The 56,833-nt window shown below is 60.8% G+C and carries 53 protein-coding genes, 1 other RNA gene, 1 pseudogene and 1 riboswitch (2 of these 56 running past the window's edge); of the genes and pseudogenes, 44 read left to right on the top strand and 11 right to left on the bottom strand.

Going from position 1 to position 56,833, the window contains the following annotated elements; all coding sequences use genetic code 11:
* Positions 1 to 542 carry the 5' portion of a symmetrical bis(5'-nucleosyl)-tetraphosphatase gene (locus WC392_05830; GenBank protein ID MFA5241883.1) on the bottom strand. The gene continues 286 nt to the left of window position 1, outside the view, so only the first 542 of its 828 coding nucleotides appear in the window; it begins with the start codon at positions 540 to 542; its stop codon lies beyond the left edge, outside the window.
* A 164-nt stretch (positions 543 to 706) separates the two neighbouring features.
* Here WC392_05830 and WC392_05825 point away from each other — a divergent pair, with 164 nt between their 5' ends.
* The 6 genes from WC392_05825 to WC392_05800 all read left to right on the top strand — a co-directional run bounded on the left by WC392_05825 (position 707) and on the right by WC392_05800 (position 5,129).
* Positions 707 to 1,144: an NfeD family protein gene (locus WC392_05825; GenBank protein ID MFA5241882.1), complete on the top strand. Its 438-nt coding sequence runs from the start codon at positions 707 to 709 to the stop codon at positions 1,142 to 1,144.
* Positions 1,145 to 1,155: 11 nt separating this feature from the next.
* A complete protein-coding gene (locus WC392_05820; protein ID MFA5241881.1) occupies positions 1,156 to 2,004 on the top strand; it encodes an SPFH domain-containing protein in 849 nt (282 codons plus the stop codon).
* Positions 2,005 to 2,161: 157 nt separating this feature from the next.
* Positions 2,162 to 3,268: a methyl-accepting chemotaxis protein gene (locus WC392_05815; protein MFA5241880.1), complete on the top strand. Its 1,107-nt coding sequence runs from the start codon at positions 2,162 to 2,164 to the stop codon at positions 3,266 to 3,268.
* Positions 3,269 to 3,348: 80 nt separating this feature from the next.
* Positions 3,349 to 4,284 carry a ribosome biogenesis GTPase YlqF gene (gene ylqF, locus WC392_05810; protein MFA5241879.1) on the top strand — a complete coding sequence of 312 codons (936 nt, stop codon included), beginning with the start codon at positions 3,349 to 3,351 and terminating at the stop codon, positions 4,282 to 4,284.
* The gene (locus WC392_05805) at positions 4,281 to 4,643 is read left to right on the top strand and encodes a translation initiation factor Sui1 (protein ID MFA5241878.1); all 363 of its coding nucleotides are present in this window, start codon (positions 4,281 to 4,283) and stop codon (positions 4,641 to 4,643) included. The genes ylqF and WC392_05805 overlap by 4 nt, the downstream gene beginning before the upstream one ends.
* A gap of 108 nt (positions 4,644 to 4,751) precedes the next feature.
* Positions 4,752 to 5,129, top strand: coding sequence for a hypothetical protein (locus WC392_05800; GenBank protein MFA5241877.1), 378 nt, complete (start codon positions 4,752 to 4,754; stop codon positions 5,127 to 5,129).
* A gap of 142 nt (positions 5,130 to 5,271) precedes the next feature.
* Here WC392_05800 and WC392_05795 read toward each other — a convergent pair whose 3' ends face one another.
* The gene (locus tag WC392_05795; protein MFA5241876.1) at positions 5,272 to 5,547 is read right to left on the bottom strand and encodes a type II toxin-antitoxin system HicA family toxin; all 276 of its coding nucleotides are present in this window, start codon (positions 5,545 to 5,547) and stop codon (positions 5,272 to 5,274) included.
* Between the two features lie 155 nt (positions 5,548 to 5,702).
* Between WC392_05795 and WC392_05790 the strand changes: the two genes are divergently transcribed.
* Positions 5,703 to 7,502, top strand: coding sequence for an ABC transporter ATP-binding protein/permease (locus WC392_05790; protein ID MFA5241875.1), 1,800 nt, complete (start codon positions 5,703 to 5,705; stop codon positions 7,500 to 7,502).
* On the opposite strand, the gene WC392_05785 is transcribed toward WC392_05790, so the two are convergent.
* Complete coding sequence (locus WC392_05785; protein MFA5241874.1) at positions 7,499 to 7,783, bottom strand: cytochrome C oxidase subunit IV family protein; 285 nt, start codon at positions 7,781 to 7,783, stop codon at positions 7,499 to 7,501. The genes WC392_05790 and WC392_05785 overlap by 4 nt on opposite strands.
* A gap of 13 nt (positions 7,784 to 7,796) precedes the next feature.
* Complete coding sequence (locus WC392_05780; protein ID MFA5241873.1) at positions 7,797 to 8,390, bottom strand: cytochrome c oxidase subunit 3 family protein; 594 nt, start codon at positions 8,388 to 8,390, stop codon at positions 7,797 to 7,799.
* A 257-nt stretch (positions 8,391 to 8,647) separates the two neighbouring features.
* Between WC392_05780 and WC392_05775 the strand changes: the two genes are divergently transcribed.
* Positions 8,648 to 10,645: a UvrD-helicase domain-containing protein gene (locus WC392_05775; protein ID MFA5241872.1), complete on the top strand. Its 1,998-nt coding sequence runs from the start codon at positions 8,648 to 8,650 to the stop codon at positions 10,643 to 10,645.
* 48 nt (positions 10,646 to 10,693) lie between these two features.
* On the opposite strand, the gene WC392_05770 is transcribed toward WC392_05775, so the two are convergent.
* Positions 10,694 to 11,188: a c-type cytochrome gene (locus tag WC392_05770; GenBank protein MFA5241871.1), complete on the bottom strand. Its 495-nt coding sequence runs from the start codon at positions 11,186 to 11,188 to the stop codon at positions 10,694 to 10,696.
* A gap of 281 nt (positions 11,189 to 11,469) precedes the next feature.
* On the opposite strand from WC392_05770, the gene lpxC reads away from it, so the two are divergent.
* Positions 11,470 to 12,384 carry a UDP-3-O-acyl-N-acetylglucosamine deacetylase gene (gene lpxC, locus WC392_05765; protein MFA5241870.1) on the top strand — a complete coding sequence of 305 codons (915 nt, stop codon included), beginning with the start codon at positions 11,470 to 11,472 and terminating at the stop codon, positions 12,382 to 12,384.
* Between the two features lie 128 nt (positions 12,385 to 12,512).
* Here lpxC and WC392_05760 read toward each other — a convergent pair whose 3' ends face one another.
* Positions 12,513 to 12,986 carry a DUF721 domain-containing protein gene (locus tag WC392_05760; GenBank protein MFA5241869.1) on the bottom strand — a complete coding sequence of 158 codons (474 nt, stop codon included), beginning with the start codon at positions 12,984 to 12,986 and terminating at the stop codon, positions 12,513 to 12,515.
* Between the two features lie 15 nt (positions 12,987 to 13,001).
* On the opposite strand from WC392_05760, the gene WC392_05755 reads away from it, so the two are divergent.
* Complete coding sequence (locus WC392_05755) at positions 13,002 to 13,871, top strand: M23 family metallopeptidase (protein MFA5241868.1); 870 nt, start codon at positions 13,002 to 13,004, stop codon at positions 13,869 to 13,871.
* 87 nt (positions 13,872 to 13,958) lie between these two features.
* Positions 13,959 to 16,688, top strand: coding sequence for a preprotein translocase subunit SecA (secA, locus tag WC392_05750; GenBank protein MFA5241867.1), 2,730 nt, complete (start codon positions 13,959 to 13,961; stop codon positions 16,686 to 16,688).
* Between the two features lie 55 nt (positions 16,689 to 16,743).
* Here the strand turns inward: secA and WC392_05745 are convergent, their stop codons facing one another.
* Together WC392_05745 and WC392_05740 are read right to left on the bottom strand one after the other, a co-directional pair.
* Positions 16,744 to 18,963 (bottom strand): EAL domain-containing protein, encoded by a 2,220-nt coding sequence (locus WC392_05745; protein MFA5241866.1) that lies wholly within the window; start codon positions 18,961 to 18,963, stop codon positions 16,744 to 16,746.
* Between the two features lie 3 nt (positions 18,964 to 18,966).
* On the bottom strand, positions 18,967 to 19,809 hold the full coding sequence (locus WC392_05740) for an alpha/beta fold hydrolase (GenBank protein MFA5241865.1): 843 nt from the start codon (positions 19,807 to 19,809) through the stop codon (positions 18,967 to 18,969).
* A gap of 152 nt (positions 19,810 to 19,961) precedes the next feature.
* On the opposite strand from WC392_05740, the gene mog reads away from it, so the two are divergent.
* The 3 genes from mog to WC392_05725 all read left to right on the top strand — a co-directional run bounded on the left by mog (position 19,962) and on the right by WC392_05725 (position 22,887).
* The gene (gene mog / locus WC392_05735) at positions 19,962 to 20,531 is read left to right on the top strand and encodes a molybdopterin adenylyltransferase (protein MFA5241864.1); all 570 of its coding nucleotides are present in this window, start codon (positions 19,962 to 19,964) and stop codon (positions 20,529 to 20,531) included.
* Between the two features lie 73 nt (positions 20,532 to 20,604).
* A complete protein-coding gene (locus WC392_05730; GenBank protein ID MFA5241863.1) occupies positions 20,605 to 22,203 on the top strand; it encodes a hypothetical protein in 1,599 nt (532 codons plus the stop codon).
* 9 nt (positions 22,204 to 22,212) lie between these two features.
* On the top strand, positions 22,213 to 22,887 hold the full coding sequence (locus WC392_05725) for an alpha/beta fold hydrolase (protein MFA5241862.1): 675 nt from the start codon (positions 22,213 to 22,215) through the stop codon (positions 22,885 to 22,887).
* A 15-nt stretch (positions 22,888 to 22,902) separates the two neighbouring features.
* Here the strand turns inward: WC392_05725 and rfaQ are convergent, their stop codons facing one another.
* A complete protein-coding gene (rfaQ, locus tag WC392_05720) occupies positions 22,903 to 24,111 on the bottom strand; it encodes a putative lipopolysaccharide heptosyltransferase III (protein MFA5241861.1) in 1,209 nt (402 codons plus the stop codon).
* Positions 24,100 to 24,306: riboswitch (cobalamin riboswitch) on the top strand. It overlaps the preceding gene by 12 nt.
* A gap of 108 nt (positions 24,307 to 24,414) precedes the next feature.
* On the opposite strand from rfaQ, the gene WC392_05715 reads away from it, so the two are divergent.
* From WC392_05715 to WC392_05660, 12 genes are all read left to right on the top strand, one after another.
* Complete coding sequence (locus WC392_05715) at positions 24,415 to 26,391, top strand: TonB-dependent receptor (GenBank protein MFA5241860.1); 1,977 nt, start codon at positions 24,415 to 24,417, stop codon at positions 26,389 to 26,391.
* 27 nt (positions 26,392 to 26,418) lie between these two features.
* Positions 26,419 to 26,988 (top strand): hypothetical protein, encoded by a 570-nt coding sequence (locus WC392_05710; protein ID MFA5241859.1) that lies wholly within the window; start codon positions 26,419 to 26,421, stop codon positions 26,986 to 26,988.
* A gap of 150 nt (positions 26,989 to 27,138) precedes the next feature.
* Positions 27,139 to 27,705, top strand: coding sequence for a cob(I)yrinic acid a,c-diamide adenosyltransferase (gene cobO, locus WC392_05705; protein ID MFA5241858.1), 567 nt, complete (start codon positions 27,139 to 27,141; stop codon positions 27,703 to 27,705).
* Positions 27,706 to 27,779: 74 nt separating this feature from the next.
* Positions 27,780 to 28,319, top strand: coding sequence for a bifunctional adenosylcobinamide kinase/adenosylcobinamide-phosphate guanylyltransferase (gene cobU, locus WC392_05700; GenBank protein MFA5241857.1), 540 nt, complete (start codon positions 27,780 to 27,782; stop codon positions 28,317 to 28,319).
* Complete coding sequence (gene cobT / locus WC392_05695; protein ID MFA5241856.1) at positions 28,316 to 29,368, top strand: nicotinate-nucleotide--dimethylbenzimidazole phosphoribosyltransferase; 1,053 nt, start codon at positions 28,316 to 28,318, stop codon at positions 29,366 to 29,368. The genes cobU and cobT overlap by 4 nt, the downstream gene beginning before the upstream one ends.
* Positions 29,365 to 29,982 (top strand): alpha-ribazole phosphatase family protein, encoded by a 618-nt coding sequence (cobC, locus tag WC392_05690; protein ID MFA5241855.1) that lies wholly within the window; start codon positions 29,365 to 29,367, stop codon positions 29,980 to 29,982. The genes cobT and cobC overlap by 4 nt, the downstream gene beginning before the upstream one ends.
* A 95-nt stretch (positions 29,983 to 30,077) precedes the next feature.
* On the top strand, positions 30,078 to 30,812 hold the full coding sequence (locus WC392_05685; protein ID MFA5241854.1) for an adenosylcobinamide-GDP ribazoletransferase: 735 nt from the start codon (positions 30,078 to 30,080) through the stop codon (positions 30,810 to 30,812).
* 14 nt (positions 30,813 to 30,826) lie between these two features.
* Positions 30,827 to 32,263, top strand: coding sequence for a cobyric acid synthase (locus WC392_05680; protein MFA5241853.1), 1,437 nt, complete (start codon positions 30,827 to 30,829; stop codon positions 32,261 to 32,263).
* A gap of 84 nt (positions 32,264 to 32,347) precedes the next feature.
* Positions 32,348 to 32,548, top strand: coding sequence for a hypothetical protein (locus tag WC392_05675; protein ID MFA5241852.1), 201 nt, complete (start codon positions 32,348 to 32,350; stop codon positions 32,546 to 32,548).
* Positions 32,545 to 32,853 carry a cell division protein ZapA gene (locus WC392_05670; GenBank protein MFA5241851.1) on the top strand — a complete coding sequence of 103 codons (309 nt, stop codon included), beginning with the start codon at positions 32,545 to 32,547 and terminating at the stop codon, positions 32,851 to 32,853. Before WC392_05675 ends, WC392_05670 begins: the two co-directional genes overlap by 4 nt.
* A 43-nt stretch (positions 32,854 to 32,896) precedes the next feature.
* Positions 32,897 to 33,074, top strand: a non-coding RNA gene (gene ssrS / locus WC392_05665) — 6S RNA.
* A 38-nt stretch (positions 33,075 to 33,112) separates the two neighbouring features.
* Positions 33,113 to 33,715: a 5-formyltetrahydrofolate cyclo-ligase gene (locus tag WC392_05660; protein ID MFA5241850.1), complete on the top strand. Its 603-nt coding sequence runs from the start codon at positions 33,113 to 33,115 to the stop codon at positions 33,713 to 33,715.
* A gap of 16 nt (positions 33,716 to 33,731) precedes the next feature.
* Here WC392_05660 and mutY read toward each other — a convergent pair whose 3' ends face one another.
* On the bottom strand, positions 33,732 to 34,775 hold the full coding sequence (gene mutY, locus WC392_05655) for an A/G-specific adenine glycosylase (protein ID MFA5241849.1): 1,044 nt from the start codon (positions 34,773 to 34,775) through the stop codon (positions 33,732 to 33,734).
* On the bottom strand, positions 34,776 to 36,965 hold the full coding sequence (locus tag WC392_05650; GenBank protein ID MFA5241848.1) for an AsmA family protein: 2,190 nt from the start codon (positions 36,963 to 36,965) through the stop codon (positions 34,776 to 34,778).
* A 309-nt stretch (positions 36,966 to 37,274) separates the two neighbouring features.
* On the opposite strand from WC392_05650, the gene mraZ reads away from it, so the two are divergent.
* The 18 genes and pseudogenes from mraZ to aroB all read left to right on the top strand — a co-directional run.
* Complete coding sequence (gene mraZ, locus WC392_05645) at positions 37,275 to 37,721, top strand: division/cell wall cluster transcriptional repressor MraZ (GenBank protein MFA5241847.1); 447 nt, start codon at positions 37,275 to 37,277, stop codon at positions 37,719 to 37,721.
* Between the two features lie 56 nt (positions 37,722 to 37,777).
* Positions 37,778 to 38,719 (top strand): 16S rRNA (cytosine(1402)-N(4))-methyltransferase RsmH, encoded by a 942-nt coding sequence (gene rsmH / locus WC392_05640; GenBank protein MFA5241846.1) that lies wholly within the window; start codon positions 37,778 to 37,780, stop codon positions 38,717 to 38,719.
* Complete coding sequence (ftsL, locus tag WC392_05635; GenBank protein MFA5241845.1) at positions 38,719 to 39,006, top strand: cell division protein FtsL; 288 nt, start codon at positions 38,719 to 38,721, stop codon at positions 39,004 to 39,006. Before rsmH ends, ftsL begins: the two co-directional genes overlap by 1 nt.
* Positions 39,003 to 40,730, top strand: a complete 1,728-nt coding sequence (locus WC392_05630; GenBank protein ID MFA5241844.1) for a penicillin-binding protein 2 — start codon at positions 39,003 to 39,005, stop codon at positions 40,728 to 40,730. The genes ftsL and WC392_05630 overlap by 4 nt, the downstream gene beginning before the upstream one ends.
* Entirely contained in the window at positions 40,727 to 42,226 is a 1,500-nt protein-coding gene (locus WC392_05625) for a UDP-N-acetylmuramoyl-L-alanyl-D-glutamate--2,6-diaminopimelate ligase (GenBank protein MFA5241843.1), read from the top strand. Before WC392_05630 ends, WC392_05625 begins: the two co-directional genes overlap by 4 nt.
* Entirely contained in the window at positions 42,220 to 43,593 is a 1,374-nt protein-coding gene (murF, locus tag WC392_05620) for a UDP-N-acetylmuramoyl-tripeptide--D-alanyl-D-alanine ligase (protein ID MFA5241842.1), read from the top strand. The genes WC392_05625 and murF overlap by 7 nt, the downstream gene beginning before the upstream one ends.
* A 115-nt stretch (positions 43,594 to 43,708) precedes the next feature.
* Entirely contained in the window at positions 43,709 to 44,794 is a 1,086-nt protein-coding gene (mraY, locus tag WC392_05615) for a phospho-N-acetylmuramoyl-pentapeptide-transferase (GenBank protein ID MFA5241841.1), read from the top strand.
* Positions 44,795 to 44,868: 74 nt separating this feature from the next.
* Positions 44,869 to 46,254, top strand: coding sequence for a UDP-N-acetylmuramoyl-L-alanine--D-glutamate ligase (murD, locus tag WC392_05610; protein MFA5241840.1), 1,386 nt, complete (start codon positions 44,869 to 44,871; stop codon positions 46,252 to 46,254).
* Entirely contained in the window at positions 46,254 to 47,411 is a 1,158-nt protein-coding gene (ftsW, locus tag WC392_05605; GenBank protein MFA5241839.1) for a putative lipid II flippase FtsW, read from the top strand. The genes murD and ftsW overlap by 1 nt, the downstream gene beginning before the upstream one ends.
* Positions 47,408 to 48,538 (top strand): undecaprenyldiphospho-muramoylpentapeptide beta-N-acetylglucosaminyltransferase, encoded by a 1,131-nt coding sequence (murG, locus tag WC392_05600; protein ID MFA5241838.1) that lies wholly within the window; start codon positions 47,408 to 47,410, stop codon positions 48,536 to 48,538. Before ftsW ends, murG begins: the two co-directional genes overlap by 4 nt.
* A 99-nt stretch (positions 48,539 to 48,637) precedes the next feature.
* The gene (murC, locus tag WC392_05595) at positions 48,638 to 50,032 is read left to right on the top strand and encodes a UDP-N-acetylmuramate--L-alanine ligase (GenBank protein MFA5241837.1); all 1,395 of its coding nucleotides are present in this window, start codon (positions 48,638 to 48,640) and stop codon (positions 50,030 to 50,032) included.
* Positions 50,032 to 51,069: a UDP-N-acetylmuramate dehydrogenase gene (murB, locus tag WC392_05590; protein MFA5241836.1), complete on the top strand. Its 1,038-nt coding sequence runs from the start codon at positions 50,032 to 50,034 to the stop codon at positions 51,067 to 51,069. Before murC ends, murB begins: the two co-directional genes overlap by 1 nt.
* Positions 51,059 to 52,009, top strand: coding sequence for a D-alanine--D-alanine ligase (locus WC392_05585; protein MFA5241835.1), 951 nt, complete (start codon positions 51,059 to 51,061; stop codon positions 52,007 to 52,009). Before murB ends, WC392_05585 begins: the two co-directional genes overlap by 11 nt.
* A complete protein-coding gene (locus WC392_05580) occupies positions 51,999 to 52,730 on the top strand; it encodes a cell division protein FtsQ/DivIB (protein MFA5241834.1) in 732 nt (243 codons plus the stop codon). Before WC392_05585 ends, WC392_05580 begins: the two co-directional genes overlap by 11 nt.
* A gap of 10 nt (positions 52,731 to 52,740) precedes the next feature.
* A complete protein-coding gene (ftsA, locus tag WC392_05575; GenBank protein MFA5241833.1) occupies positions 52,741 to 53,979 on the top strand; it encodes a cell division protein FtsA in 1,239 nt (412 codons plus the stop codon).
* A gap of 144 nt (positions 53,980 to 54,123) precedes the next feature.
* The gene (gene ftsZ / locus WC392_05570; GenBank protein ID MFA5241832.1) at positions 54,124 to 55,275 is read left to right on the top strand and encodes a cell division protein FtsZ; all 1,152 of its coding nucleotides are present in this window, start codon (positions 54,124 to 54,126) and stop codon (positions 55,273 to 55,275) included.
* Positions 55,276 to 55,382: 107 nt separating this feature from the next.
* A pseudogene (locus tag WC392_05565) lies at positions 55,383 to 55,877 on the top strand (shikimate kinase).
* A 33-nt stretch (positions 55,878 to 55,910) separates the two neighbouring features.
* Positions 55,911 to 56,833: the 5' portion of a 3-dehydroquinate synthase gene (gene aroB, locus WC392_05560; GenBank protein MFA5241831.1), read on the top strand. The gene runs 202 nt beyond the window's last position; 923 of the gene's 1,125 nt are visible here — the first part of the coding sequence; it begins with the start codon at positions 55,911 to 55,913; its stop codon lies beyond the right edge, outside the window.

The raw sequence follows: 56,833 nt of genomic DNA, 5'->3' as shown, positions 1-56,833 counted from the left end.
AAACGGCTCATTGCATTGGTAATCAGGCGCAGGCGCTTCATGCCACGCAAGTCATCGCGCCAGCGGCGCGGCTCGTTGCCATACATGTGCTCAAGAAAATCCCGGTAGTTTTCTCCACGCAACACCGTTTCGACTTCACCCGCCAGCGCCAGCGCCTGTTCGGGCGTCCATTGCGGCAAAAGACCGGCGTGCACCAGGAAATTGTCGCCCTCACGGTAAGCCAGCGGCTGCTGGCGCAGCCAGTGCAGCAGTTCATCCCGGTCGGGCGCCTGCAACACATCCTGGATAGTATCGCTGCGGTGTAGCGGCACGAAACCTTCCGCCACGGCCAGCGTATGCAAATCGTGATTACCCAGCACCGTGACCAGCGCATCACCCAACCCCATTGCCCAACGCAGGATGGAAGCTGATCCGGTACCGCGATTGATCAGGTCGCCGACCAGCCAGATGCGGTCTTTTTTTGCATCGAATTCGATGTGTTCAAGCAGCTTTTCAAGCGCGGCGTGGCACCCCTGCAGGTCGCCGATGGCATAAGTGGGCATAAGGCCTGTTTTTTGTTAAGGTATGGCTGTCATTCTAAACCGGTCATGGGCAAAAAGAATGTTGCCATCGCACCATGACCGGCTTTCCCTCACCCCTACCCTCTCCCGACGGGGAGAGGGGGACGAAGATGCCGTAGGCGGCTTTATGAATTGCGGAGGACGTAATGGAAATTGCATGGTGGCACTGGATCGCTGGCGGCTTGTTGCTGATTTTGCTGGAACTGGCCATCCCTTCGTTCTTCATCGTCTGGTTCGGGCTGGGTGCCCTGCTGGTGGGCACACTCATGCTGCTGATGCCACTTTCACTGGCGGCCCAGTTCACCGTGTGGGCCATAGCATCCGGCGCCATGGTGTTTCTGTGGATGCGCTACTTCAAAAATCCGGACCGGACCAAATCCGGCATCGCCAAGGAAGCTTTTCTGGGCGAGACCGGCATGATCATCAAGGAAGTCACGGAACTGAACAAAGGCCAGATCCGCTTCCAGAAACCCATTCTTGGCTCGGACACCTGGCCGGTTATCGCCGATGAAAGCATTCCCTCCGGGGAGCGCGCACGCATCATCGATGTCATGGGACAAACTCTCAAAGTAGCAAAAAAATAGGAGCACAGGCTATGGAACTCACCTTTTTGGCATTTGTATTTTTTATCTTTGTCGCCGTCACCGTGGCCAAGGGCGTGCGCATCGTGCCGCAGGGCGAGGAATGGGTGGTGGAGCGCCTCGGCAAATATCACACCACCATGCTACCCGGCCTGCACATCATCATTCCCTACATCGACCGGGTTGCCTATAAGGTACCCACCAAGGACCTGATCCTTGACATTCCCCAGCAGGAGGTCATCACCAAGGACAATGCGGTGCTGGTCGTCAACGCCATCGCCTTCGTCAAGGTGACGGATACGCAGAATGCGGTGTACGGCGTCACCAGTTTCGAGATGGCAATCGTCAACATCATCCAGACCACCCTGCGCTCCATCGTCGGTGAAATGGAGCTGGATCAGGCATTGTCATCGCGAGAGCAGATCAAGGTGCGCCTCAAGGAATCCATTTCAGACGACGTGGCGGACTGGGGGCTGACGCTGAAATCGGTGGAAATCCAGGACATCAAGCCCTCGCACTCAATGCAGGACTCCATGGAGCGTCAGGCTGCGGCAGAGCGGGAAAGAAAGGCCACCGTCACCAAGGCCGAAGGCGACAAGCAGGCCGCCATCCTGGAAGCCGAGGCCCGCCTGGAGTCCGCCAGGCGCGATGCCCAGGCGCAGATCGTGCTGGCGCAGGGCGCGGCGGAAGCCATCAAGCGGGTGACCGAATCGATCCCGGACCGGGAATTTCCCGCCTATTACCTGCTCGGTGAAAAATACATCCAGGCCATGCGTGAACTGGCTTCGTCCCCCAACAGCAAAACCGTGGTGCTGCCGGCTGACATCATGCAGACCGTACAGAGCATGCTAGGCAAAAAATAGCTTAAGCTGATGACTTAAAAGCCCTTAATCTGTACAGTTATGCTGTTTGGGCAACATTCGAGTTTCGGCAAAATCCGGGGGCAAACACCCGGGGCCATCAAATGCCGGAACATGGATATCGGGCGGGATTGATTATCTAGAGCAGAGAGGGGGAATCATGTTTGGCAACAGCAAATTGCAACGTGAGTTAAGTGAACTCAGAACAACATTCCAGACACTGGTATCGTCCAGCCAAAGCGAGATCCAGCAATTACAGGAAGAAAAAAGCACGCTTGAAGCGTCGTTAAGGACGCTGAGCGAAGCAGCACAATTCAAGGATGGCCTGTTCCAGAACCTTCTGGTATTCAGCCAAAGTCTCGCCGAATCCCAGAAATCCATGGCGCACCTTTCCGTCTCCATGAAGCAGGAAGCCGAATCCTCCGACCATGCAGCCCTGGCGACCAGCACCAACCTGTCAGCAGTCCAGAAAATATCGTCAAATGTTGACGACATGGCGGAAAAAACCCAGGAAGTCGCCAGCACGGTTGATGTCCTGAGCGCGAGCGCCAGCCAAATTGGTGGCATCGTCAAGCTGATCAAGGAGATTGCCGACCAGACCAATTTGCTGGCGCTGAATGCGGCAATCGAGGCAGCACGTGCCGGAGAACAGGGCCGCGGCTTCGCGGTGGTAGCGGATGAGGTGCGCAAGCTGGCGGAGCGCACCACCAATGCAACCGCCGAAATATCCTCGCTGGTCAATGCGATCCAGCAAGAAACCGCCAACGCCCAGGCCAAGATCGAGATAACGCCCGAAAATATCACCAGATACGCTCAGGACACGCAGGACGCTCGCGCCAGCATGCAGAGCCTGCTGGACATTTCCAGCCAGTCGCGCTCCACCATCCGCAGCAGCGCATTACGCACCTTCGTCGAAGTTGCCAAGATCGACCACTTGATCTACAAGATGGAAATTTACAAGGTGCTCATGGGCTTGTCCCAGAAAGCCGTGGATGATTTTTCCAGCCATACCGCCTGCCGGCTCGGCAAGTGGTACTACGAAGGCGATGGCAAAGGATGTTTTTCGAAACTGCCGTCATACAGGGACGTCGAATCTCCCCACAAGGACGTCCATGCCTATGGCAAGGCCGCCGTGGCAAATTTCCTGAGCGGAAATCTTGAAGAAGCCCTGGCCCATGCCGCACAAATGGAACAGGCCAGTTCCCATGTATTGCAGCACCTGGAAAGCATGGCCCAGCAGGGGGAGGATCAAACCTGCCTGATCTGAAGCAGGTTCAACGCACGACGAACATGACGCGGCAGGCCCGGAAGGGTAGAATAAGCGTTTGATTAAACTGCAGATTAAGAATGTCTATTAACTGGTTTCCCGGCCATATGGTATCGGCGCGCAAAAAAGCTGCCGAAACCATGGAGTCTACCGATCTAATCATCGAGGTACTGGATGCCCGCCTGCCCGAGGCGAGCTGTAATCCGATGATCAAGGAACTGCGCCTCCACCGCCAGCGCCCCTGTCTGAAAATCCTTAACAAGGCCGATCTGGCCGACCCCGCCGCCACCCAGGCCTGGATCAATTTCTACAACCAGCAAAAAGGCGTCAAGGCTGTCGCGCTGTCCTGCAAGAAACCATCTGACGTGACCAAAGTGCCCGGCCTGTGCCAGGCGCTTGCACCGCATCGCGACTCCAGGATCAAACCCTTGCGCATAATGATCATGGGTATTCCCAACGTCGGCAAATCCACACTGATGAATGCGCTGCTGAAGCGCCGGGTGGCGGCAGTAGGGGATGAGCCGGCGGTCACCAAAAGCCAGCAGTGCTTCGACTTGAACGACCGGATGACGATCACCGACACACCAGGGCTGATGTGGCCGAGGATCGAGCACGACAGCGACGGCTACATGCTGGCCGCCAGCCACGCCATCGGCCGCAACGCCGTGATCGACGAGGAAGTTGCCGAATTTCTCGCCAACATCCTGCTCGCACGTTACCCCACCCTGCTCACCGCCCGCTATGGTTGCGCCGTGGATGACATGGATGGCATAAGCGTAATTGAAGCCGTTGCCAAGCGGCGCGGCTACCGCCTCAAGGGAGGATATCCGGACCTGGAAAAAGCCTCGCTCGCCCTGCTCACCGACTACCGGACCGGCGCGCTGGGGCATATCAGCCTGGAAACACCGGAAACCCGCGGCGCCATGCTCAGCGAACACCAGTCAGCGAAAGAAGCCATGCAGGAATCCAGCAAGAAATCATCTTCCAGCCGCCCTGAAGACAGCGAAGTGGAATGAACAAAGTGAATGCTGGCGGCGGGCTGGTCTACTCCACCGGGCACGGCAGAATGTGTCCCGCGTGCCGGAAGCCCGCTGCCGAGTGCGTTTGCAGCCAGAACAAGCCAACGCCGGTGTCTGATGGCATCGTGCGGGTTTCCAGGGAGACCAAGGGCCGCAAAGGGAAAGGCGTTACCCTGATCAAGGGACTCGCGCTGGATGCCGCCGCGCTCGCGCAGCTTGGCAAGCAGCTCAAAACAGCATGCGGTTCCGGCGGCACGGTAAAGGACGGGGTGATCGAAATCCAGGGAGACCATCGCGAACGGGTGATCGAAATCCTCAAGCAGCAGGGCTGGAGCGTCAAGCGGACTGGCGGATAAACACGGATATTTCCCTGCCAGGCGGGGAAACGGCGAGGATTGGGTACTGATGATACAATGCCGCCTGGCATTTTCCTGCCGACACTTCAATTATCTACAGGAGTTTTCATGAAGATTCTATCCCTCGCCTTCGCCGGACTCGTTGGCGTCCTGAGCCTGACCTCATTCAGCGCCACCGCCGCAGAAGCCAGCCTGAAGACCGTTGCGGCCCTGCACCAGAACAAGGCTACCCTCGCCGGCCAGACGATCAAGGCCCAGGGCAAGGTGGTCAAGGTCAACAACAACATCATGGGGCGCAACTTTGTTCATCTGCAGGACGGAACGGGCGACGCCAATAGCAACGACCTGCTCATCACCAGCAAGCAAACCGCCAACGTCGGCGACCAGGTCACCATTTCTGGCGTGGTGACATTAAACAGGGATTTTGGCAGCGGTTACGCCTACCCCCTGCTGATTGAAGAAGCCAGCATTACCCCTAAGAAATAAAGTCCGCCCGGCGGTTGATCCCGCCCGGCGAAAAACCGTTTCAAGCAACCTCCGGGGGTACGTGTTAGCGGGTTCATGATCCGGCAACCCGCTGGCACGGCACCGGGGATCCGTTGTTTATCCAGACGACCGGCTCAAACGCTTATGCATCATTCTCGTAGCTTGATGGCGTGACGCCCGCACGGGACAGGTATTCTCGCAGCTGCTTGATCATTGTTTTATCGCAAACACTGCTTTGGTGGGGGTGATGCAGAAACTCATCGGAGCCGTTGAGTGTCACATGGAAGCGCGCACCATGCGCAGGAGTGATACTGGCGCCCAGATGGTGCAACAGGGATTCGATTTCGCGCCAGTGGATATTGGCGCTGATCGGGTCATGGAAAATGGCGCGCAACAGACTGCTATGCTTGTGGCTCATGGCGTAACTCCTTAAATGTGCAACCCTGTTCGGCTTATTATCCTCCGTGACGGCCAGGTAAAGCAAAGTCGAGTGGCATTTTCGCCCTGCAATAAACCAAGGCCTTTCCGTGCAAAACAGGGAAGCAGGCCAATTCGAGACTCGCGCTGACCCCGATGCCCCGATTCGATCACTCCCACGCCAGAACACCACACCAGCCCAGCCAGACCGATTTGCGTTCGATCGGCCGCCTGTTCCCCTATTTATGGGAGTTTCGCGGCCGGGTCTTGCTTGCGCTAGCCTTGCTGATCGGCGCTAAGCTGGCTTCGGTAATGGTGCCGCTGGTGCTGAAGGAGATCATCGATGCGCTGGACAAATCACGCGCCGATCTGGTCTTGCCGCTGACGCTGATCATTACCTATGGCTTGTTGCGCTTTGCCAGCACCACCTTTGCCGATCTGCGCGATGTGGTTTTCGGCAAGGTGACCCAGCGCGCCATGCGACGGGTGAGCATGGCGGTGTTCCAGCATTTGCATGCCCTGTCACTGCGCTTTCACCTGGAGCGCCAGACCGGCGGCATCACCCGTGACATCGAGCGCGGCACCAAGGCGATCTCCAGCCTGGTGGGATTTTTGTTGTTCCGTATCACGCCTACCGTGCTGGAAATCCTGATGGTGGCAGCCATCCTGTTCGTCAAGCTGGACTGGGTATTCGGGCTGATTACGCTGGTGACACTGGCGGCATATATCGGCTTTACCGTGACCATCACCGACTGGCGCACGCAGTTCGTGCGCCGCGCCAATACGCTGGATTCCGATGCCTACGGCCGCGCCATCGACAGCCTGCTGAATTATGAGACGGTAAAATACTTCGGTAATGAGCGCTACGAGGCCGCGCGCTACGACACCAGCCTGGCGGAATGGGAGCGAGTGGCCCTGCAATCCCAGCGTTCGCTCGGCCTGCTGAATGCGGCACAGGCCGGCACCATCGCCATCGGCGTCACGCTCATGGTGTTGCGCGCAGCGAACGGCGTGGTGGAAGGCACGCTCACGCTGGGCGACCTGGTCATGGTCAATGCTTTTCTGCTGCAGATGTTCCAGCCCTTGAGCTTTCTCGGCGTGATGTACCGCCAGATCAAGCAGTCCATGACCGACGTGGAACGCATGTTTACCCTGCTGCAACGCCCCAGGGAAATTGAAGACGCACCGGATGCGCGCCCGCTGGCCGCACATGGCGGCGAAGTAAAATTTGAACACGTCAGCTTCGCCTACAACGCCGACCGCCCGATTTTGCATGATGTCAGCTTCACCATCCCGGCGGGGAAAACCGTGGCCGCGGTGGGTGCCAGCGGTGCGGGAAAATCCACCCTGGCGCGCCTGCTGTTCCGCTTTTACGACACCAACAAGGGCGCCATCCGGATCGACGGCCAGGATATCCGCCGCATCACTCAAGACAGTCTGCGCGCAGCCATTGGCGTGGTACCGCAAGACACTGTGCTGTTTAATGACAGCATTTACTACAACATCGCCTACGGCCGGCCCGATGCCACACGCGATGAAGTCATCGCCGCCGCCCGCGCCGCGCATATCCTGAACTTTATCGAATCCCTGCCGCAAGGCTGGGACAGCGTGGTTGGCGAACGCGGCCTGAAACTCTCCGGCGGCGAAAAACAGCGCGTCGCCATCGCCCGCACCCTGCTGAAGAATCCGGCGATCCTGGTTCTGGACGAGGCCACCTCCGCGCTCGACACCCAAACCGAAAAAGCCATCCAGGCCGAGCTGCTGGAAATCGCCAGGAGCCGCACCAGCCTGATCATCGCGCACCGTCTTTCCACCGTGGTCGAAGCCGACGAGATCCTGGTCATGGATGGCGGACGCATTGTCGAGCGCGGGCGGCATCCGGAGCTACTGGCCAGGGAAGGCGTTTACGCGCGCATGTGGGCGCTGCAACAACAGGCGGAAGAAGAGGCCCCTTAAAGCGTCGTCAACCGGGCGAGCCAGTCGCCGAACAGGGTGGTGAGCACGGTAACGGCTGGCAGCACATAGAAAAAACCCCGCATCAGGTTGCGCAGTGTGCGATTGGCGGTTTTCAGCTCCATGAAATGATCGACCACCATCCTGCCCTTGAAAGCCATGGTCAGGGCAATAATGATGGTGACGGCCAGGCCTGGTTCGGCGGACTCCCCGATCCAGGCACCGCCCAGCGTCAGCGCCACCAGCAGGAGCCAGAGGCGGTCAAGCAGCTTTTCGTGTGACATCCGTCTGCCCTCCTTAGTGCAGTACGTACAGGAGCGGAAAAATCACCAGCCAGGCCAGGTCGGTGGCATGCCAGTAAGAGGCAAATGCTTCCAGGCCGTCATGGTCTGCAGGCGTATAGGCGCCGCTTCTGGCGCGCATCATCACCCACATCAGCCCCATCACCCCCCACAAGACATGCACCATGTGCGTAAAGGTGAGGTAGTAATAGACGGTGAAAAACAGGTTCTTGCCGCCCGTGATGCCCTGGCTGACATTCCACTGGAACTCCAGGGCCTTGATGAGCATGTAGCCGGATGCAGCCAGCAAAACCAGGAACAGCCAGCGCAAACAGGCCTGCCGCCGGTTCTGGCGGATCGCATGCACAGCCTTGGCAACGAAATAGCTGCCGGAGATCATCATCACGGTATTGAGCGTTCCGGCCAAGGTGCTCAGGTGGGCAGGCCCGGCCCGGAAAACCTCCGGATAATGCGCCCTGGCAATAAAGTACACGCCGAACAGCAGCGCGAATTCGGTCATTTCGCTCAGAATGCCGGCCCAGATTCCCTTGTTGCCCGGGATGCGGCCTGCAACGGGCTCTGGCGATGGAGCAACTGTGCTTGCTGTCACTTTAATTGGCCTCGTGGGAAATGAGCTGAAAACCCTGTCTGTTCACTGTAGCAGGGTTTTAACGGACATGTCGAACCACTGCCCAAGGTGACAAACAGCGGTTCGACAGGCCCGTTACCCTCTCTCCTAGCTCTCTCCCACAAGGAGAGAGGGACGATGTATCGCTTCGCGAGTTCCGTTAACAGCGCCGGAATGGCGGCAAAATCCTGGCGGGCAGGCGTGATAAAATGCCCACCCATTCCGGAACAATCTGCCGCATGCTTTCCAAACTCAATGCCCCGCAACGCGAGGCGGTCAAATATCTCGATGGCCCCCTGCTGGTGCTGGCCGGCGCCGGCAGCGGCAAGACCCGCGTCATCACGCACAAGATCGTTTACCTGATCGAAACCTGCGGCTTCAGCGCCAGCAACATTGCCGCCATCACCTTCACCAACAAGGCGGCAAGAGAGATGCAGGAGCGCGTGGGGAAACTGCTGCAGGGCAAGTCGGCGCGGGGGCTGACCGTGACCACCTTTCACTCGCTCGGCCTGCACATCCTGCGCCAGGAAGCAAAACACCTGGGCTACAAACCACGCTTCTCGGTGCTCGATTCCTCTGACAGCGCGGGCATTCTCAACGACATTCTCAAAACCACGGACAAGAAGGAAATCCGCCGCGCCCAGTCCGTCATTTCCAACTGGAAAAACGCCCAGCTGCCCCCCTCCCTGGCCGCACAGCAGGCGGAAAACGAGATCGAGCGCCAGCTCGCCGTCATCTACCAGTCCTACCAGGACACCCTGCAAGCCTATCAGGCGATGGACTTCGACGATCTGATCCGCCTGCCGGTCGAGCTGTTCGAAAAGCATCCGGACGTGCTGGAGAAGTGGCGCGACAAGCTGCGCTACCTGCTCATCGACGAATATCAGGATACCAATACCTGCCAGTATCAGCTGGTGAAGCAACTCGCCGGCAGCCGCGGCGCATTCACCGCGGTGGGCGACGACGACCAGGCCATCTACGCCTGGCGCGGCGCCAACGTGGAAAATCTGAAATTACTGCAGGACGACTATCCCAAGCTGCAGGTGATCAAGCTGGAGCAGAACTACCGCTCCACCGTGCGCATCCTGCGCGCCGCCAACACCCTCATCGCCAACAATCCCAAGCTGTTCGAAAAGAAGCTGTGGAGCGATCTGGGCCACGGCGATCCGATCCAGATCATGTCCGCCAAGGATGAAGAGCAGGAAGCCGAAAACGTGGTCATGCGCCTGCAGACCCACAAATTCCAGCACCGCACGCGCTTTGCCGACTATGCCATCCTCTACCGCGGCAACCACCAGGCGCGCATTTTCGAGCAGCAGTTGCGCAATGAAAAAATCCCCTACCTGCTGTCCGGCGGGCAGTCATTCTTCGACCGCAGCGAGATCAAGGACATCATTGCCTACCTGCGCCTGCTGGCCAACAGCGACGACGATCCGGCTTTCATCCGCGCCGTGACCACGCCGAAGCGCGGCATCGGCACCAGCACCCTGGAAAAGCTCGGCAGCTATGCGGCCGGGCGCCATGTCAGCCTGTTCGCCGCCGCCTTCGAAGCGGGCATGGAGCACCAGCTCGGCGCCAAGCAATACCACCCGCTGATGGAATTCTGCAATTTCATCAACAACCTCTCCCTGCGCGCCGAGCGCGAGAGCTGCTCCACCATCATGGCCGACCTGCTCAACGCCGTCGGCTACGAATCCCACCTCTTCGACCAGGAAGAAGCCCGCGCAGCGCAGAACAAGTGGAACAACGTGCAGGAATTCGTTGGCTGGATCAGCAAGAAGGGCGAGGAAGACGGCAAGACCGTGATCGAGCTGACTCAGACCATCGCCCTGATCAACATCCTCGACAGCCGCGAGGATCAGGACGTGGATGCGGTGCGCCTCTCCACCCTGCATGCCGCGAAAGGCCTGGAATATCCCCATGTCTTTCTGGTCGGGGTGGAGGAAGGCATCCTGCCCCACCGCGAAAGCATCGACAACGGCCAGATCGAGGAAGAGCGGCGCCTGATGTATGTCGGCATCACTCGTGCCCAGAAGGGCCTGACCCTGTCCCACTGCCACAAGCGCAAACGTGCCGGCGAATGGCAGGGCTGCGAACCGAGCCGCTTCATCGACGAACTCCACCAGGACGACCTGCGCGGCCATGGCCGCGGCCAGACCGACCCGCAGGCACAGAAGGATGAAGGCTCCGCCCGGCTCGCCGAGCTCCGGGCGATGCTGGCGAAGGGCGGGAAATAAAAAGGCGCAGCGTTTTCACGCTGCGCCTTTTATAAAGCGCGTTAAAGCTTACGGGGCCGTAAAATTGGCGCCGCCGGAATTTGCCATGTACGCCACGGCACGAGCCAGTTCCGCATCCGATAAATTAGCCGCGCCACCACGGGCCGGCATGGCACGGATGCCTTCAATGGAGTGCTTGACCAGCGTATCGTAACCCTGGCCTATACGCTTCGCCCAGTCGCCCTTGTTGCCCTGCTTGGGGGCGCCCAGCGCGCCGGAAGTATGACAGGCTGTACACACGGCGTTGAACACTTCCTCAGCGCTCTTTTCCACCTTGGGGGCGCTGGCATCCACCACATGAATTTCGCCCACAGGTTTGATGCGTTCGACAACCGTTTTGGCCTGAGCATCGTCAGCATCCTGATTCACGTGGGAAGCCTGAATGCCGAGCACCAGTTGAACAATCAGGAAAATCGCAATCAGCGGGGCAACCAGGCCGCCCACAGTTGCGGCAACAACTTGCATCGGGGTGGTTTTTGTCATCTCTTCGTGATGCTCGCTCATGGCTCAATCCTTAACTTGAAATTCAAAAGTAGCGAATTATAATGACAAAACGCATAGTTTGCATCACCGGCACAGCCCAAATAAATTACATCTGTTTGCGCCATGCCAATATCGGTTTAAAATACACACCCTTTTTATTTTCAAATCCAGGCGGCAGACCAGCAATCCCTAAAAAGATCATCATGGGATTTCTCAAAAAAACGCTCTAATATATTGATGATTAAACGCTAAGCCAATACAATACCATTGGAATTATTATCGCTCACCTTGGGCAAAAAACCATGATCAAGCAACGTACATTGAAAAACATCATCCGGGCAACCGGGATTGGCCTGCACACCGGCGAAAAGGTCTACCTGACCCTGCGCCCTGCCGCCCCGAATACCGGTATCGTGTTTCGTCGCGTCGATCTGCCCGAGCCAGTTGAAATCCAGGCCAGGCCAGACAGCGTGGGCGACACACGCCTCTCGTCCACACTGGAACATAATGGCGCGAAAGTCTCCACGGTTGAACATCTGATGGCCGCCCTGGCCGGACTCGGTATCGACAACATCTACGTTGACCTTTCTGCCGCCGAAGTGCCGATCATGGACGGATCCGCCTCACCCTTCGTTTTCCTGCTGCAATCAGCGGGTATCGAAGAGCAGAACGCAGCCAAGAAATATATTCGCATCAAGAAAACAATCGAAGTTCACGAAGGTGACAAGTGGGTACGCTTTGAACCCTACAATGGCTTCAAGGTGAATTTCACCATCGCCTTCGATCATCCGGTGTTCGAAACATCCGTTCAATCCATTACCCTGGATCTGGCACAGGCGTCCTTCATCAAGGAAATTTCCCGCGCCCGCACCTTCGGCTTCATGCAGGACGTGGAAACACTGCGCACTCACGGTCTGGCGCTTGGCGGCAGCATGGACAACGCCATTGTGATGGACGAGTACCGCGTACTCAACAGCGACGGGCTGCGCTACGAAGATGAATTCGTCAAGCACAAGGTGCTCGATGCCGTTGGCGATCTCTACATTCTGGGCCACCCGCTGATCGGCGCTTTTACCGCCTACAAGTCCGGGCACGCGCTCAACAATCGCCTGCTGCGTACGTTGCTGGCCGACGCCGAAGCATGGGAATTTGTCTCTTTCGACCAGGCCGGGCAGGTGCCCGGTGCCTTGCCAAATTTTAGCAACCAGATCGCTTGATCGTCCTTCGGCTTGCCATCTACCTATCGCTGATCGGGATTGCTTCATCCCTGATTCTCGCTCTGTTACTGCGTGACCGGCGCTATTTTCGCCTGGCATGGCAAATTCTCAAGTTTTCAGCCGTACTGTTACTCGTTTTTGCCGCCGTGGTTTTCATGGGACGAGCCGTCCTCTACCGCATGCCGCTCTAGCATGGCCTCCAGCGCCCGTTTAAGGGGCGACTCCTCCAGCTGAACGGCCAATTGACGCAAACTGGCCGCACCCGCAGAACCCAGGCGCAGCGTCTTGGGCGGCCTTTCACGGAGCGGACGGAAGTCGGCTTGCACTCGCACCAGAATTGCAGTAACCTCAACACCGTTTTTTTGGAATTTTTCAAGCACAGTCGGTGCCAGCTGCCGGATCTTGGCCGCAATTGCACCATTGTTTGCATACAGCACTAAAATCCGGTCCTGCAAACCACTTACCCTGCACATCTGAGCCAATGGCGGCGGCGCGAGCCTCTCCCACAAACGCTGCAATTTTGACACATGCGCAATGCGTTCGGCCAAAGCGGCAAGGCTGGTGGTTGATGTCAGGTAGGACTGCAGCTTGCGTACGCTCATGGAGGGTTTTGCCTCGTGAACATTATTTTCGTATCAAATAGTCTGGCCAGGAGCAAAAGCATCGCGCTTGGCCGTAACCAGGTCATCATGCTGACGCTGGGGTGGGCAATATTACCCGTAATCATTGCCCTGGGACTTAATTATTCCATGCTTTCCGGCACCCCGGTGCAAGCGGCGGGAAAAACCGCCCATGTTCAGGAAAACCTCAACGCCATGGCTGCCCGTCTCGGGCAGTTGCAGGCGCAGGTAATGCGTCTTGACGCAGTGGGAGGGCGGCTTGCCAAACACTTCGGCCTGCCGGAACAAGAATTTGATTTCCGTAAACAGCCCGGTCAGGGGGGCGCAGAAACCCCGGCCAGCCAATACCAGCTGGATGCACAACAACTCGAACGCGAACTGGCCATTTTTGCCCGGCAAATGGAGAAGCGCTCCACAAGCCTGAGCGTGCTCGAAGCCATGACTTTGCGAGAACAGGTTGTAAAAAGCACCGCCCCCACGCTGCAACCCGTTTCCGCGGGCTGGTTTTCGTCCAATTTCGGCTGGCGGATCGACCCCTTCAGCGGGAAAAAAGCCTTTCACGAAGGCGTGGACTTCATGGCAGAGACCGGCACGCCCATTCAGGCAGCCGCAGGCGGGGTGGTTGTTTACTCTGGCTATCACCCCCAATATGGTAATATGATCGACATTGACCATGGCAACGGCATGACAAGCCGTTACGCGCACACATCGAAGCGGCTGGTCAAGGTTGACGACATTGTCCTGCAAGGTCAGAAAGTTGCTGAAGTTGGCTCCACCGGCCGCTCCACCGGGCCGCACCTGCATTTCGAGGTATTAAGAAACGGCGCCCCGCAGAATCCGGCACGTTACCTGCACACTGCCGGATAACGAACAACAGGAGGCTCAGGGAATTCGGGTATCCATTCTGGATGCCTGAAATCGTCTGAGCCTCCCTAATTTTTGATAGAAGTTTCCATGATATCCAAGCTCGTCAGAAAAATCTTCGGCAGCCGCAATGACCGGCTGATCAAGCAATACATGCAAACCGTGCGTGCCATCAATGCCCTGGAGCCCTCCCTGCTGGGGCTCAGTGACGATCAGTTGCGCGCCAAGACCGATGAATTCAAGCAAAGGCACAGCAAGGGGGAGTCGCTCGACGATTTGCTGCCGGAAGCTTTTGCCGTAGTTCGCGAGGCGAGCAAACGCATACTTGAAATGCGCCACTTCGACGTGCAGCTGGTTGGCGGCATGACGCTTCACTATGGCAAAATCTCCGAAATGCGTACCGGTGAAGGCAAAACCCTGGTCGCCACCTTGCCCTCCTACCTCAATGCGCTGTCTGGCAAAGGCGTTCACGTGGTGACGGTCAATGATTACCTGGCCCGCCGCGACGCGGAGTGGATGGGACGCCTGCATGGCTTCCTCGGGCTTTCAGTCGGCATCAACCTGCCCAACATGTCGCACGAAGAGAAGCAGCAGGCCTATGCCGCGGATATCACCTATGGCACCAACAACGAATACGGCTTCGACTATCTGCGCGACAACATGGTCTACCAGCCCACGGAACGCGTTCAACGCAGCCTCAATTACGCCATTGTGGACGAGGTGGACTCGATCCTGATCGACGAGGCGCGTACCCCGCTGATCATTTCCGGCCAGGCCGACGACAATGTCGATCTTTACTACCGCGTGAATGAGCTGGCCCCAAAACTGGTCAAACAGCAAGAGGAAGACGGCCCGGGCGACTACAGCGTGGATGAGAAAGCGCATCAGGTGCTGCTCACCGAGGCAGGGCACGAACACGCCGAGCAACTGCTGACCGATGCCGGGCTGTTGCCGCCGGGATCCAGCCTTTACGATGCGGCCAACATTGCCCTGATGCATCACATGTACGCCGCGTTGCGCGCACATGCCTTGTACCACCTCGACCAGCATTACGTGGTGCAGAACGATGAAGTCATTATCGTGGACGAATTCACCGGCCGCCTGATGTCTGGACGACGCTGGTCTGACGGGCTGCACCAGGCAGTGGAAGCCAAGGAAGGCGCGAAGATCCAGCGCGAGAACCAGACCCTGGCCTCGATCACCTTCCAGAACTATTTCCGCATGTACAACAAGCTCTCGGGCATGACCGGCACGGCCGACACCGAGGCATTTGAATTCCAGCAGATCTACGGCCTGGAAACCGTCGTCATTCCAACGCATCGCGACATGATCCGTGACGACCGCATGGACCAGGTATTCCGTACCACCAACGAAAAATACCAGGCCGTGATCAACGATATCAAGGATTGCCAGAAGCACGGCCAGCCGGTATTGGTCGGAACCACTTCGATCGAAAGCTCCGAGTTGCTATCGAAAATGCTGACCCAGGCCAAGCTCCCGCATGAAGTGCTGAACGCCAAGCAGCACGCGCGGGAAGCAGAAATTGTGGCGCAGGCCGGACGCCCTGGCGCCATCACCATCGCCACCAACATGGCAGGCCGCGGCACCGACATCGTTCTGGGTGGCAGCATCGAGCGCGACATCCACGCCATTCGCAACGACGAAAACCTGAGCGAAGAAGAAAAAGCCGCCCGGATCACTGAACGCAAGGCAGTGTGGCAGCCCGTCCACGACCAGGTTCTTGCCAACGGCGGCCTGCACATCATCGGCACCGAGCGCCACGAATCCCGCCGCGTCGACAACCAGTTGCGCGGTCGCGCCGGACGCCAGGGCGATCCCGGCTCAAGCCGCTTCTTCCTCTCGCTGGAAGATCCGCTGCTGCGTATTTTCGCCTCCGATCGCGTGGCCTCCATCATGGAACGCCTCAAGATGCCCGAGGGTGAGGCAATTGAGCACCCATGGGTGACGCGCGCCATCGAAAATGCCCAGCGCAAGGTGGAAGCGCGCAATTTCGACATCCGCAAACAGTTGCTGGAATACGATGATGTTTCCAACGATCAGCGCAAGGTTATTTACGCTCAGCGCAACGAATTGCTGGAAACCGAAGATATTTCCGACACCATCAGTGCGATGCGCGGAGACGTGATCAACCAGACTTTCGGCATGTACATCCCGCATCAAAGCATGGAAGAACAATGGGACGTTCCCGCGCTGGAAAAAGCGCTGCAAGCCGAGCTGCAATTGCAGCTACCGCTGTCCCAGTGGCTGGAAGAAGATTCCAGACTGGGCGAGGAAGGCCTGCTTAAACGCGTCCAGGAGGCCGCACACGGCCAGTACCAGGACAAGCAGGAGCAGGTGGGCGCAGGCGTGCTGCACCATTTCGAACGGGCTGTCATGCTGCAAAGCATGGACACCCACTGGCGCGAGCATCTGGCCGCACTGGACCACCTGCGCCAGGGCATACACCTGCGCGGCTACGCCCAGAAAAACCCCAAGCAGGAATATAAACGCGAGGCTTTCGAGCTGTTTTCCGCCCTGCTTGAACGCATCAAGACCGAGGTCACCCAGGTCACCATGACGGTCCAGGTGAAGGGTGAAGAAGATGTCGCCGCAGTGGAAGACCAGCTACCCGCACCGGATAACGTCCAGTACCACCACGCCGAGTACGATTCGGCCCTGGATCAGGGGGACGGGGGCACGGAAGAGGACAATGAAAAACACGAGCCCTTCGTTCGTGATGAAATCAAAGTAGGCCGCAACGATCCATGCCCATGCGGTTCAGGCAAGAAATACAAGCAGTGCCACGGAAAACTCAGCTAGCCACGCCTTCAAAACCCGGTCTGCCGCCAGCCGGGTGGTTTCTGAAAACGGCTGATCACGCAGTCAATGGTGCGGGACGGCCAAGGTAAAAACCCTGGCCATGCGAGAAGCCGAGGCCTTTGACCTTCACCAGCGTTTGTTCGGCTTCCAGTCCTTCTGCAACCAGGGAATACCCGGCTTTCTGGATCATCATCGCCAGACCCTCCACAATGCCGCCCTGCCGTTCATCATCCTGCCCCAGGCTACGAATCAGCGAAATATCAAACTTCACGATATCCACCGGCATATTGGCCAGGTAGCCAAGCGAAGAGTAACCACTGCCAAAATCATCCAGTGCCACCTTGAAACCCGTTGCGCGCAGTTGATTCAGATTGGAAGTGGCCTGCTGCAACTGGGTAATCAGCGCAGTTTCGGTAATTTCCAGCACCAGATTGTAACGCCCGAGAAAAGGTTCGAATTCCGCCAGCTTTTCCCTGATCCTGGGGTGGATGATTGCCGGCCCTGAAATATTTATCGACAACCCGCTGCCAACCGGAATCACACCGTCGCGCAAATTCTCCAGAATTTTCCCCATCACGGCAAAATCCATCTCGGCCTCCAGGCGCCGCCCCTCCACCACCGGAAAAATTGCAGCGGGCATGATCAGCTCCTGATCACGCCGGATCCGCACCAGAGCCTCGTAATACTCGATCTTGCGCGTACCCAGATTGACCACAGGCTGGTAATGCATCTCAATGCCCGAGCCCGAAGTGACGCCCACGAATACCGCATTGGTAATCCGGTTCGAGAGCAAAGCATTGCCGTCATGCGCCATGTCCTCCGCATAGAGCGCAATTTTCCCGTGGCCCGGCCGCTTGGCGTAATACATGGCGACATCGGCCTGCTTTTGCAGCATCACCATGCTATCGGCATGAACCCCCTCGGAATGAGCCAGACCAATACTGATCCGGATCGGCTCCTTGATCCCCAGGGCTGAAAAATCATGCCGGTCCACCGCCTCCACACAACGCATGGCGGCTTCATCAACATGGCGGATATCCGCATCCAGAAACAGGGTGGCAAACTCATCCCCTCCCACACGATAAAGACGGTCTCCGGAGCGCAAGGACTCCTGCAATATCTGCGCAATCGACTTTAGCACCTGGTCGCCGGCGTGATGCCCGTAAGTGTCGTTAATCGGCTTGAAATGGTCACAATCAAAAAGCATGACGGAGACCGTTACGCGATGCCCGCTGGCAGCCGACAACAGCGTTTTCCAGTCCTCGTCGAAAGATCGCCGGTTGAACACACCGGTCAGGGGATCGCGGTGCGCCATGGTCCACAACTCGGTATTTTTCTGGTCCAGGCTGGAATGCATTGATTCCAGCTGACGCTGGTAATCATTGAGAGAATTCCGGACCTTCTCCATCTCCTTGACCGGCAGAACGCCGCCGAGAGACCCGAGGATCAGGCCATCACGCCCATCCCGCAAGGTATCGATATGTTGCGACAGCCGCAGCAGCGGCTTGGCCAGCAAGGCCGAGAGCGCCGCATAAAATACCAGGGACAGCAAAAGGACGGCGAATGCAATCTGGTACTGATAGCGAGTCAGGAATGTCAACAGCGCCGACATTTCCTCGTTGGGAACGACCCTGAACAGCACGTGTCCGGCCAGATCCGACAAAATGGTTTCACCTTCACGCAGAGAGAGAACGATGCTGGCCGCGTCGGCGTAGCGAAAACGCTGCACGCTCTGGAGTGCGGGCTGGAAATCAATCTTGAGCACGGCATATCCGGAAACCAGCCCCCTGATATCGATATCCTGAATTGGCTGGGTAAGGTAAATAAAATCGCGCCCGCCTTTCTTGACCACCCTGGCCTGCGGCTGCCCGATCACCGAATCAGGCATATCTGGCGAGGAGGCGCCAAGCGGCTGGCCCTGGCGATTATAGAGCGCCACCGACTTGACATAGCCAGGCACGATGCCGCCCATCAAAACACGGTTATCGCGCCAGTAAACATAGTAGGCCGGGTCACTCAGCTGCTGGCGTGTTTCGTCCCAGTCCGCCAGCGCATGCGCCGCCCTCTCCAGCTCCTCATTCAATTGCCGCAGCGCCTGGGCAACTTCGGCGCTGGCTGCACGCTGGCTGTTGCGCTCGATATCAAGCCGGGTTGAATGGATTTTGTTCAGCATCAGCCAGCTGGTGAAGCTGAAGAACAGGGTCACCATGACGATAAAAACAATACCGTAGGTTTTGACTGAAAGTGGCGAGAACAGGCTGTGCTGAAATTTCATTGCCTAATGGAGTTCCTTTTTCAGCATTTCAGCCACACGGTCATTGAGCTCAAACTCGTGCTCACCGTCAAAGAAGTGCCCCGCATTCTCAATCAGGGTTATCGGCACGCGGCTTTTCGTGAGCTGGGCCTGCCAGGCCGGAGAAATAACCTGGTCTTTTGAACCCAGCACGATGTTCACCGGCACCCTGATCCTGCCCAGCGCACTCACGATTGAATCGCCAGTCCAGTCCGCGTAGGAAAGATAGGCCGGCGCCGTGGCAACATAATTGTTCTTGCAATACGCCATGGTAAAGCGGCGCAGGGGCGGCAACGGACCAGGCATGAGCGGCTTTGCTGCACGCGCCTCCCGATATTGCCCGGCATCCACCTCAAGCGGCGTGACACTAACCAGGATAATGCGTTTCACCATGGCATTTGGCATGGCGGAAAGATAGGCCAGAATATCCTTGGCGCCGGAACTGTGGCCTATCATGATGATCTTTTGATGGCCACGATTCACAAGCCAGTTCACCCATTGGCTGATTTCCTTCTGATCGTCCTGCAGGGTATGCTTGTGGACCGCTTCGCATGACAAGCTCTTGTTGCGGCGGCTTACTCCCAGAGAAAGCGTCGGAACCAGGACAGGATAACCGGCATCGGACAGCGCATCCGCCAGGCGGCTCATGGGTGGAGCATTGCGCGTCTGCAAAAAACCATGCAGCAGCACGACAACGGGAAAGCCCGGTTTTCCGTTGCGATAATCTGCAACGCCCACCAACGCGGGAGAAATTTTAATCTCGACCGCGTCGGCCCGGGCAGCCGCCACCACCACACAAAGGGCCAGTATCAGCAAAATTTCCCGCATACGCCTCAAACCCAGCATGCTTACCCCGTTATTCAGTCAATTTCATGCCGATTGTATAGCGTCCACCTGGACAGCAAAAGAAAATTCTACCCCTGTGGCCGCCAGGGTGATTCGGGTTAAAATCACAGCTCAAGCCAAGGAGCAGCCACTAAATGAATCAAGCCCATCTTCCTGCAAAAATCGGCCTCGTCACGATCAGTGACCGGGCATTCCAGGGCGCTTATGAAGACCAGGGCATTCCCGCTTTGCGTACCTGGCTGGAAGCAACGCTCGCCACCCGGCACCAGACCGTCACACGCCTGGTACCGGACGAGCAGGATCAGATCGAAGCCGCATTAAAACAACTGGTAGACGAAGAAGCCTGCTGCCTGGTGCTCACCACCGGCGGGACCGGACCGGCCCCGCGCGACGTCACGCCGGAAGCCACGCTGGCCGTGGCGGACCGGGTGCTGGATGGCTTCGGCGAGCAGATGCGCGCAGTGAGCCTGAAATATGTGCCGACCGCCATTCTCTCGCGCCAGGTGGGGGTGATTCGCAAGCACAGCCTGATTCTCAATCTGCCCGGGCAGCCCAAGGCGATCAAGGAAACGCTGGATGGCGTTTTTGCTGCCGTCCCCTACTGCATCGACCTGATCGGCGGCCCCTATCTGGAAACGTTGCCGGAAGCGGTTCAGCCCTTCCGCCCCAAATCGGCGCAGCGTCCCAAACCGGAAAGCGCCTGAGATTTATGTCTTTTGCATCAAATTGCCGGCCAAGCAGAATTCAGCCACACAAAAAAAATAACCCGGGGGTGACATGTTTGACTTCAAGGGGCTGATCAACGCCCTGCTACGCAAGGCCAGCGACGACCCTGTCGGCGACCTCAAGTCCGCCACCATCTGGGTGCAGGAGCTGCCGCAGAACGACATCTACCAGGCGCAGCGGGAGATCGTCAAAGCCCTGGGCGGGCTCAACCGCAACCAGGGAACCTCGCTCAAGGAGCGTATCAGGGTGCTGCTTTATCTGGATGACAAATCCAGATCCCTGCAGGAGACTTTGTGCCACAAATACCTTGCCGCAACCGACGACACTGAAAATGCCGCACGCCAGCAGCTTCCCACCATTCTGCAGTTCTGGGAGGAAATGGGGGCGGCTTATGAACAGTGCATCCGTAGTTATGCCAAAAATCCTGGCGGCGCAAAAATTCGCGAGCAACTCCCGCTGCTGACAGCCAAGGCACTGTATTTTCATGCCATGCAGGCGAAGTGGAGCCATATACGCTATCTGCCGGTCGAGGCGCATGTCTGGCGCCGCCTGCATCGGCTTTACCTGTTTGCCGAACAGGAAAAGATAGATCGCATTCCAGTGCAACTGCACCCGCAACAGGACGACACCAGTTGCGCCAGCGAATATCTGCAACCGATGATGCTACATCTGGCCAACCCCGCCAGCCTGCGCCCGGCGCAGATCGAAAGCGTTGATCTATGGCTCGACAGCTGGGCGAAAAGCCTGGTGATCGAGGCCGATTTCCGCCCTCACCGTCAGGTCTATGCCGTCAACCTGGGCGATACCAAGCCGGCCAGAAAGTTGCGCCGCAACATGCTGGGTGAAAAATACCGCTACTGGGGTATCGAGTTGATGCTGGTAGCCATCACCAAAATCGTGGAGCAACTCAAGCAGGGTGACCTGCCCGCCCGCCTCAAACTGGGCGAGGATTGCCGTCTGCCATCCTGTCTCGACCTGATTGAGGAAATTGGCGGGCGCTGGTCTGGCCAGTCCACCACGCGCAAACATGCCAGGGTAACGGCCGAAAAATCCCTGCTGGTGATGCGGGACTTCAGCAATATCGTGGCCAGCCTGCAGGGCGGCAAAAATAGCGGCATCGCAGCAACCTTCAGTGTTGAGAATACCCGCACGCAATCTTCGCTCAAGCCGAGCGGCGAACCCGAGCTGTTCGAATCGGGGACGCAGCAATGGCAGGTGGAGAATGAATCCCTGAGCGGCTATGGCGTCACTTTCACGCGTAGCGGCAAGGTGCCGTTGAAAATCGGCACGCTGGTGGGCCTCAAGGCAAGCACCGGCAAAAGCATTGCCATCGGCATCGTGCGCCGCATCAATAATGAACCGCCACTCAAGGTGCACGCGGGCATCCAGACACTGAGCCAGGTTGCCATTGCAGTCGAACTTCATCCTCTGCCCGGCGAGCAGGGCATGTCAGGACCTGCCATCTACCTGCCCGAACTGCCGAAACTGGAACTGGGGCGCAGCCTGCTGCTACCCGATAGCGCGCACGCTCCGGCCCGGCTGGTTCAGCTCAAGGCGCAGGGAAAAACCTACACCGTCCGCCTGCATGCGGCAGTTGAACACGGCCCGGATTATGTCCAGGCAGGTTTTGACGTGGTTGCCAAAGCCTGAGAATTTCCCATGGAAGCGCTTGAAATCAACACCGGCACCCACCCTTCCAGCGCCGTCATCTGGCTGCACGGTCTGGGCGCCGATGGCCACGACTTTGCCCCCATCGTTCCCGAACTTGGCCTGCCCCCCCGGCTGGCGGTGCGCTTCATCTTTCCGCACGCCCCGCTGCTGCCGGTCACCATCAACAACGGCTACGCCATGCCAGCCTGGTATGACGTGAGAAGCCTGGATCTGCGCCAGACCGAGGACGAAGCCGGCATCCGCGCCTCGCAGCAACTGCTGGAAGCGCTGATCCGGCGCGAGGAAGCGCGCGGCATTCCTGCCGCGCGCATCGTGCTGGCCGGATTCTCACAGGGCGGCGCCATCGCGCTGCACACCGGCCTGCGCTACGAAGCGCCGCTGGCAGGCGTGCTGGCGCTGTCCACCTACTTGCCGCTGCCCCGCGCCCTGGCCAGCGAAGCCAGCCCGGCCAATGCCGGATTGCCGGTTTTCATGGCCCACGGCACGGCAGACGGCGTCATTCCCGCCGCGCAGGGCGCCGCCTCGCGCGACTGGCTGGAACAACACGGCTATACGGTGGATTGGCGCGAATATCCGATGGCCCACTCGGTATGCGCGGAGGAAATCACGGATATCGGGCAGTGGCTGGTGCGGGTGCTGACGGTCGGGCATACCCAAGGATAAACCCGAAAAAACGCTTCACCCGGCCCGCAGCAGCTCCTCAACCGCCGCCAGCACGCGCTCGACCGGGATCGCTTCCAGACATTCGCTGCGCTTGCCGCCGCCGCAGCCATCGTTGCCGCACGGACGGCAGACATGATCCGAAGTCAGAAGGCGGTGCGGAACGCGCCACGGCCCCCATTCAAGATCGCCGCTCGGGCCGAACAGCACCGCCACCGGCGTCTGCATCGCCGCGGCGATGTGCATGGGCGCCGAATCGACACCGACAAACACCTTGGCCATGGCGGTCAGCGCCGCCAGCTGTTTCAGGCTCAACTGGCCGGAGAAATCCACCACCGGCTGCCCAAGCGGCGCCAGCATGTCCCGCACCAGCGCCTGCTCGGCCGCATCCGGCGCCGCCGTGATCACAATCCGCTGGCCCTGGGCTTGCAGGGAGCGGATCAGCGCCGTCATGTGACCGCTTGGCCAGCATTTGAACAGCCAGCGCGAAGCCGGATGGATATGAATGAAGTCCTTGCCCGCCAGGCCATGCTGCGCCAGTTTCTGCTGCACATCGCTGCGCGCCGCCTCGCCCGGCTCCAGCGTCAGCATGCGCTCACTCTCATCCGGGTAAACGCCGATCCGCCGCAAGGCATCCAGATGCGTCTCGACCGTATGGCGGAAACGCCCCGCCGGGACGGGATAGAAATGGCTGAAGCTGTTGCGCCAGAAACGGCCGCGCCCGCGCACATTGCGCGTCACGGCATGCGGCACGCCCAGCAGCCGGGTCAGCCAGGCGCCGCGGTTATGCTCCGTGAGATGAATAATCAGGTCGTAATGTCTCGCCCTCAGGCGCGCAAGCAGACCCCATTCCTCGCTCGCCTGCCCGAGGGGACCGAGTTTTTTCCAGTTGCGGTCTATGGTGTGCACTTCCGCGATCGCGGGATGAAACGTCAGCATCTCCGCCGTATCCCGATAAACCAGCGCATCCACCTCAAGCTGGGGCGCATGGTTTTTCAGCACGTTAAATAGCGGGGAAGTCAGCAGCACGTCGCCATGGTGGCGCAGCTTGATGATCAGGATACGGCGGAGGGTGGAAAGGTCGATGGCGTCTTTGAGCATGACGCGAACAATAGCAAAATTTCCCTGCTTGCCCAATGGGCGCGAGAAGTTCACGGCGTGCCGGCCGGCATTTGCGCCACGCCAGCCACAAGCCATAGCGGGGTTGTATGCTAGAATGGCCGCCATGTTTCAGGTGCCCGCTCGCCTTCCGGCGAACGGGTTAAACGGGAAACAGGTGCGCCCGGCAATGGGCAAAGCCTGTGCTGCCCCCGCAACGGTAAGTGAGTGCGAACGCATCAATAGGCCACTGTGGCGCAAGCCATGGGAAGGCGGTGCGTTTTTTCACCAGCCCGGAGACCGGCCTGAAGCGGATACGGAAATGCCGCGGGGTGACGGTAGCCGAAGTGGCCATCCTGCGCCATTTCTGTGGCATTTCCATTACTTGAACCCACGGCCTGCGGGGACGCTGGCCGAATAATGGAAAATAGAATGAAATCCCCTTTCAAGCCTGGTTTGATCTCCCTTGCCATTCTTTCACCCCTGGCTTCCGCTGAGGAAATTCCGCTTTACCAGGGCGACGAAATCGTCGTCACCGCCACGCGATTCGATGCCAAGCCACGCGTACCGGCCAATATCAGCGTCATCACACGCGAGGAAATCCGCAACTCTCCTGCCCTCGACTTGCCCGACCTCCTGAAAACCCGGGCAGGCATCGGCGTCCGCCCCCTGTACGGCCACATGGGCATCGACACCACGGTTGACCTGCGCGGGTTCGGCGATGCCGCCGGGAGCAATGCCCTTATCCTGCTCGACGGTCAGCGGCTTAACCCAATCGACCTTGGCGGAATCATCTGGTCAACCATCCCGCTGAACAGCATTCAGCGTATCGAGATCCAGCGCGGCGCGGGCACCGTGCTCTATGGCGACCGGGCCAGTGGCGGCGTCATCAATATCGTCACCGACAAGTCCGGCGCGCCGCGCGCCGCCATTTCCGCCAGCGTTGGCAGCTATGGCTACCGTGCCCTGGATGGATCTGCTGCCGGGGGCAATAGCGCGGGTTATGCCAACATCTTCGCCCACACCGCCACGTCTGACGGCTGGCGCCAAAATAGCCAGCAAGACCAGCAGTCGCTTTCCGGGCGTGCCGGCCTCTACCTTAAAACCGGCGAGATCGCCCTTGACTACGCAGCCTACGAGGAATCATCAGGCCTGCCGGGCTACTTGCTGCCTGCGGCCTATCAGGCCGATCCCCGCAGCACCACAACGCCCCTCAACAGCCAGAAGCGTAGCGGCTATCGCCTTCGCCCCGGCATCAAATTGCGCCTCTCTGACACGGTGACAGTGGAAGCCGAGGTGTCCGAAGAAAATGCTTCTCAACACTGGAACACGCCTTCTTACGCCAGCGTTTCCGACCGCGACAAACACACCCAGTCCCTGACACCGCGTGTACGCTGGCAACACGGCATCGGAAGCCTGGCCAGCGAGACCGTCGTGGGTTTCGACTACTACGATGGCAAAGTGGATGCGCGTTATTCCTCGTTTCCCAAACAGTGGGCGGCTCAGACCAGCAACGCGGTCTATTTCCAGAACTCGACTTCCTTAACCAGCGCCTGGACGGCCACGCTTGGCGGGCGCAACCAGCGCATGGATCAAAGCGCTCACCAGGATGCCTACGCACCCTGGTTCATGCCTGCCATGGACGGCAATGCCACGCGCACCCGCAACGCCTACGACCTCGGAGCCAGCTATGACGGACAGGGCTGGCGAGCCTATGGCAAGATGGGCCGCACCTTCCGCTTCGCCAATACTGACGAACTGTTCGGTTACGACCCCATCACTTATGCCCCGGTGTTTGCGGGTGACCTGCGACCGCAGCAAGGCACCCTGCACGAAATCGGCGGCAGCCTGAACGCCGGGCCTGCCAGGCTGCATGCCACTCTCTATCGCCTGAACATGACAGACGAGATCGGCTATGACAGCGCTGCCGGCGCCAACATCAACTTCGACCCTACGCGTCGCCAGGGCCTGGAAACCGAGCTGGACTGGCAACTGGGCGAACGCCTCAAAACGCGCTTCGCCTACACCTACACAGAAGCCACGTTCCGTGAGGGCATTTATGCCGGCCTGCAAGTCCCCAGCGTTCCCCGCAACAAGGCCAGCCTGCAACTCAGCTGGGACGCAGGTGCCGCCGGCAGTTACAGCGCCGTGGCCAATGCGATCGGCAAGCGCTTCTACAGCGGCGACTACGCCAACTCGCAGGGCAGCCTCGCCGGCTATGCCACTCTCGACCTGCTTGGAACCTGGGACCTGAAGCCATGGAAAATCTCTGCACGGCTTCTCAACGCCTTTGATAAACGCTATGCCGCCAGCGCCGGTTATGCGACTTATCTGAATCCGCCAAATTACTACTACTATCCGGCTGATGGCCGCACCTTCGCGCTCACCGCCGGGTATGATTTCAAGTAATCAACCCGCAAAACCAAGGAGTCCCTCATGTTATCCCTGACTACCCGCCAGCAACTCGCTATCGGCTTCGCCCTTGCCCTGCTGATGGCCCTCACGCGCAGCCATCACTGGGCAACGCTGCATTCCCTGCCCGATGCCTCATGGGCGGTGTTTTTCATTGTTGGCTTCTATCTGCGTTCCCTGTGGATAGCGCCCGCCCTGATGCTGGGGGCCGTGCTGATCGATTACGCCGCCATCACCTGGGGCGGGGTGAGCGACTTCTGCATTTCTCCGGCCTACTGGCTGCTGATCCCGGCCTATGCCTCCCTGTTCCTGGCTGGCCGCGTCTATGCCCGCCACCATCGCCTGTCCTGGTCCGCGCTGCCCTGGCTGCTGGGCTGCGCGCTGGCAGGCGCGCTGCTGGCTGAACTGTTTTCCAGCGGGGGATTTTATTTCTTCTCCGGAGAATTTGCCGCGCCCAGTCTGGGCGAGTTTTTCCCGCGTCTGGTGGCGTTCTTCCCCCGCACGCTGTCGACCATGGCCGCCTACATCGGCCTGGCCACGGTGATTCATGTCGCCGTCGCCAGCTGGCACGGGGATGCGCAGCATGCCGGTTAATTCGCCCCCCTCCCCCCTCGCGGGGGAGGGGCTGGGGGAGAGGGCGCTCCGGCTGATTAACCCGGCGCTTTCCCTCTCCCCAACCCTCTCCCGCGGGGGGAGAGGGAGCAATGGTGAAGGACATTTATTTTGATCGGCCACAAAACCCGCATGACGCGCAAAAAGGCGCTGATCGACGCGAGCATCGCCCGCGCCAGCGCCGAACGCGGCTTGCTGCTGGTGCTCACCGGCAACGGCAAGGGCAAAAGTTCGTCCGCCTTCGGCATGGTCGCCCGCGCCCTGGGCCACGGCATGAAAGCGGGCGTGGCCCAGTTCATCAAGAGCCGCACCGACACCGGAGAAGAAGCCTTCTTCAGCCGCCAGCCCGGCGTGGAATGGCAGGTGCTCGGCGACGGTTTCACCTGGGACACCCAGGACCGCGAACAGGACATTGCCACCGCCCGGCGCGGCTGGCAGGTCGCGCAGCGCATGCTGGCCGATCCGTCTCTCGACCTGGTGGTGCTGGACGAACTCACCTACCTGCTGAGCTACGGCTACCTCGACCAGGCTGCCGTGCTCGACGCCATCAAGGCCCGCCCGCCCATGCAGCACGTCGTCGTTACCGGACGCGGCGCCTCGCCGGAGCTGGTCGAGCTGGCCGACACCGTATCTGAAATCAGCGACGTGAAACATGCCTACCGCGCCGGGATCAAGGCACAGAAGGGCGTGGACCTGTGAAGGGCGCGCGATGGACAAAGGCGCCTGTTTTGATACCCTCTCCTCAATCCTCTCCCGCAGGGGGAGAGGAAGCGATGGACAAAGGCGCCTGTTTTGATATGCGCGAGCTGATTCTCGGCGGCGCCCGTTCGGGCAAGAGCGCCCTGGCGGAAAAGATCGCCCTGGAATCCGGCCTCGCCGTCACCTATATCGCCACGGCGACTGCGGGAGACGAGGAAATGGCCGGGCGCATCGCCCATCACCGGGAGCGCCGCCCCGCCGGGTGGGAACTGATTGAAGAGCCGGTGCGGCTGGCTGCCGCGCTTCAGGATTCTGCTGCGCCCGGCCGCTGCCTGCTGGTGGATTGCATGACGCTGTGGCTCAACAACGTGATTGCCGACGAAGCGCTTTTCCAGAGGGAACGCGCCGCCCTGCTGGGAATCCTGCCCGCCCTGCCCGGCCGGGTCATCCTGGTGAGCAATGAAGTCGGCATGGGCATCGTCCCCCTGGGCGAACTGACGCGGCGCTATTGCGACGAGGCGGGCCGCCTGCACCAGGAGCTGGCGCAACTCTGCGACCGGGTCACGCTGGTGGCGGCGGGCCTGCCGCTGGTCTTGAAAGGAAAACCCATATGAGTTTCGCCTGGCTGGAAACACCGGCCGCGCCCTTGAACCCTGTCGCGCAGGAGGCGGCGCGGGTGCGCCAGACGCAGCTGACCAAACCGCCCGGCTCCCTCGGCGATCTGGAAGACATCGCCATCCGCCTGGCCGGGATGCAGGGCACGCAAACACCCGCCCTGGAGCGGGTGCGCATCGTGGTGTTCGCCGCCGACCACGGCATCGCCGCGGAAGGCGTATCGGCCTTCCCGCAGGAAGTGACCGGGCAGATGATCCTCAACTTTGCCCACGGCGGCGCCGCGATCAGCGTGCTGGCGCGCAGCCTGGGCGCCGCGCTGGAAGTGGTGGACGTGGGCAGCGTCGCGGACAGCGCCGCCATGCCCGGCGTGGTGGTGCAAAAGGCGGCCAGCGGCACCGCCAATTTCCGCCGCAGCCCGGCGATGGACGGGACACAACTGGCAGCGGCCCTGCAGGCCGGACGCGACGCGGTAGAGCGGGCACGGAAAGAGGGCGCGCAGCTTTTCATCGGCGGCGAGATGGGTATCGCCAACACCACAGCCGCCACTGCCCTGGCCTGCGCCCTGCTGGGCCGCTGCGCCAGCGAAATTGCCGGACCGGGCACCGGGCTGGATTCAGCCGGCGTGGCGCGCAAGGCAACAATCATCGACGCAGCGCTGGCGCTGCACCGCCCCGCCATGACTTCCCCGCTCGAAGCCCTGCGCCACGTCGGCGGGTTCGAAATCGCGGCGCTGGCCGGGGCCTACATTGCCTGCGCCCAGGCCGGCCTGCCGGTGCTGGTGGACGGCTTCATCGCCAGCGCGGCCGCCCTGGTGGCGCTAAAAATCCGCCCGGATGCGGCGAACTGGTGGTTCTACGGCCACGCCTCGGCCGAACCCGGTTATGTGCATCTGATGCAGGCGCTGGATGCCCGCCCGCTGCTGAACCTGGGGCTGCGCCTGGGCGAGGGCAGCGGCGCGGCGCTGGCTTTGCCCATCCTGCGGCTGGCCGCCGCGCTGCATGGGCAGATGGCCACGTTCGGCGCGGCAGGCGTGTCGGAAGGCGCATGAGCGACTCGCCGATCACCACCACCGTCGACCTGCTCCGCCATGGCGAACCGCTGGGCGGAATCCGCTTTCGCGGCCACACCGACGATCCCCTGAGCGCAACCGGCTGGACGCAGATGCGCGCCGCCGTCCAGGGCGGAAGCCCGTGGCAGACGATAGTCAGCTCCCCGCTACAGCGCTGCGCCGGATTTGCCGCCGAGCTGGCCGCAGGCGCCGGCATCCCGCTGGAAACCGATGCGCGCCTCGGGGAGATCGGCTTCGGCGCGTGGGAAGGCCGCACGCCGGAGGAACTGACACAAGACGATCCCGGCTGCCTCGACCGGCTGTGGCGCGACCCGGCCGGCTTCACCCCGCCCGGCGGCGAGGGGCTGGCGGCTTTCGCCGCGCGCGTCACGACGGGCTGGAACGACCTGCTGCTGCGCCATGCCGGCAAGCACCTCCTGGTGGTGGCGCACGGCGGCGTGAACCGCGTGATCCTCTGCCAGGCGCTGCAAATTCCCATCCACAACATGTTCTGCCTGGACGTGCCCTATGCCGGGCGCAGCCGCATCCGCATTCTCGGCAGCGGCGCCGCAGCCCTGACGCAACTGCTGTTCCACGGCGGCCCTGAGACATGAAACTGAAAAAGCATTTGAACCACGGGGAACACGGGGGAAGCTGTGCAAGACATTGAATTACCCCGTGTTCCCCGTGGTTAACTGAGATTTTCAGAATGAAAGCATTTCTCCTGGCCCTGCAGTTTCTCACCTGCCTGCCCGTTTCCCTGAAGGTTGCGCCGGGCCCGGCGGAGTGGGGCCGCTCGGTGCTCGCCTACCCGCTGATCGGTCTCCTGATCGGTCTGCTGCTGGCGGGCCTGCAGCGCCTGCTCGGCCATGCCGACCCCCTGCTCCAGGCCGCGCTGCTGACTGCGGCCTGGGCGCTGCTCACCGGCGGGCTGCACCTCGACGGACTGGCCGACAGCGCGGATGCCTGGGTGGGTGGCCACGGCGACCGGGAGCGCACCCTGGCCATCATGAAGGACCCGCGCAGTGGTCCGGCAGCCGTCTCCACGGTCATGCTTGTGCTGCTGCTGAAATTCGCCGCGCTGGCGGCTTTGCTGAGGACGGAGGCATGGCCAGCACTGGTTCTTGCCCCTGTGCTGGGCCGGTCGGCGCTGCTTGCGCTGCTTCTGACCACGCCTTATGTCCGGCCTGGCGGCATGGGCTCCGCGCTGGCTACCCATCTGCCGCGGACGGCGGCGGTACTGGCACTACTGCTTGTAGCAAGCGCGATTCTTTTTACCGAAAAACCCGGCTGGATTGCACTGGCAACAGCACTTGCCGCCTGGCCGCTACTGCGCTGGATGATGATGCGGCGCCTGGGCGGCATGACCGGCGACACGCTGGGGGCCACGGTAGAACTGAGCGAGGCGGCCATACTCGTTTCTCTGGCTCTGGGAGTGCCATGAACGCAAAAGCCCTGATGATCCAGGGATGCACTTCCGATGCGGGCAAAAGCGCGCTGGTGACGGGCATCTGCCGCGTGCTCTACCGCCGCGGCATGCGCCCCGCCCCGTTCAAGCCGCAGAACATGGCGCTGAACAGCGCGGTGACCCAGGACGGCGGCGAGATCGGCCGGGCGCAGGCGGTGCAGGCGCAGGCCTGCCATCTCCCGCCCCATACCGACATGAACCCGGTGCTGCTCAAGCCCAATACCGATATCGGCGCCCAGGTGATCGTGCATGGACAGGCCATCGGCAACATGGATGCCGACACCTATCACCGCTTCAAGCCGCAGTTGCTGGGAAGCGTGCTGGCGTCTTTCGAGCGCCTCAGGGCGAACTATGACCGCGTTGTTGTCGAAGGGGCGGGCAGCCCGGCGGAGATCAACCTGCGCGAGTACGACATCGCCAACATGGGCTTTGCCGAAGCGGCGGACTGCCCGGTGCTGCTGATCGCCGACATCGACCGCGGCGGGGTGTTTGCCCATCTGACAGGCACGCTGGAACTGCTTTCCCCTGCCGAGCAGGCGCGCGTGAAAGGCTTCGTCATCAACCGCTTCCGTGGCGACATCGGCCTGCTCCAGCCCGGCCTGGAGTGGCTGGAGCGGCGCACCGGCAAGCCGGTTCTGGGCGTGCTCCCCTATTTGCACGGCCTGCACCTGGAAGCCGAGGACGGGCTCGGCAAGCTCTCATTCGGGGCCGATACAGCCGAGCCCCTGCGGGTGATCGTGCCCTTGCTGCCGCGGATCAGCAACCACACCGATTTCGATCCATTGCGCCTGCATCCTGATGTGGATCTGCGCTTCGTCATGGGCGGAGAGCCGGTTCCCCGGGCCGACCTGATCATCCTGCCGGGCAGCAAGAACGTACGCGGCGACCTCGAATGGCTGCGAGAACATGGCTGGGAAAATGTGATCCAGCGGCATTTGCGCTATGGAGGCAAGCTCATCGGCATCTGCGGCGGCTTCCAGATGCTGGGGCGGCGCATCCATGACCCGCTGGGGCTGGAATCCGGCGCGGGCGAAAGCGCCGGCCTGGGTCTGCTGGACATGGCGACCGAGCTGAAAGAGGAGAAGCGCTTGCGGCGAGTAAGCGGGAAGCTGGCGCTTGCCGATGCAGCCGTGAGCGGCTATGAAATCCATGCCGGGGTAAGCGCGGGGCCCGCCCTCACCCGGCCCGCGGCGAGGCTTGAAGACGGAAATGACGGCGCGATCTCGGCGGACGGCCAGATCCTCGGAACCTATGTGCACGGCCTGTTCGACCGGCAGGAAGCATGCGCTGCGCTGCTCCGCTGGGCGGGGCTGGCGATGCCTTCCATACAGGATTACGAAGCCCTGCGGGAAGCGGGGATCGAGCGCATGGCCGACGCAGTGGAAGCGCATCTGGATTGGCGCCTGCTGGATCAGATTTTTTCCTGAATACCGGAAAAAATCTGTTAAAACACTTTTAAAACGTGGCGTTAGCAGTTGACCTAGCTGGATTTTTCAAATTATAGTGTGCGCATGCAAGCGGAACTGAAATCCCTCGAAGAAAAAGTCGCGCAGATCGCACGAATGTGCCAGCAGCTGCGTTCCGAAAACATTCAGTTGCGCCAGCAACTGGCCACCGCCCAGAACCGGGGAAAGCTCCTGGGCGACAAGATCCTGGGTGCGCAAACCCGTCTTGAGGCGCTGATGGAACAAATTCCGGAGTCCGCCGAATGAGCGAAATAAAGGGCCTGGACGTTGCCATCATGGGACGCGAATTCCGCGTTGCCTGCCCCGAGGACGAACAGGAAGCGCTGCTCCAGTCAGTGGACTATCTCGACCGGAAAATGCGCGAAATTCGCGATAGCGGCAAAGTTATCGGGGTGGAACGCATCGCCATCATGGCCGCCCTGAACATCACCCACGAACTGCTCAACACCCACATCGCCGGTTCTTTTGACATCGGAGAGTTCAAGAGTAGAATGAACTCCATGCAGGCTCAGATCGAGCAGGCAATGACGGAGCAGGATGAACTTTTTTAGCAGGCTGCGAATAAAAAAACCCTTCGCAACCAGCTTTCCGAGTTGTCCCCTGCGGTGTTCGTCCAGGCTAGATATTCTTTGAACCAATATATAAAGTTTGGTTGTAGCTATTAAGAATGCTGTTGTGCGCATCCCCTGCGGATGTGCCTGATGCGTTCTGGCCGCGACCCTCTTGGACCCCAGGTTCAAGATGATAGCCTGACGGCATGCGCGGGGGACTCTTACCCCCTAACCTGTTGTCGTTTTTCCTTCGCATACCTTGAATAAACCCCAACTGCGGCGCCATTTGCGCCAACTGCGCAGCCAGCTTTCGCCGCACCAGCAACGGGTGGCGGCTAATAGCCTGTTACGGGTAGCCACGCGTGAGCGCCTGCTGATGCGTTATGACCGCATCGGCTTCTATCTGCCCTTCGAAGGCGAGATGGATATGCTGCCCCTGCTCAACCAGGCATTGCGTTTGGGAAAATCCTGCTATTTACCCGTGGTGCCGCGCCGATTCCAGAAGCATCTTTATTTCACACGTCTCACGGCCCGCCCCAGCTGGTATCTCAACCGCTTCGGCATCCACGAACACTGGTCGCCCCGGCCGGTCCGCGCCAGCCAGCTGGATCTGTTATTCATGCCGCTGGTGGGGTTCGACGAAGGTGGATTCCGGCTGGGGATGGGCGGCGGCTTCTACGACACCAGCCTGGCATTTCTCGGGCGGCGAAAGATCTGGCACAAACCCTGTCTGGTCGGAATTGGTTACGAATGCCAGAAAGTGGCGCATGTCCCGCGCGACCCATGGGACATGCCGCTCGATGCCGCGCTCACCGAACACCAGCTTTATCGCTTCCCGCAATCAGCACATGTTCACATCTGAACCTGGAAAAAGCCGTTCAAGCCAAATCAAGACTTGCAAGCAGCTTGCGAACTGGTGTTGGGATGGCTGCGGCCATGGCATCCTCGATGGTCAGCCACATCCCCGCCTGCTGACGCGCACGGGGCTGGATTCGCCTGACATTGAGAAGCAGGGGATGGATATGCAGGCGGAAATGGGTGAAAACGTGTTGCATGGCTGGCCTGGCCTCGGGGCTGTCAGTCTCGAAGCCGAAGCGCATGCCGGCAGGTTGCCGCGCATCTTCCGCCTCATCGCTTTCCGGGAAACTCCATAACCCGCCCCAGATCCCGGCTGGCGGACGCTTCTCCAGGAAAACCTCGCCCCGATGCATGAAAATCAGCATGGTGGCCGCTCTCTCGGGCAACGCCTTGCGCGGCCGCGGCTGGGGGAATTCCACCTGGCGCCCCTGCTGACTGGCGGCACAATCCCCGCTGACCGGGCAGCTTGCGCAATCCGGCTTGCTGCGCGTGCAGACGGTCGCGCCAAGATCCATCAAGGCCTGGGTATAGATTTCGATTCCAGTCTCGGGAAGCAGCGCTTCGGCATGGCGCCAGAGCAAGGCTTCCACCTTTTTCTCGCCCGAATGGCCCGCCACCACCAGATAACGCGCCAGCACCCGCTTCACGTTGCCGTCCAGAATCGCCCTGCGTTCACCGAATGCAAAAGCACTGATGGCCGCCGCGGTTGAACGGCCAATGCCCGGCAAGGCCAGAATCTGCCCGAACTCGCGCGGGAATTCGCCAAAGTGTTTTTCTGCCATGATCTGCGCCGCCCGGTGCAGATTGCGCGCCCGCGAGTAGTAGCCCAAGCCGCTCCAGCGGGCCAGCACCTCGTCCTCTTCGGCAGCGGCAAGAGTGGCGATATCCGGAAAGCAGCCCAGAAAGCGCTGGTAATAGGGAATGACGCTGGATACCTGGGTTTGCTGCAGCATGATTTCAGAGAGCCATACTGCATAGGGGTCTCGGTTGCCCTGCCACGGCAGGCCGTGGCGGCCATGCTGCTTGTGCCAGAGGATCAGGCGCTGGGCAAAAGCGGCGGCCACTTAGCGGAACAGGCCTTTCAGGCCTTCCTTCAGCTTGTCTTCCGCACGGCTTTTGATCTCCTGTTTGGCCGCCTCGCCCACCATTGCGTTGAAGTCCATGGCGAACTGCGGCGCCTTGAACGGCCCGCTGACCCGCACCGGCACCGTCACTCCCTTGAGCGCCGCCAGTTCGCGCCCGCCCTGCCCTTCCAGGGTTCCCACCACCGTGGCCCTGGCGAGGTAATTCAACCTTTCGGCGCCGAAATCGATGTCGCCATTGCCGGCCAGGCGCAGCAAGGGCGATTTGGCCGCGAGATCTTCATTATGCGCGACACCGCGCTGAATGCTGAAGCTGGCGGTCAGTTCCGAAAAATCGGTTTGTTCCTGCGCGCTGGCGGCCTGGACCTTTTCTCCCTTCATCGTCCCCAACCGGGATTTGGCCTCGCGCAGGGCCGCAGCGATATTGATCCCCTTCACCGCGCCGTCGCGCAGATTCAGCGCCGCCTTGCCCTGCATGGATTTTTTCATGGCGCTCACGGCATTGCCATTGGCGGCGACATCGATGTTCACGTTGCCCCGGCCTTCAAGCACATCCTTGTCGAGCGCGTCTTTCAGCAAGGGCCCGATGCTGACGCCGGCAATATTCTGCCTCACCGCCACGGCAGGCCCCGCCGCATTCAGCGACATGCTTCCGCTGGCCGTTCCCTGGTAGAGGCTGGCGGCCAGCGGGCTCACTACCAGCCTGCCATCACCCGCCCGGAACTCCAGCCGGATGTTGCTGGCCTTGACGTTATACAGCTTGAGGCTGCCGATTTTCACGCTGCCGCTGGCATTGAGCGTTTTCAGCGCGGAGAAATCCAGCGGCTTCTCTGACTGGGGCTCACTTTCTTTCGGTTTGGGCGGCAAATAACGATCCGCATCGAGCCGGTCCACGTCCACATCGATGCGAAAATGCGGGTTCGTAAAAGGGCTCGCGCCGAGATTCGCCTTGATGGTGCTCTCGTCAAGCCTGGAAACCAGCTTCAACGCCACATCCTGATGCCCGGCGTCCACTTCGGCGGAGCCGCTAATATCCAGCTTCATGCCGCCCCCGGGCATCTTCCCGCCATTTGCCGCCAAATTGGCCTTGATATCGGAAAGGGCAAAACGCTTGCTCTTGAAATCACCGCTGACCGGCGAGGACAGTTTGCCCTTGTACTCGCCACCCTCCTGAAATATGCTCAGGTCGATGTTCAGCATGTCCGCCCTGAATGACTTGCTGTCACCGGTCAGCGCGGGCAAATTCACCACCAGCCCCATTTCTCCCCGGACTTGCTTGACCTTGGCCACCAGATCGATTTTATCCGTTGCCATCCTGTCAGCAGCCCATTCGACCTTCGGTACCAACAGCCTGACATCGATATCGTCCGCCCCTTTTTTGCCAGCCACGGCCACGGCCAGATTTTCCGCCCGCATTACGCCCATGGCCTGATCAAAAGCCAGATCACCCTTGACCCCTGCAGCAAGACCGCTCAGGCCGGCGGCCTCGCCCGTCATTTCCAGATTCAGGCCGCGTAGCGAAAACCGCCTGGCATCGGTGTCGAAATTCAGTTCCGTCTGCATCTTTACGTCTGCCTTGATGTGTGGATTATCCCCCCGCAGGATAAAACCGAGCTCCGCCCGGGTCGGCCTCGCATTCGCCAGACGGCCTGTCTTCAGCTCGATCTGGCTCAGCGCAAACTGCCGCCCGCCCATTTCGTCCCTGAAGGTCAGTGCACTGTTGCCGATTTTCACACTATCTATATCGAACTTGAGCTGCTTGTCTTCCTCTTCCTTCTTCAGCAGATCGTCAAAATTGGTCGTGCCGTCCCTGAAACGCACCAGACTGGCACGCACCCCCTCCACCCGAACCTGCTCCACCACCAGTTCCTTCTTCAGCAAGGGCCACCAGGACAGATACAGGCGGGCGCTCTCGATAGCCGCAAACTCCTTGTCCGCTTGAAATTCGCTGATGGATGCGCGCCCCAGATCAAAGCCCAGCCTGGGGAAAAAGGCCAGTTTGATGTCGCCAGCCAGCGTCAGGGTGCGCTGCTTCTTGTCTTTCACCAGCTGGATGATCTGCGGCTTGTAGTCATTGGGGTTGACGAACAGCGCCACCGCCGCCAGTAGCAGCGCAAAAAGAAACGCCACGCCGGCGGCTGCCGCGAGGCCGTATTTGAGGTAGCGGTTCATGGATTGGCGCCCGAAACAAAGACAAATCGGACCATAACGCAGCCACCAGGCAAAGACAAGCGCCGGCCTCCCACCCCAGGCACGACCCACTCGCCAACCTAACAATCGACTTTCACTACTTTACGTATCCCCTTATTTCTAAAGCATATAAATTTTAGTTTATATTTTTCTCCTAAGCCTTTGTCGCGTAAGAGAAAAACCTGTTTTCCCCCTTGACCATGCCTGTTTTTTTATCTATAGTGGGCAAAAGTGGTGGACGGTGGGTTTTTGTGGGAGAACCTGGCTAAAACTACAGCGCAAAGGGGTGCCATGTTTCGCGGTGTTGCAACATTAAATCTGGACAGCAAGGGAAGATTGGCAGTGCCGTCCAGGCACCGCGATTTTCTCCTGTCCTATTGCGCCGGGCGCCTCATCATTACCGCCGATCCCAGCAAGTGTCTGCTGATCTACCCCCTTTCCGACTGGGAGCCGATCGAGAAGAAGCTCAACAGCCTGTCCAGTTTCAATCCCCAAACCCGTAGCCTGCAGCGCCTCCTGGTCGGCAATGCCAGCGATGTCGAGCTGGATAGCGCAGGACGCATCCTGGTGCCGCCCCCTTTGCGCCAATTCGCCAATCTGGAAAAGAGCGTGGTGCTGGTGGGCCAGGGCAACAAATTCGAATTGTGGGACGATGCCAGCTGGAACCAGCAGCTCGCTGATGCGCTGGTCTTCCGCGACGGCGGCATGCCGCCGGAACTGGAAGGTTTTTCGCTGTGAGCAAGCCCCTCTCCCCCGGCCCTCTCCCGCGAGCGGGCGAGGGAGACGCAGAATCGCTGCGCGTTCCTGAAATCAGGCGGCACATCACCGTACTGCTTGAGGAGGCGGTCGATGCGTTGCACATCCAGCCAGGCGGAATCTATATAGACGGCACCTTCGGTCGCGGCGGGCATAGCCGCCTGATCCTGGAAAGACTGGGCAAGGATGGCCGGCTGATCGCGCTGGATCGCGATCCGGCGGCAGTGGAAACGGCGCGGGCCATCACGGACCCGCGTTTTCATATCTGCCACAGCAGCTTCGCCGGCATGGAGCAGGCATTGCTGCCGCTGGGCATAAAAAAGGTGGATGGCATCCTGCTGGACCTGGGGGTTTCATCACCCCAGCTGGACGAAGGGGAGCGCGGCTTCAGTTTCCGTTTCGACGGTCCGCTGGACATGCGCATGGATACGAGCAAGGGGCAAACCGCGGCGGAATGGCTGGCGCAGGTGCCGGAAGATGAACTGAGGGAGGTCATCAAAAGCTATGGTGAAGAACGGTTTGCTAAACAGATTGCAAGAGCGGTTGTTGCGGCGCGAGCGGGAGGGCTTCTCGCTACTACACGACAACTTGCCCAGGTCGTGGCAACGGCGGTTCCCCGGCGCGAGCCAGGCCAGGATCCGGCGACGCGCACCTTTCAGGCTATACGGATTTTCCTCAATCAGGAACTTGAGGAATTATCGCTAGTGCTCCCTCAGTGCATGAATCTGCTCGCGCCTCACGGACGATTGGTGGTGATCAGCTTCCACTCGCTGGAAGACCGCATCGTCAAGCGCTTCATGCAGGGCGAAGTCAATCGCGACACCCTTCCTTCCCGCCTGCCCATACGTGCCAGCGAATTGCCGCAGCCACGCCTGCATCTGACGGGCAAGGCGCGGCGCCCGTCGGCTGCCGAAGTGAGCGCAAACCCGCGCAGCCGCAGTGCCGTCATGCGGGTAGCCGAGCGTAGCCTGGAGACATAATGGTCAAGCTCAACCTGTTGCTGATGATGATCGCAATCGCCTGTGCCATGGGGGTAGTCACTTCCCAGCACAAGGCGCGTACGCTGTTCGTCGATTTGCAGCAGGAACAGTCTCTGGCCAGACAGATGGAAGTGGAGTGGGGGCAACTGCAACTCGAGCAAAGCACCTGGGCCATGCACGCCCGAATCGAAAAAATTGCTTCCAGCCACCTCCAGATGCGCGTACCCGACCCTGCCAAAATTCAGGTCGTTCCGCTCCTGCCAGCAATACGCGGAGTGGCGCCATGAGCCTGTCTTCTTCCACGGCCCGGGTTCAGCTCCCGCTATGGCGGGCATGGGTGGTGGTCGCGCTCTTGCTGCTGTGGTTTGTAGCGCTGCTGGTGCGATCGCTCTACCTGCAAGTGCTGAATAACGATTTCCTGGTGCAGAAAGGCGATGCGCGCTACAGCCGGGTAATCGAAATCTCCGCGCATCGCGGCATGATTACTGACCGGCACGGTGAGCCACTGGCCATCAGTACGCCGGTCGAGTCGGTCTGGGCCAGCCCGCAGGATATCGAACTGAACGCGGAAAAAAAACAGCAGCTGGCGAAGTTGCTGGACATGAGCAAAAGCGAAATCGACAAGCGCCTTGCCAGCTCCAGCAAGGAATTTGCCTATCTCAAGCGCGGACTGCCGCCCGAGCTGGCGGCGAAGGTCATGGAGCTGGACATACCGGGGGTATTTCTGCAGCGCGGATATCGCCGCTACTATCCGGCTGGAGATGTGACCGCTCATATTCTCGGTTTTACCGGCGTGGACGACAACGGCCAGGAAGGCCTGGAGCTGACCTACCAGAAATGGCTGGCCGGCCAGGTTGGAAGCCGCCGCGTCATCAAGGATCGCCCGGGCCACATCATCGAGGATGTAAAAAGCATCAAGACGCCGCAGGAAGGGCGCAACCTGGCTTTAAGCGTCGACCGCAAGATCCAGTATCTGGCATTCCGCGAGCTCAAGGCGGCGATAGATCAGCACAAGGCCAAGGCGGGCGCCATCGTGGTGCTGGATGCCAAAACGGGAGAAATTCTGGCACTGGCAAACCTGCCTTCCTACAACCCCAACAACCGGGTCAAGCTGAATCGCAACAGCACCCGCAACCGCAGCATTACCGACATTTTCGAACCGGGTTCGACCATGAAGCCGGTCGCCATCGCGGCTGCAATGGAAGCGGGAAAATTCACCCCGGAAAGCCGCATCGAAACTTCTCCCGGGCATTTTTCCATTGGCTCGGCAACGATCCATGATGCACATCCGCAGGGCTTGATCAGCGTAGCCCAGGTGATCCAGAAATCAAGCAACGTCGGCGCGGCCAAGATTGCACTGACCCTTGAGCCGGAGTATCTGTGGGGCGTATTCAACCACATGGGCTTCGGCCAGTTGCCGCGCAGCGGCTTCCCCGGCGAAGCCACCGGCAAGGTGCGGCCTTTCAAGACCTGGCGCCCCATCGAGCAGGCCACCATGTCCTACGGTCATGGCATTTCCGTCAGCCTGCTGCAACTGGCACGGGCTTACACCGTATTCGCCAGCGACGGCGAACTGAAACCGCTGTCCATGCTCAAGCTCGACGAAATGCCGGCAGGCGAGCGCGTTCTGTCGCTGCACACGGCCCAGGCAGTCCGATCCATGCTGGAACTGGTCGTGCAGCCCGGCGGTACCGCGCCCAAGGCACGGGTTACCGGCTATCGCGCCGCGGGCAAAACCGGCACGGCACACAAGCAGGACGGCAATGGCTACGCCGCGGACAGATATGTTTCCTCCTTTGTCGGCTTCGCTCCGGTTTCAGACCCACGACTGATTATCGCCGTCATGATCGACGAGCCCAGCAATGGCCAGTATTACGGCGGCACGGTCGCTGCCCCGGTATTCAGCAACGTCATGGGCGGCGCGCTGCGCATGCTGTCCGTTCCGCTTGACGCCCCCACCACCAACACCCTGCTGCCGGATGACGCGCCGGAAGTGAAGGAGATGGTATGAGCGATCTGGTGAGGGGTGAGGAGTTAGGGGTGAGGAGTGGCGCGGCGCTTGATTTCATCGCCCAGGCAGGTGCGCAACGCCTGATTGCGGACAGCCGCCGCATTCAGCCCGGCGACGCCTTTGCCGCCTATCCGGGTGATGAAGCCGATGGGCGCGACTTTATTCCACAGGCCATTGCAGCCGGGGCGAATGCCGTGCTGTGGGACAGCGACGGCTTCAGCTGGAACGATGACTGGAAAGTGCCCGGTCTCGGCATTGCCGGGCTGCGCCAGGCCATCGGCGAAATCGCCTCGCGGGTCTGCGGCGATCCGTCGAAGCTTCTCTGGACCGTCGGCGTCACCGGCACCAACGGCAAAACCTCGTGCGCGCACTGGATCGCCCGCTGCCTGGCAGAAGCGGGCCGCAAAACCGCACTGATCGGCACGCTGGGCAACGGCTTCCCGAATGAGCTCTCCTCCACCGCCAACACCACGCCCGACGCGGTCACGCTGCACAACCTGCTCAGGCACTATCAGGAGCAGGGCGCCAGCGCGGTGGCGATGGAAGTTTCATCCCACGGCCTCCATCAGGGGCGCGTCAACGGCGTGCATTTCGATGTAGCGCTACTGACCAACCTGTCGCGCGACCACCTCGACTACCACGGCGACATGGCCAGCTACGCCGCCGCCAAGGCCACCCTGTTCGATTGGCCCGGGCTGGAATATGCGGTCCTCAACCTGGACGACCCCTTCGGCGTGGAACTGGCGGGGAAACTGGGATGCAGCGGCGTCAAAGTGGTGGGTTACGGCTTCGAGGGCGAAGCCAAGGGCTGCCACATGCGGATCAAGGGTCGTGCGCTCGGCATGGATGAAAACGGCTTGCGCTTCGAGGTAGCCACACCCTGGGGCAAAGCCGCCATCTCCAGCGCCATGCTGGGCCGCTTCAACGCCTCCAACCTGCTCGGCACGCTGGCCGTGCTGCTGGTCAGCGGCATCCCGCTTGAAGCGGCAGTCGCGGCGCTGGCCCAGGTCAAGGCCGTCGCCGGGCGCGTGCAGCAGCTTGGCGGGGCGGGCAAGCCGCTGGTGGTGGTGGATTACGCCCACACCCCGGATGCACTGGAAAAAGTGCTGCAAACCCTGCGTGAAATCAAGAGCGCCCAGGCCAGCCTGATCTGCGTCTTCGGCTGCGGCGGCAACCGCGACAAGGGCAAGCGCCCGCTCATGGGGGCGGCGGCTTCGCGCCTGGCGGACAGCGCCATCGTGACCAGCGACAACCCCCGCAACGAAGACCCGCGCACCATCCTGGCGGAGATTACCAGCGCCATGGAAGCCAACTTTCATATCGAGGAAGACCGTGCCGCCGCGATCGACCGCGCCATCCGCCAGGCCCGCCCCGGCGACATCGTGCTGATCGCGGGCAAGGGACATGAAGATTATCAGGAGATCAAGGGCGTGAAACTCCCCTTCAACGACGCAGAAGTCGCGCAACGCGCCTTGCATGAGTACCGCCCATGCTGAGTCTGAGCCAGACCGCCAGCGCCATCCAGGCCGCCACTCAGGGTGCGGATGTGAGCTTTACCAGCGTCACCACCGACAGCCGCGCCATTACTCCCGGCTGCCTGTTCGTCGCGCTCAGGGGCGAACGTTTCGATGGCCACGCATTTGTCGCCGAGGCCATCCGGCAGGGCGCGGCAGTCGCCATGGTCGACCAGGCCGCAGCCGGACAGCATCAGGCAGATTGGCAGGGCATGCCGCTGCTGATCGTGGCGGATACCCGTCTCGCCCTGGGGCAACTGGCCGCATTCTGGCGTGGCCGGCAGAGCATCAAACTGGTTGCCGTCACCGGCAGCAACGGCAAGACCACGGTCAAGGAAATGCTCGCCGCCATCCTGCGCGAAGCAGCCGGACAAGATGCCGTGCTGGCGACCGAGGGCAATTTCAACAACGACATCGGCATGCCCCTGACGCTGCTGAAGCTGCGCGCGCAGCACCGCTTCGCGGTGATCGAAATGGGCATGAACCACCCCGGCGAGATCGACTACCTGAGCAAAATCGCCCGCCCCGACGTGGCCGTCATCAACAACGCCGGTGCCGCCCATCTGGCCGGCCTCGGCGGCGTGGAAGAAGTGGCGCGCGCCAAGGGCGAGATTTTTGCGGGCCTGGCCAGCGACGGCGTGGCCGTGATCAATGCCGACGACGCTTTCGCGGCGCTGTGGAAGACACTGGCAAGCGGACATTCCAGCATCGAATTCGGCCTGGATCACCCCGCCCAGGTGAGCGCCACCTACCAGTCCGCTCCGCTGGGTAGCGAACTGAAGCTGCGCACGCCCGCGGGCGAATGCCAGATCAAGCTGCCGGTGCCGGGGCTGCACAACGTGCGCAACGCCCTCGCCGCAGCGGCGGCGGCCAGCGCGCTGGGCATGGACAACGCGGCGATTGCCGCCGGCCTGCAAAAATTTTCCGGCGTCAAGGGCCGGTTGCAGCACAAGCCAGGCCTGCACGGCGCAACCCTGATTGATGACAGCTACAACGCCAACCCGGCATCGGTCAAGGCAGCGATTGCGGTGCTTGCCGGCATGCCGGGCAAAAAAATCCTGGTGCTGGGCGACATGGGCGAACTCGGCCCCGATGCCGTCACGATGCATGGCGAAATCGGCGCAATAGCCAAACAGGCCGGGGTGGACATCCTGCTCTGCCACGGCGACATGTGCCGCGCGGCAGCGCAGGAATTCGGCGCCAACGCCTGGTTCTTCGAACGCATCGAGGAATTGCTGGCCGACCTGGAAAACCTGCTGGCGCCGGATGTGACGGTCCTGGTCAAGGGGTCCCGCTTCATGAAGATGGAACGGGTGGTTAGAAGCTTTGAAGTGAAGAGTGAAAAGTGAAGAGTGAAATGTACAAACCCGTTGTGAAGATAGCGAGGAGACAGCCGCCCCTGGCGCTTCACGCTTCACGCTTCACGCTTCACATTTCACCCCTCACGCTTCCGCAGGAGGCAACATGCTATTAGCTCTCGCCCAGTGGCTGGCACAGGACATCCGCGCTTTCAACGTATTCAACTACATCACCCTGCGCGCGGTGCTGGCGATCCTGACCGCGCTGCTGATTTCCTTCCTGGTCGGACCGGCCATGATCCGCAAACTGACCGCCTATAAAATCGGCCAGGCAGTACGCACCGACGGCCCGCAAACCCACCTGGTCAAAAGCGGCACACCCACCATGGGCGGCGCGCTGATCCTGGTGTCCATCAGCGTCGCCACCCTGCTGTGGGCCGACCTGAAAAACCATTACGTATGGGTGGCCCTGCTCACCACGCTGGGATTTGGCATCGTCGGCTGGGTCGACGACTACCGCAAGGTGGTGCACCGCAATCCCAAGGGCTTGTCTGCCAAATCCAAGATGTTCTGGCAGTCGCTCATCGGCGCCAGCGTCGCCGCCTATCTCGCCTACCGCGCCAATTTGCCGGTGCAGACCGAGCTGATCGTGCCCTTTTTCAAATCCGTCTCCATCCCGCTGGGCGCGGTGGGGTTCATGGTGCTGAGCTATTTCGTGATTGTTGGCGGCAGCAATGCGGTCAACCTCACCGACGGCCTGGACGGCCTGGCCATCCTGCCAACGGTCATGGTGGGTGGCGCGCTGGGCATCTTCGCCTATGTCGCCGGGCACTTCTATTTTGCCCGCTACCTTGGCGTCCCGCACATTCCCGGCGCTGGCGAACTGACCATCTTTTGTGCCGCGCTGGCGGGAGCGGGACTGGGCTTCCTGTGGTTCAACGCCTACCCCGCCGAGGTTTTCATGGGCGATGTCGGCGCGCTGTCGCTGGGCGCCGCGCTCGGCGTGGTGGCGGTAATCGTGCGCCAGGAAATCGTGTTTTTCATCATGGGCGGCGTGTTCGTGGTGGAAACCCTGTCGGTGATGATCCAGGTGGCCTCTTTCAAGCTCACCGGCAAGCGCGTGTTCCGAATGGCGCCACTGCATCACCACTATGAACTCAAGGGGTGGAAGGAAACCCAGGTGGTGGTGCGTTTCTGGATCATCACCATGATGCTGGTCCTGGTCGGTCTTTCGACGTTGAAATTGAGGTGAGGAGTGAGAGGTTAGGGGTGAGGAGCAGGTCGGTGGCGAAATTTTCCTGCGCCGCACTCATCACAAATTAAAGTATGAATATCAGAGATAAACACATACTTGTTCTCGGGCTTGGCGATACCGGCCTGTCCATGGTGCGCTTCCTGCTGCGCCACGGCGCACGTGTGAGCGTTGCCGACAGCCGCGAGGCGCCGCCTCACGCCACCCGTTTCCATGCCGAATTCCCCGGCGTGCCGCTGGTCACAGGCCCTTTCAGCGACACGCTGTTTGCCGGGATCGACCTGATCGCCATCAGCCCCGGCGTGCCGCTGGCCGACCCCAAGGTTGCCGCTGCTGTTGCGCGCGGCGTGCCGGTGGCCGGCGATGTGGAACTGTTTGCCCAGACACTCACGCCTCACCCCTCACGCCTCACCCCTCACGTTTTGGCCATCACCGGTTCCAACGGCAAGAGCACGGTCACTGAAATGACCGGCGCCATGTGCCGCGCCGCCGGCCTGAAGACCACGGTGGCCGGCAATATCGGCCTGCCGGTGCTGGATGCCCTGATTGAGGCGGAGCAGAACGGCATGCCCGGCGTCTTCGTGCTGGAGCTCTCCAGTTTCCAGCTGGAAACCACCGCCAGTCTCGATGCCTCGGCCGCCACCATGCTCAATATCAGCGAGGACCACCTCGACCGCTACACCGGCATGGATCACTACAGCGCTGCCAAAACCCGGGTATTTCACGGCACCGGCAGCCAGATCCTGAATCGCGACGATGCGCGCAGCATGGCCATGGCCCTGCCTGGGCGGAAAATCGAGACTTTCGGCCTCGATGCGCCCGTTAATGAATGTGACTGGGGCATCCTGAAACAGGACGGCCAGCAGTGGCTGGCTCAGGGCTCAAGGCGCTTGCTGCCTGTCAATGAATTGCCCCTGGCGGGACTGCACAATGCCGCCAATGCGCTGGCGGCGCTAGCCTTGTGCCGCGCTATCGGGCTGCCCTTCGAACCCCTGCTGGACGCGCTGCGCCATTTCAAGGGCCTGCCGCACCGGGTGGAAAAAGTGGCCGAGATCAGCGGCGTCACTTTCTACGACGACTCCAAGGGCACCAACGTCGGCGCGACCGTGGCGGCGCTGGCCGGCATGCCGTGCAAGGTGGTGCTGATCGCTGGCGGCGACGGCAAGGGGCAGGATTTCAGTCCGCTCGCCCCGGCCGTGGCCCGGCATGCCCGCGCCGTGGTGCTGATCGGGCGCGATGGCGCGAAGATCGGCGCCGTGCTGGAACACAGCGGCGTGCCATTGTTGCGCGCCGGCAACATGGAAGAAGCGGTGCAGTTCAGCCTGCAGCAGGCACAGGCAGGTGACGCAGTGCTGCTCTCCCCTGCCTGCGCCAGCTACGACATGTTCCGCAACTACATCCATCGCGCCGAAGCATTTATCAGCGCAGCACAGCAGCTGGCCAGGGAGGAGCAACGCTGATGTATATCCCTGCCACCGCACAATATGCCCGCTCCGAATACGACCAGCCCCTGCTGTGGTCGGGATTGCTGCTGCTCGCCTTCGGCCTGATCATGGTTTACTCCGCCTCCATCGCCAGCGCGGGCGCAAGCCGCATGACCGGATTCAATGAAAGCTATTTCCTGTTGCGCCAGAGCGTCTATCTGGCCGCTGGCCTGATCGCCGGCGTCATCTCCTTCCAGGTGCCGATGCGCGGCTGGCAGAAACTCTCCCCCTGGCTGTTCCTGGCCGGCATCACGCTGCTGGTGCTGGTCTTGATCCCCGGCATCGGGCGCGAAGTGAACGGCAGCCAGCGCTGGCTTTCCCTCGGCGTGGCCAACCTGCAACCCTCCGAATTCATGAAACTGATCGTGGTGATGTATGCGGCCGACTACACGGTACGCAAGGCCGCACTGATGGATAACTTCACCAAGGGCTTCATGCCCATGTTTCTGGTGATGTTGCTGATCGGCGGACTACTGTTGCGCGAACCGGATTTCGGCGCCTTCGCGGTGATCATTTCCATTGCCATGGGCATCCTGTTCCTGGGCGGGCTCAACTGGCGCCTATTCGCCGGCCTGATCGTGCTGCTGCTGATCGGCTTCCTGCTGCTGATCTGGACTTCGCCCTACCGCATGCAGCGCATCATCGGCTTCATGGACCCCTGGGCCGACCCTTTCGGCAAGGGTTATCAGCTCTCCCATGCGCTGATTGCCTTCGGGCGCGGGGAATGGCTGGGCGTGGGACTGGGCGCCAGTGTGGAAAAACTGCTGTATCTGCCCGAAGCCCACACCGACTTTCTGCTCGCCGTAATCGCCGAGGAGCTGGGCTTTGCCGGGGTTGCCGTAGTGGTGCTGAGTTTTGCCTGGATCACGATCCGCTCATTCCTCATTGGCCGCACCGCGGAGCGGCAGGAACGCCACTTTTCCGCCCTGGTCGCCCAGGGCATCGGCATCTGGCTGGCGGTGCAATCCATCATCAATATCGGCGTCAACATGGGCCTCTTGCCCACCAAGGGCCTGACCCTGCCCCTGCTGTCATTCGGCGGCAGCGGCATCGTCGCCAACTGCGTGGCGCTGGCCGTGCTGCTGCGCGTGGATTACGAAAACAGGCAGTTGATGAAGGGGTATGCAGTATGAACCACGCCTCCTCACCCCTCACCCCTCACCCCTCACGAACCTTAATGATCATGGCTGGCGGGACTGGCGGGCATGTCATGCCGGCACTCGCCGTCGCCGGCCAGCTGCGCAACGAGGGCTGGAAAGTGGTCTGGCTCGGCACCCGCAATGGCATGGAAGCCACGCTGGTACCAAAGCACGGTTACGAAATGGCGTGGATCAACTTCTCTGGCCTGCGCGGCAAAGGCTTGCTGCGCCCCATGTTGCTGCCGCTGCAACTGCTGCGGGCCTTCTACCAGAGCTTCAGGGCCATTATGACGCACCGCCCGGACGTGGTGCTGGGGATGGGTGGTTATCCGGCCTTTCCCGGCGGCATGATGGCCACCCTCATGGCAAAGCCGCTGGTGGTGCACGAACAGAACTCCATCGCCGGTCTCACCAACCGCGTGCTGGCCTGCCTCGCCGACAAGGTGCTGGTGGCCTTCCCCGGCGCATTCAAGGGCAAAAAGGACAAACCCCTGCCCTGCGGCAAGGTTGACACCGAGTGGTGCGGCAACCCGGTGCGGGCCGAGATTGGCGCCCTGGCCGAGCCCGACGCACGCCTTGCCGGACGTGAAGAGAATCTGCGGGTGCTGGTGGTAGGCGGCAGCCTCGGCGCCGCGGCACTGAACGAGGTGGTTCCCCAGGCCATGGCCATGATCCCCGTCGCGGGGCGGCCGCAAGTCGTTCACCAGTCTGGCGCAAAACACATCGAAGCACTTCAGGCCAATTATCAGGCGGCTGGTGTTGAAGCAGATTGCAGGCCCTTTATCGACGACATGGCCGGGCAATATGCCTGGGCCGACCTGGTGATCTGCCGTTCCGGCGCCCTGACCGTGGCGGAGCTCGCCGCTGTGGGCGTGGCCAGCGTACTGGTGCCCTATCCCCATGCGGTAGACGACCACCAGACCACCAACGCCCGCTTCCTGAGCGATAGCGGCGCGGCAGTACTGGTTCAGCAAATGGAACTCAGCGCGGAAAAACTCGCGGCGCTGCTGCAGGAACTCACCCACGACAAACTGACCGCCATGGCAAAAAAAGCACGCGCACTGGCCAAGCCGGACGCGACACGGCGGGTAGCCGAGATATGCAAGGAACTGGCGAAATGATGAAAACCATTAACCACGGAGAGCACGGAGAACACGGAACTATCGGGGATTTTCTCCGTGTTCTCCGTGCCCTCCGTGGTGAAAAAAGGTTTTGACACAATGAAACATAAAGTCAAGAACATCCACTTTGTAGGCATCGGCGGCTCCGGCATGAGCGGCATTGCTGAAGTGCTGCTGAATCAGGGCTTCAAGATCAGCGGCTCCGACCTTTCCGCCAACGCCACCACCCAGCGCCTGAAAAAGCTCGGCGCCAAGGTCTTCAAGGGCCATGCCGACGGCAATGTGGCCAACGCGGATGTCGTGGTCACCTCCACTGCGGTCAAGGAAGGCAATCCCGAAGTGGTCGCAGCACGCGAGCGCAACATCCCCATCGTGCCGCGCGCCATGATGCTGGCCGAACTGATGCGTTTCAAACAGGGCATTGCCGTTGCCGGCACCCACGGCAAGACCACCACCACGTCCCTTATCGCCAGCATCCTGGCCGAGGCAGGCATGGACCCGACCTTCGTCATCGGCGGCCGGCTGGAAGCCGCGGGCACCAATGCACGGCTGGGCACGGGTGATTTTCTGGTCGCGGAAGCGGACGAATCCGATGCTTCCTTCCTGTTGCTGACCCCGGTGCTGGCGGTGATCACCAACATCGACCAGGATCACATGGAAACCTACGGCCACGATTTCAATCGTCTCAAGCAGGCGTTCGTGGATTTCACCTCGCACCTGCCCTTCTACGGCATGGCCGTGGTATGCGTGGACGACCCGGTAGTACGCGAGATCATGCCGCGCATTACCAAGCCGGTGTGGACCTATGGCCTGTCCGAGGATGCCAAGGTGCGGGCCGTCAACGTGGAAGCCAGTCACGGGCAGATGAAGTTCACCGTGCTGCGCGTCAACGGCAAGACCACCAGACTCGACATCACCCTCAACCTGCCCGGCATGCATTACGTGCTGAATGCGCTGGCGGCGATCGCCATCGCCAGCGAAGTGGGCGCCTCCGATGCCGCCATCGTCAAGGCGCTGGCCGAATTCAAGGGTGTCGGCCGGCGCTTCGAGCGCTATGGCGAAATCAGTCTGCCGGAAGGCGGTCGTTTTACTTTAATTGACGACTACGGCCACCACCCGGTGGAAATGGCTGCCACCGTGGCAGCCGCGCGCGGCGCCTTTCCGGACCGGCGGCTGGTGCTGGCATACCAACCACACCGCTATACCCGCACCCGCGATTTGTTCGAGGATTTTGTCAAGGTGCTGTCCAGCGTCGATGCGCTGGTCCTGACCGAAGTCTATCCCGCTGGCGAAGCGCCCATCGTGGCGGCCGACGGGCGCGCCCTGGCACGCTCGGTGCGGGTGGCGGGCAAGGTGGAACCCATTTTCGTGGAAAACGTCAACGAACTGCCGGAAGCCGTTCTGGCCATGGTGCAGGATGGCGACGTGGTGCTGGTGATGGGCGCGGGTTCCATCGGCCAGGTGGCGGCAAAACTGGCGCTGGGTAAAGGCTAATGGATATGACGCAAGCTCATCTGCACGCACCCTTGCGCGGCACATTGAAGCTCGATGAGCCGATGCCGGCTCACGTGAGCTGGCGCGCGGGCGGACGGGCAGAGCGCTGCTACACCCCGGCGGACCTGCAGGATCTGGCGGCTTTCCTCTCCACCTGCACGGGCCCGCTGCACTTCGTCGGCCTGGGCAGCAACCTGCTGGTGCGCGACGGCGGGCTCAAGGGCACGGTCATCCTGCTGCACGGCGCGCTGAACCAGATCAGCGCAACGCCTGAGGGACTGGTGTATGCCGAAGCCGGGGTCAGCAGCCCGAAAGTGGCCAGCTTCGCGGCGCAAAAGAATCTTGAAGGCGCCGAATTCCTGTCCGGCATCCCCGGCACGGTAGGCGGCGCCCTGGCCATGAATGCCGGCTGTTACGGCAGGGAAACCTGGCAATGCGTGGAGCGGGTGCTCACCATCGACGCCAGCGGCACCTTGCGCGAGCGTCTGCCGCAGGATTTCCAGATTGGCTACCGGCATGTTGCGCTGGCCGTGAGGGGTGAGGGGTTAGGGGTGAGGGGAGACGTTTCTTCGCCTCACCCCTCATATACGACCTTTCACGCGACAAGTCGCGTAGAAAGTCGGAATCCCGCGCAGGCGGGACCCCTCACCCCTCACCCAGAAGAATGGTTCGCCGCTGCCTGGTTCCGCTTCACCCCGGGCAACGGCAAGGCAGCCAAAGAGAAGGCCAGGGAATGGCTGGCGAAGCGCATGGCCACGCAGCCGCTGGCCTTGCCCAATGCCGGGTCGGTATTCCGCAACCCGCCGGGCGATCACGCGGCACGCCTGATCGAAGCCAGCGGCCTGAAAGGACTGACCATCGGCGGCGCGCAGGTATCGGAAAAGCACGCCAATTTCATCGTCAACCTGGGCAATGCGACGGCAGCGGACATCGAAAACCTGATTGAAGAGGTGCAAGCACGGGTCAAGAAAGTTCACGGAATAGAACTGATTACCGAAGTAAGGATAATTGGTGAAAGGCAAAATAATGCTGGATAACATTACCCCTCACCCCTCACCCCTCACCCCTCACGCCTTCGGCAAAGTAGCAGTGCTGTTCGGCGGCAGGTCCGCTGAGCGCGAGGTGTCGCTCAAGAGCGGCGCGGCGGTGCTCAGGGCCCTGCGTGCCAGCGGCGTGGATGCCCACCCCTTCGACCCGGCCGAACGCGATTTGCACGAGCTGAAAAGCGGCGGCTTCAACCGCGCCTTCATCGCCCTGCACGGGCGTTACGGCGAGGACGGCACGGTGCAGGGCGCGCTGGAGCTGATGAACATCCCCTATACCGGCAGCGGCGTGCTGGCTTCCGCGCTGGCCATGGACAAGTGGCGCACCAAGCTGGTGTGGCGCGCCGCCGGGCTGCCCATCCCGGCTTTCGAGCTGCTCACGGCACAAACGGATTTCGAGGCGGTAGCCAGGCAGCTGGGCCTGCCGCTGTTCGTCAAGCCAGCCAACGAAGGCTCCAGCGTCGGCATCAGCAAGGTCAAGCACGCCTCCGGACTGCGCGAGGCCTATGAGCTGGCCGCCCAGTACGACCCGCTGGTGATCGCCGAGCAGTTCGTCGGCGGCGGCGAATATACCGCGGCCATGCTGGGCGGGATTGCCCTGCCGGTGATCAAGATCGAGCCGGCCACCGAATTCTACGATTATGAAGCCAAGTATTTCCGCGACGACACGCGCTATCTCTGCCCCTGCGGATTGCCCGCAGCACAGGAAGAGGAAATGCAGCGCCTGGCGCAACAGGGGTTCGCCGTCATCGGCGGCGCCGGCTGGGGACGGGTGGACTTCCTCATGGACGAAGCGGGCAAGCCCTATCTGCTCGAAGCCAATACCTCGCCGGGCATGACCGATCACAGCCTGGTGCCGATGGCGGCAAGGCAGGCGGGGATTTCCTTCGAGCAGCTGGTGCTGAAGGTACTGGAGCTGTCGCATGTGGGATAAACCGGCCCTGATGCTGTGGCTGGCCAACCTGCTGTACGCGGTGGCAGCGATTCTGTTGCTGTACGCGGTGCTGTTTCTGGTGGTTCACCTGCCGCTGTTTCCGCTGCGCGAGGTGAAAGTGAATGGCGAATTGGAGCATGTGACGCATGAACAGGTTCAGTTCATCGTGACCCGGGCGCTGAAGGGCAACTTCTTCACCCTGGACCTGAACAAGACCCGGCGCACTTTCGAGAAACTGCCCTGGGTGCGCAACGTGAATGTGCGGCGGCGCTGGCCTGACAAGCTCGAAGTGACACTGGAAGAACATGAAGTGCTGGCACGCTGGAACAACACGGCGCTGGTCAACGCTCAGGGAGAAATTTTTCAGGCTGCTTCGGACCAGCAATTGCCGGTTTTCAGCGGCCCTGCCGATAGTGTGCAGGAAGTCGCCAGGCAGTATCTGTTTTTCAGGCAGCAACTGGCGATAACCGGGCGTCATCCGGTGACGGTCAGCCTGTCGCCGCGCCGCGCCTGGCAGATCAGGCTGGATGATGGCCTGGTGGTGGAACTGGGGCGCGAGCACGTGGCGCAAAGAATGGAAAAATTCGTCAAGGTTTACGACCGCTCCCTGGGCCGCCTGGGCCAGTTGCGAAAAGCGGTCGATTACGTGGATCTGCGCTACCCCAATGGTTTTGCGGTGCGTATGGATGCCACGGCAACACACAAACCAGCGGGGGCGTAAGGGGAAAATAATGAGCAGGATCAAGGAACAAAAAACATTGATCGTCGGGCTGGATATCGGCACTTCGAAGATCGTCGCCATGGTGGCTGAAATTCGTCCCGACGGACGGATGGAAGTGATCGGCATCGGTCATCATCCCTCGCGCGGACTGAAGAAAGGCGTGGTGGTCAATATCGAGTCTACCGTCAATGCCATTCAGCGCGCCCTCGAGGAAGCGGAACTGATGGCCGACTGCAAGATCGTCGATGTGTATACCGGCATCGCGGGCAGTCACATCAGGAGCTTCAACTCGCACGGCATGGTGGCGATCAAGGACAAGGAAGTGTCGCAGATGGACGTGGACCGGGTGATCGAGACCGCCAAGGCGGTGAACATCCCGACCGACCAGCAGATCCTCCACATCCTGACCCAGGAATTCATCATCGATGGCCAGGAAGACGTGCGCGAACCGCTGGGCATGAGCGGTATCCGGCTGGAGGTCAAGGTGCACATCGTCACCGGCGCGGTTTCGGCGGCGCAGAACATCATCAAGTGCATCAAGCGCTGCGGACTGGAAGTGCGCGATCTGATCCTGCAACCGCTGGCGTCCAGCATGGCGGTGCTGTCCGAGGATGAAAAAGATCTCGGCGTCTGCCTGATCGACATCGGCGGCGGCACCACCGACATCGCCGTGTTCACCGATGGCGCGATCCGCCACACCGCGGTGATCCCCATCGCCGGCGACCAGATCACCAACGACATCGCCATGGCCCTGCGCACGCCCACCAAGGAAGCGGAGGACATCAAGCGCACCCATGGCTGCGCCCTGCGCCAGCTGGCCGATGCCAACCAGATGGTGGAAGTGCCCGGCGTGGGCGAGCGCGAAACGCGCCAGCTGTCGCGCCAGACGCTGGCCGAAGTGATCGAGCCGCGCGTGGAGGAGCTTTACTCACTGGTGCAGGCGGAGCTGCGCCGCAGCGGATTCGAGGACCTGATGTCTTCGGGCATCGTCATCACCGGCGGCAGTTCAGCCATGCAGGGCATGGTGGAGCTGGGCGAGGAAGTGTTCCACATGCCGGTGCGCCTGGGCGTGCCCAACTACAGCGGAGGGCTGGCGGAAGTAGTGCGCAACCCGCGCTTCGCCACCGGTCTGGGCCTCTTGATGTCGGCGCAGGAACAGCACCAGCGCCACCAGATCGCCAACATGGGAAACACCTCGCTACAACAGATTTTTGAAAAAATGAAGAGCTGGTTTCAAGGCAATTTTTAGCAGGGCCGTCATTGCGAGCGTAGCGAAGCAATCCCGAATTTTCAGATTGCTTCGTCACGGTGTTCCTCGCAATGACAGTAAGGGAATTTATTTTTGGGTTTGGTTTGAGTTCTGGAAGAACGGCAATTTAAAAGGAGGAACAAAATGTTCGAAATCATGGAAGCACCAATGCAGGATGCAGTTATCAAGGTGATCGGCGTGGGCGGCTGCGGCGGTAACGCAGTTGACCACATGATCGTGAGTGGACTGGAAGGGGTGGAATTCATCTGCGCCAATACCGATGCCCAGGCGCTCAAGCGCAGCCAGGCCAGAATCCAGCTTCAACTGGGCGCGCACATCACCAAGGGTCTGGGCGCCGGCGCAAACCCGGAAGTGGGCCGCGCCTCGGCGGAAGAAGACCGCGAGCGCATCGCTGAAATGATCCAGGGCGCCAACATGCTCTTCATTACCGCCGGCATGGGCGGCGGCACCGGCACCGGCGCTGCGCCTATCGTCGCCGAAGTGGCCAAGGAACTGGGAATTCTGACCGTGGCCGTGGTCACCAAGCCGTTTGCTTTCGAAGGCAAGCGCGCCAAGGTAGCCCAGCTCGGCATGGAAACCCTGGCAAAGCACGTCGACTCCCTTATCGTGGTGCCCAACGACAAGCTGATGCAGGTGCTGGGCGAAGACGTCAGCTTCCAGGACGCCTTCAAGGCCGCCAATGACGTATTGCATGGCGCGGTTTCAGGCATCGCGGAAGTGATCAACTGCCCCGGCCTGGTCAACGTGGACTTTGCCGACGTCAAAACCGTGATGTCGGAAAACGGCATGGCGATGATGGGTTCGGCTTCCGCCGCCGGCGTGGACCGTGCCCGCCTGGCAGCGGAACGCGCCGTCGCCAGCCCCTTGCTGGAAGACATCGACCTCGCCGGCGCACGCGGCATCCTGGTCAACATCACCGCCAGCATGTCCCTCAAGATGAAGGAATATTACGAGGTGATGGAAACCATCAAGGAATTCACCGCGGAAGACGCCACCGTCATCGTCGGCACCGTCATCGATGAAAATATGGGCGACACCCTGCGCGTCACCATGGTTGCCACCGGTCTCGGCGGAGCGATTACCCGTCAGCAGAACAAGCCGCAACTGGTGGTCCGCAACGGGACGGACAATGCCCCCATGAGCGTGAATTACGATGAGCTTGAGCAACCAGCCGTCATGCGCCGCCGTGAACGCGGCGCCCAGCTTGAAGCCATGAAAGCCTCCGGTGTCGATTTCCTCGACATCCCGGCTTTCCTGCGCAAACAGGCTGACTAAGCAGAACTCCTGACGTTCCTCCAGAACGGGAAACCGGCCGCCAGGCCGGTTTCCTCCTTTCTGCTTTTCTGGCTAAATCCCCCTTCTAGCCGTTATCATTGCAACCCATGTCCTACCCCAACAATATTATTCTCATCGGCCTCATGGGCGCAGGCAAGACCACCGTGGGCAGAATGCTGGCCAAGCATTTCGGCATGCGCTTCATCGACTCCGATCACGAGATCGAGCGCCGTACCGGGGTCAAGATCCCGCTGATCTTCGAACTGGAAGGCGAGGAAGGATTTCGCAACCGCGAAACCGCCGTGCTTTCCCAGCTGTGCAGGATGGACAATGTCGTGCTCGCCACCGGCGGGGGCGCGGTATTGCGCGAGGAAAACCGCAAACACCTCAAACGCAGCGGCACGGTCATCTATCTGCGCGCGCAAGTGCGCGACCTGTATCACCGCACCCGGCACGACAAGAATCGCCCCCTGCTGCAAACCGCCGACCCCCAGGCGAAGCTGCGTGAACTGTTTGGCCAGCGCGACCCGGTTTACCGGCAGCTGGCCGATATCATCATGGACACGGGCGACCAGAATATTCATGGGCTGGTACGCCGTCTGACTCAGAAACTCACCGATGGACAAGCTCCAGACATGCAAACCCTGACCGTTGATTTAGGCGCACGTTCCTACCCCATCCACATCGGCGCAGGCCTGCTTCGGCAGGCACAGCTGATCCTGCCGCACCTGGCGCAGAAGCGCGTGGCGATTGTCACCAATACCACGGTGGCGCCGCTATATCTGGACCAGCTGACCTCCACGCTAACCGGCGAGGGCGTCAACGTACTGCCGATCATCCTGCCGGATGGCGAAGCCTACAAGAATAGCGAAACCCTGAACCAGATCTACAGCGCCCTGCTGGAAAACCGCTGCGAGCGCAAAACCACGCTGATCGCGCTGGGCGGCGGAGTGATCGGCGATCTTACCGGCTATGCGGCCGCCACCTTCCTGCGCGGGGTGCCCTTCATCCAGATACCCACCACGCTGCTGGCCCAGGTGGATTCGTCGGTGGGCGGCAAGACCGGCATCAACCACCCGCTCGGCAAGAACATGATCGGCGCCTTTTACCAGCCGCAAGTGGTGCTCGCCGACACCTCCACGCTCGACACCCTGCCAGCACGGGAACTGGCGGCAGGCCTGGCCGAGGTGATCAAATACGGCCTGATTCGCGACCTGCCGTTTTTCGAATGGCTGGAACAGAACATGGACCGGCTGCTGGCCCGTGACAAGGATGCCCTGGCGTATGCCATCCGCCGTTCGTGCGAGAACAAGGCCGAAATCGTGGCCGCGGACGAACGCGAAGGCGGCGTGCGCGCCCTGCTCAATCTCGGCCACACCTTCGGCCACGCCATCGAGGCCGGCATGGGTTATGGCAACTGGCTGCATGGCGAAGCGGTGGCCGGTGGAACGGTGCTGGCAGCCGATCTGTCACATCGCATGGGGTGGATCAGCGCGCAGGATCTGGAACGTACCCGGCACCTTTTTCAGCGCGCCGGGTTGCCGGACCATGCGCCTGA

This window comes from Sulfuricella sp. (assembly GCA_041651995.1).
GTDB lineage: Bacteria > Pseudomonadota > Gammaproteobacteria > Burkholderiales > Sulfuricellaceae > Sulfurimicrobium.
The sequence above is the reverse complement of the archived record's forward strand: the minus strand, read 5'-3'. Positions and strand labels throughout refer to the sequence as shown.

Bases quoted from the DNA above. Each gene is read 5' to 3' on its own strand.
- WC392_05825 (MFA5241882.1), top strand. From the start codon at position 707: ATGGAAATTGCATGGTGGCACTGGATCGCTGGCGGCTTGTTGCTGATT.
- WC392_05820 (MFA5241881.1), top strand. From the start codon at position 1,156: ATGGAACTCACCTTTTTGGCATTTGTATTTTTTATCTTTGTCGCCGTC.
- WC392_05815 (MFA5241880.1), top strand. From the start codon at position 2,162: ATGTTTGGCAACAGCAAATTGCAACGTGAGTTAAGTGAACTCAGAACA.
- ylqF (MFA5241879.1), top strand. From the start codon at position 3,349: ATGTCTATTAACTGGTTTCCCGGCCATATGGTATCGGCGCGCAAAAAA.
- WC392_05805 (MFA5241878.1), top strand. From the start codon at position 4,281: ATGAACAAAGTGAATGCTGGCGGCGGGCTGGTCTACTCCACCGGGCAC.
- WC392_05800 (MFA5241877.1), top strand. From the start codon at position 4,752: ATGAAGATTCTATCCCTCGCCTTCGCCGGACTCGTTGGCGTCCTGAGC.
- WC392_05795 (MFA5241876.1), bottom strand. From the start codon at position 5,547: ATGAGCCACAAGCATAGCAGTCTGTTGCGCGCCATTTTCCATGACCCG.
- WC392_05790 (MFA5241875.1), top strand. From the start codon at position 5,703: ATGCCCCGATTCGATCACTCCCACGCCAGAACACCACACCAGCCCAGC.
- WC392_05785 (MFA5241874.1), bottom strand. From the start codon at position 7,783: ATGTCACACGAAAAGCTGCTTGACCGCCTCTGGCTCCTGCTGGTGGCG.
- WC392_05775 (MFA5241872.1), top strand. From the start codon at position 8,648: ATGCTTTCCAAACTCAATGCCCCGCAACGCGAGGCGGTCAAATATCTC.
- WC392_05770 (MFA5241871.1), bottom strand. From the start codon at position 11,188: ATGAGCGAGCATCACGAAGAGATGACAAAAACCACCCCGATGCAAGTT.
- lpxC (MFA5241870.1), top strand. From the start codon at position 11,470: ATGATCAAGCAACGTACATTGAAAAACATCATCCGGGCAACCGGGATT.
- WC392_05760 (MFA5241869.1), bottom strand. From the start codon at position 12,986: ATGAGCGTACGCAAGCTGCAGTCCTACCTGACATCAACCACCAGCCTT.
- secA (MFA5241867.1), top strand. From the start codon at position 13,959: ATGATATCCAAGCTCGTCAGAAAAATCTTCGGCAGCCGCAATGACCGG.
- WC392_05745 (MFA5241866.1), bottom strand. From the start codon at position 18,963: ATGAAATTTCAGCACAGCCTGTTCTCGCCACTTTCAGTCAAAACCTAC.
- WC392_05740 (MFA5241865.1), bottom strand. From the start codon at position 19,809: ATGCGGGAAATTTTGCTGATACTGGCCCTTTGTGTGGTGGTGGCGGCT.
- mog (MFA5241864.1), top strand. From the start codon at position 19,962: ATGAATCAAGCCCATCTTCCTGCAAAAATCGGCCTCGTCACGATCAGT.
- WC392_05730 (MFA5241863.1), top strand. From the start codon at position 20,605: ATGTTTGACTTCAAGGGGCTGATCAACGCCCTGCTACGCAAGGCCAGC.
- WC392_05725 (MFA5241862.1), top strand. From the start codon at position 22,213: ATGGAAGCGCTTGAAATCAACACCGGCACCCACCCTTCCAGCGCCGTC.
- rfaQ (MFA5241861.1), bottom strand. From the start codon at position 24,111: ATGGCGGCCATTCTAGCATACAACCCCGCTATGGCTTGTGGCTGGCGT.
- WC392_05715 (MFA5241860.1), top strand. From the start codon at position 24,415: ATGAAATCCCCTTTCAAGCCTGGTTTGATCTCCCTTGCCATTCTTTCA.
- WC392_05710 (MFA5241859.1), top strand. From the start codon at position 26,419: ATGTTATCCCTGACTACCCGCCAGCAACTCGCTATCGGCTTCGCCCTT.
- cobO (MFA5241858.1), top strand. From the start codon at position 27,139: ATGACGCGCAAAAAGGCGCTGATCGACGCGAGCATCGCCCGCGCCAGC.
- cobU (MFA5241857.1), top strand. From the start codon at position 27,780: ATGGACAAAGGCGCCTGTTTTGATATGCGCGAGCTGATTCTCGGCGGC.
- cobT (MFA5241856.1), top strand. From the start codon at position 28,316: ATGAGTTTCGCCTGGCTGGAAACACCGGCCGCGCCCTTGAACCCTGTC.
- cobC (MFA5241855.1), top strand. From the start codon at position 29,365: ATGAGCGACTCGCCGATCACCACCACCGTCGACCTGCTCCGCCATGGC.
- WC392_05685 (MFA5241854.1), top strand. From the start codon at position 30,078: ATGAAAGCATTTCTCCTGGCCCTGCAGTTTCTCACCTGCCTGCCCGTT.
- WC392_05680 (MFA5241853.1), top strand. From the start codon at position 30,827: ATGATCCAGGGATGCACTTCCGATGCGGGCAAAAGCGCGCTGGTGACG.
- WC392_05675 (MFA5241852.1), top strand. From the start codon at position 32,348: ATGCAAGCGGAACTGAAATCCCTCGAAGAAAAAGTCGCGCAGATCGCA.
- WC392_05670 (MFA5241851.1), top strand. From the start codon at position 32,545: ATGAGCGAAATAAAGGGCCTGGACGTTGCCATCATGGGACGCGAATTC.
- WC392_05650 (MFA5241848.1), bottom strand. From the start codon at position 36,965: ATGAACCGCTACCTCAAATACGGCCTCGCGGCAGCCGCCGGCGTGGCG.
- mraZ (MFA5241847.1), top strand. From the start codon at position 37,275: ATGTTTCGCGGTGTTGCAACATTAAATCTGGACAGCAAGGGAAGATTG.
- ftsL (MFA5241845.1), top strand. From the start codon at position 38,719: ATGGTCAAGCTCAACCTGTTGCTGATGATGATCGCAATCGCCTGTGCC.
- WC392_05630 (MFA5241844.1), top strand. From the start codon at position 39,003: ATGAGCCTGTCTTCTTCCACGGCCCGGGTTCAGCTCCCGCTATGGCGG.
- WC392_05625 (MFA5241843.1), top strand. From the start codon at position 40,727: ATGAGCGATCTGGTGAGGGGTGAGGAGTTAGGGGTGAGGAGTGGCGCG.
- murF (MFA5241842.1), top strand. From the start codon at position 42,220: ATGCTGAGTCTGAGCCAGACCGCCAGCGCCATCCAGGCCGCCACTCAG.
- mraY (MFA5241841.1), top strand. From the start codon at position 43,709: ATGCTATTAGCTCTCGCCCAGTGGCTGGCACAGGACATCCGCGCTTTC.
- murD (MFA5241840.1), top strand. From the start codon at position 44,869: ATGAATATCAGAGATAAACACATACTTGTTCTCGGGCTTGGCGATACC.
- ftsW (MFA5241839.1), top strand. From the start codon at position 46,254: ATGTATATCCCTGCCACCGCACAATATGCCCGCTCCGAATACGACCAG.
- murG (MFA5241838.1), top strand. From the start codon at position 47,408: ATGAACCACGCCTCCTCACCCCTCACCCCTCACCCCTCACGAACCTTA.
- murC (MFA5241837.1), top strand. From the start codon at position 48,638: ATGAAACATAAAGTCAAGAACATCCACTTTGTAGGCATCGGCGGCTCC.
- murB (MFA5241836.1), top strand. From the start codon at position 50,032: ATGGATATGACGCAAGCTCATCTGCACGCACCCTTGCGCGGCACATTG.
- WC392_05585 (MFA5241835.1), top strand. From the start codon at position 51,059: ATGCTGGATAACATTACCCCTCACCCCTCACCCCTCACCCCTCACGCC.
- WC392_05580 (MFA5241834.1), top strand. From the start codon at position 51,999: ATGTGGGATAAACCGGCCCTGATGCTGTGGCTGGCCAACCTGCTGTAC.
- ftsA (MFA5241833.1), top strand. From the start codon at position 52,741: ATGAGCAGGATCAAGGAACAAAAAACATTGATCGTCGGGCTGGATATC.
- ftsZ (MFA5241832.1), top strand. From the start codon at position 54,124: ATGTTCGAAATCATGGAAGCACCAATGCAGGATGCAGTTATCAAGGTG.